The 56,330-nt window shown below is 68.0% G+C and carries 50 protein-coding genes and 1 tRNA gene (2 of these 51 cut by a window edge); 22 read left to right on the top strand and 29 right to left on the bottom strand.

Annotated features, from left to right (window positions below; genetic code table 11):
* The 4 genes from ASF52_RS02860 to ASF52_RS02845 form a co-directional block, all read right to left on the bottom strand.
* Window positions 1-33, bottom strand: partial view of a DUF6894 family protein gene (locus ASF52_RS02860; protein ID WP_244473121.1) — the beginning only. The gene continues 231 nt to the left of window position 1, outside the view; 33 of the gene's 264 nt are visible here — the first part of the coding sequence; the start codon lies at window positions 31-33; its stop codon lies off the left edge, out of view.
* Window positions 30-2,819: a glycoside hydrolase family 9 protein gene (locus ASF52_RS02855; RefSeq protein ID WP_056167272.1), complete on the bottom strand. Its 2,790-nt coding sequence runs from the start codon at window positions 2,817-2,819 to the stop codon at window positions 30-32. The genes ASF52_RS02860 and ASF52_RS02855 overlap by 4 nt, the downstream gene beginning before the upstream one ends.
* Before the next feature lie 87 nt (window positions 2,820-2,906).
* Window positions 2,907-4,124 carry a glycosyltransferase gene (locus ASF52_RS02850; RefSeq protein ID WP_162241010.1) on the bottom strand — a complete coding sequence of 406 codons (1,218 nt, stop codon included), beginning with the start codon at window positions 4,122-4,124 and terminating at the stop codon, window positions 2,907-2,909.
* 359 nt (window positions 4,125-4,483) lie between these two features.
* The gene (locus ASF52_RS02845; protein ID WP_056167269.1) at window positions 4,484-5,851 is read right to left on the bottom strand and encodes an O-antigen ligase family protein; all 1,368 of its coding nucleotides are present in this window, start codon (window positions 5,849-5,851) and stop codon (window positions 4,484-4,486) included.
* A 341-nt stretch (window positions 5,852-6,192) separates the two neighbouring features.
* Between ASF52_RS02845 and ASF52_RS02840 the strand changes: the two genes are divergently transcribed.
* The 5 genes from ASF52_RS02840 to ASF52_RS02820 all read left to right on the top strand — a co-directional run bounded on the left by ASF52_RS02840 (window position 6,193) and on the right by ASF52_RS02820 (window position 13,328).
* On the top strand, window positions 6,193-7,539 hold the full coding sequence (locus ASF52_RS02840) for an oligosaccharide flippase family protein (RefSeq protein ID WP_056167267.1): 1,347 nt from the start codon (window positions 6,193-6,195) through the stop codon (window positions 7,537-7,539).
* Window positions 7,540-7,549: 10 nt separating this feature from the next.
* Window positions 7,550-8,542 (top strand): glycosyltransferase family 2 protein, encoded by a 993-nt coding sequence (locus tag ASF52_RS02835; RefSeq protein WP_056167264.1) that lies wholly within the window; start codon window positions 7,550-7,552, stop codon window positions 8,540-8,542.
* Between the two features lie 404 nt (window positions 8,543-8,946).
* Entirely contained in the window at window positions 8,947-10,065 is a 1,119-nt protein-coding gene (locus tag ASF52_RS02830) for a calcium-binding protein (protein ID WP_056167260.1), read from the top strand.
* 156 nt (window positions 10,066-10,221) lie between these two features.
* A complete protein-coding gene (locus ASF52_RS02825; protein ID WP_156629946.1) occupies window positions 10,222-11,970 on the top strand; it encodes a type I secretion system permease/ATPase in 1,749 nt (582 codons plus the stop codon).
* On the top strand, window positions 11,970-13,328 hold the full coding sequence (locus tag ASF52_RS02820) for an HlyD family type I secretion periplasmic adaptor subunit (protein ID WP_082515158.1): 1,359 nt from the start codon (window positions 11,970-11,972) through the stop codon (window positions 13,326-13,328). Before ASF52_RS02825 ends, ASF52_RS02820 begins: the two co-directional genes overlap by 1 nt.
* Window positions 13,329-13,347: 19 nt before the next feature.
* Here ASF52_RS02820 and ASF52_RS02815 read toward each other — a convergent pair whose 3' ends face one another.
* On the bottom strand, window positions 13,348-15,378 hold the full coding sequence (locus tag ASF52_RS02815) for an OPT family oligopeptide transporter (RefSeq protein WP_056167254.1): 2,031 nt from the start codon (window positions 15,376-15,378) through the stop codon (window positions 13,348-13,350).
* A 372-nt stretch (window positions 15,379-15,750) separates the two neighbouring features.
* Here ASF52_RS02815 and gntA point away from each other — a divergent pair, with 372 nt between their 5' ends.
* From gntA to ASF52_RS02795, 4 genes are read left to right on the top strand one after another with little or no spacing between them, the layout of a single operon-like run.
* The gene (gene gntA / locus ASF52_RS02810) at window positions 15,751-16,503 is read left to right on the top strand and encodes a guanitoxin biosynthesis heme-dependent pre-guanitoxin N-hydroxylase GntA (RefSeq protein WP_056167347.1); all 753 of its coding nucleotides are present in this window, start codon (window positions 15,751-15,753) and stop codon (window positions 16,501-16,503) included.
* Window positions 16,504-16,551: 48 nt separating this feature from the next.
* Window positions 16,552-17,499 carry a methyltransferase gene (locus ASF52_RS02805; RefSeq protein ID WP_056167250.1) on the top strand — a complete coding sequence of 316 codons (948 nt, stop codon included), beginning with the start codon at window positions 16,552-16,554 and terminating at the stop codon, window positions 17,497-17,499.
* Window positions 17,500-17,538: 39 nt separating this feature from the next.
* Window positions 17,539-18,486, top strand: a complete 948-nt coding sequence (gene egtD / locus ASF52_RS02800) for an L-histidine N(alpha)-methyltransferase (protein WP_056167247.1) — start codon at window positions 17,539-17,541, stop codon at window positions 18,484-18,486.
* A 43-nt stretch (window positions 18,487-18,529) separates the two neighbouring features.
* Window positions 18,530-19,018, top strand: coding sequence for a DUF2243 domain-containing protein (locus ASF52_RS02795; RefSeq protein WP_056167244.1), 489 nt, complete (start codon window positions 18,530-18,532; stop codon window positions 19,016-19,018).
* A gap of 199 nt (window positions 19,019-19,217) precedes the next feature.
* Here the strand turns inward: ASF52_RS02795 and ASF52_RS23680 are convergent, their stop codons facing one another.
* The 4 genes from ASF52_RS23680 to ASF52_RS21820 form a co-directional block, all read right to left on the bottom strand.
* A complete protein-coding gene (locus ASF52_RS23680) occupies window positions 19,218-19,502 on the bottom strand; it encodes a hypothetical protein (protein WP_443136644.1) in 285 nt (94 codons plus the stop codon).
* A 181-nt stretch (window positions 19,503-19,683) separates the two neighbouring features.
* Complete coding sequence (locus ASF52_RS02790) at window positions 19,684-20,544, bottom strand: SDR family oxidoreductase (RefSeq protein WP_056167242.1); 861 nt, start codon at window positions 20,542-20,544, stop codon at window positions 19,684-19,686.
* Between the two features lie 211 nt (window positions 20,545-20,755).
* Window positions 20,756-21,613, bottom strand: coding sequence for a manganese catalase family protein (locus tag ASF52_RS02785; RefSeq protein WP_056167237.1), 858 nt, complete (start codon window positions 21,611-21,613; stop codon window positions 20,756-20,758).
* Window positions 21,614-21,870: 257 nt separating this feature from the next.
* The gene (locus ASF52_RS21820; protein ID WP_056267398.1) at window positions 21,871-22,137 is read right to left on the bottom strand and encodes a general stress protein; all 267 of its coding nucleotides are present in this window, start codon (window positions 22,135-22,137) and stop codon (window positions 21,871-21,873) included.
* A gap of 968 nt (window positions 22,138-23,105) precedes the next feature.
* Here ASF52_RS21820 and ASF52_RS02775 point away from each other — a divergent pair.
* Window positions 23,106-23,786, top strand: a complete 681-nt coding sequence (locus ASF52_RS02775; RefSeq protein WP_162238656.1) for a sensor histidine kinase — start codon at window positions 23,106-23,108, stop codon at window positions 23,784-23,786.
* A 1,239-nt stretch (window positions 23,787-25,025) separates the two neighbouring features.
* Window positions 25,026-25,102: transfer RNA gene (locus tag ASF52_RS02770), tRNA-Arg, on the top strand.
* A gap of 77 nt (window positions 25,103-25,179) precedes the next feature.
* Here the strand turns inward: ASF52_RS02770 and ASF52_RS02765 are convergent.
* The 6 genes from ASF52_RS02765 to ASF52_RS02740 all read right to left on the bottom strand — a co-directional run bounded on the left by ASF52_RS02765 (window position 25,180) and on the right by ASF52_RS02740 (window position 31,271).
* A complete protein-coding gene (locus ASF52_RS02765; protein WP_056167229.1) occupies window positions 25,180-26,397 on the bottom strand; it encodes a monooxygenase in 1,218 nt (405 codons plus the stop codon).
* A 253-nt stretch (window positions 26,398-26,650) separates the two neighbouring features.
* Entirely contained in the window at window positions 26,651-27,709 is a 1,059-nt protein-coding gene (locus ASF52_RS02760) for an LLM class flavin-dependent oxidoreductase (RefSeq protein WP_056167228.1), read from the bottom strand.
* Window positions 27,710-27,711: 2 nt separating this feature from the next.
* A complete protein-coding gene (locus tag ASF52_RS02755; protein ID WP_056167225.1) occupies window positions 27,712-28,689 on the bottom strand; it encodes an aliphatic sulfonate ABC transporter substrate-binding protein in 978 nt (325 codons plus the stop codon).
* Window positions 28,690-28,743: 54 nt separating this feature from the next.
* Window positions 28,744-28,941: a hypothetical protein gene (locus ASF52_RS02750; protein ID WP_056167222.1), complete on the bottom strand. Its 198-nt coding sequence runs from the start codon at window positions 28,939-28,941 to the stop codon at window positions 28,744-28,746.
* Window positions 28,938-29,948 (bottom strand): isopenicillin N synthase family dioxygenase, encoded by a 1,011-nt coding sequence (locus ASF52_RS02745; protein ID WP_056167219.1) that lies wholly within the window; start codon window positions 29,946-29,948, stop codon window positions 28,938-28,940. Before ASF52_RS02745 ends, ASF52_RS02750 begins: the two co-directional genes overlap by 4 nt.
* Before the next feature lie 3 nt (window positions 29,949-29,951).
* On the bottom strand, window positions 29,952-31,271 hold the full coding sequence (locus ASF52_RS02740; protein WP_156629945.1) for an O-acetylhomoserine aminocarboxypropyltransferase/cysteine synthase family protein: 1,320 nt from the start codon (window positions 31,269-31,271) through the stop codon (window positions 29,952-29,954).
* A gap of 461 nt (window positions 31,272-31,732) precedes the next feature.
* On the opposite strand from ASF52_RS02740, the gene ASF52_RS02735 reads away from it, so the two are divergent.
* Window positions 31,733-32,839, top strand: coding sequence for an HD-GYP domain-containing protein (locus tag ASF52_RS02735; protein WP_056167215.1), 1,107 nt, complete (start codon window positions 31,733-31,735; stop codon window positions 32,837-32,839).
* Window positions 32,840-33,189: 350 nt separating this feature from the next.
* Here ASF52_RS02735 and ASF52_RS02730 read toward each other — a convergent pair whose 3' ends face one another.
* Window positions 33,190-33,768: a fasciclin domain-containing protein gene (locus ASF52_RS02730; protein WP_056167212.1), complete on the bottom strand. Its 579-nt coding sequence runs from the start codon at window positions 33,766-33,768 to the stop codon at window positions 33,190-33,192.
* Window positions 33,769-34,000: 232 nt separating this feature from the next.
* Here ASF52_RS02730 and ASF52_RS02725 point away from each other — a divergent pair, with 232 nt between their 5' ends.
* From ASF52_RS02725 to ASF52_RS02710, 4 genes are all read left to right on the top strand, one after another.
* A complete protein-coding gene (locus tag ASF52_RS02725) occupies window positions 34,001-34,552 on the top strand; it encodes a sigma-70 family RNA polymerase sigma factor (protein WP_056167344.1) in 552 nt (183 codons plus the stop codon).
* The gene (locus tag ASF52_RS02720; protein ID WP_056167210.1) at window positions 34,549-35,280 is read left to right on the top strand and encodes an anti-sigma factor; all 732 of its coding nucleotides are present in this window, start codon (window positions 34,549-34,551) and stop codon (window positions 35,278-35,280) included. The genes ASF52_RS02725 and ASF52_RS02720 overlap by 4 nt, the downstream gene beginning before the upstream one ends.
* Before the next feature lie 294 nt (window positions 35,281-35,574).
* Window positions 35,575-36,765 (top strand): Na+/H+ antiporter NhaA, encoded by a 1,191-nt coding sequence (gene nhaA / locus ASF52_RS02715; RefSeq protein WP_056167207.1) that lies wholly within the window; start codon window positions 35,575-35,577, stop codon window positions 36,763-36,765.
* 16 nt (window positions 36,766-36,781) lie between these two features.
* Entirely contained in the window at window positions 36,782-37,273 is a 492-nt protein-coding gene (locus ASF52_RS02710) for a DUF2721 domain-containing protein (protein WP_056167205.1), read from the top strand.
* Between the two features lie 21 nt (window positions 37,274-37,294).
* Here ASF52_RS02710 and ASF52_RS02705 read toward each other — a convergent pair whose 3' ends face one another.
* The 12 genes from ASF52_RS02705 to ASF52_RS02650 all read right to left on the bottom strand — a co-directional run bounded on the left by ASF52_RS02705 (window position 37,295) and on the right by ASF52_RS02650 (window position 47,588).
* A complete protein-coding gene (locus tag ASF52_RS02705; protein ID WP_056167200.1) occupies window positions 37,295-37,846 on the bottom strand; it encodes a hypothetical protein in 552 nt (183 codons plus the stop codon).
* Window positions 37,847-37,923: 77 nt separating this feature from the next.
* Window positions 37,924-38,163: a hypothetical protein gene (locus ASF52_RS02700; protein WP_056167198.1), complete on the bottom strand. Its 240-nt coding sequence runs from the start codon at window positions 38,161-38,163 to the stop codon at window positions 37,924-37,926.
* A gap of 22 nt (window positions 38,164-38,185) precedes the next feature.
* Window positions 38,186-39,226: a formate dehydrogenase subunit gamma gene (locus ASF52_RS02695; RefSeq protein ID WP_056167194.1), complete on the bottom strand. Its 1,041-nt coding sequence runs from the start codon at window positions 39,224-39,226 to the stop codon at window positions 38,186-38,188.
* A 64-nt stretch (window positions 39,227-39,290) separates the two neighbouring features.
* Window positions 39,291-39,887 (bottom strand): formate dehydrogenase FDH3 subunit beta, encoded by a 597-nt coding sequence (gene fdh3B, locus ASF52_RS02690; RefSeq protein WP_056167191.1) that lies wholly within the window; start codon window positions 39,885-39,887, stop codon window positions 39,291-39,293.
* Between the two features lie 16 nt (window positions 39,888-39,903).
* Complete coding sequence (locus ASF52_RS02685; protein WP_056167189.1) at window positions 39,904-42,846, bottom strand: formate dehydrogenase subunit alpha; 2,943 nt, start codon at window positions 42,844-42,846, stop codon at window positions 39,904-39,906.
* Window positions 42,847-42,853: 7 nt separating this feature from the next.
* Window positions 42,854-43,108: a formate dehydrogenase gene (locus tag ASF52_RS02680; protein ID WP_056167341.1), complete on the bottom strand. Its 255-nt coding sequence runs from the start codon at window positions 43,106-43,108 to the stop codon at window positions 42,854-42,856.
* A 68-nt stretch (window positions 43,109-43,176) separates the two neighbouring features.
* Window positions 43,177-43,761 carry a TorD/DmsD family molecular chaperone gene (locus tag ASF52_RS02675; RefSeq protein WP_056167338.1) on the bottom strand — a complete coding sequence of 195 codons (585 nt, stop codon included), beginning with the start codon at window positions 43,759-43,761 and terminating at the stop codon, window positions 43,177-43,179.
* A gap of 256 nt (window positions 43,762-44,017) precedes the next feature.
* Window positions 44,018-44,692, bottom strand: coding sequence for a DUF3306 domain-containing protein (locus tag ASF52_RS02670; protein ID WP_056167186.1), 675 nt, complete (start codon window positions 44,690-44,692; stop codon window positions 44,018-44,020).
* Window positions 44,689-45,222 (bottom strand): DUF3305 domain-containing protein, encoded by a 534-nt coding sequence (locus tag ASF52_RS02665; RefSeq protein ID WP_056167181.1) that lies wholly within the window; start codon window positions 45,220-45,222, stop codon window positions 44,689-44,691. Before ASF52_RS02665 ends, ASF52_RS02670 begins: the two co-directional genes overlap by 4 nt.
* An 11-nt stretch (window positions 45,223-45,233) precedes the next feature.
* The gene (locus tag ASF52_RS02660) at window positions 45,234-46,244 is read right to left on the bottom strand and encodes a DUF6352 family protein (protein ID WP_056167180.1); all 1,011 of its coding nucleotides are present in this window, start codon (window positions 46,242-46,244) and stop codon (window positions 45,234-45,236) included.
* Window positions 46,245-46,278: 34 nt separating this feature from the next.
* On the bottom strand, window positions 46,279-46,842 hold the full coding sequence (locus ASF52_RS02655) for a DUF6505 family protein (protein WP_056167177.1): 564 nt from the start codon (window positions 46,840-46,842) through the stop codon (window positions 46,279-46,281).
* A complete protein-coding gene (locus tag ASF52_RS02650) occupies window positions 46,839-47,588 on the bottom strand; it encodes a biotin/lipoate--protein ligase family protein (RefSeq protein ID WP_056167175.1) in 750 nt (249 codons plus the stop codon). Before ASF52_RS02650 ends, ASF52_RS02655 begins: the two co-directional genes overlap by 4 nt.
* Window positions 47,589-47,802: 214 nt before the next feature.
* Between ASF52_RS02650 and ASF52_RS02645 the strand changes: the two genes are divergently transcribed.
* A complete protein-coding gene (locus ASF52_RS02645) occupies window positions 47,803-49,794 on the top strand; it encodes a 4Fe-4S binding protein (RefSeq protein ID WP_056167335.1) in 1,992 nt (663 codons plus the stop codon).
* Between the two features lie 9 nt (window positions 49,795-49,803).
* A complete protein-coding gene (locus tag ASF52_RS02640; protein ID WP_200937376.1) occupies window positions 49,804-50,292 on the top strand; it encodes a GNAT family N-acetyltransferase in 489 nt (162 codons plus the stop codon).
* A gap of 10 nt (window positions 50,293-50,302) precedes the next feature.
* Here the strand turns inward: ASF52_RS02640 and ASF52_RS02635 are convergent, their stop codons facing one another.
* Window positions 50,303-51,598, bottom strand: coding sequence for a c-type cytochrome (locus ASF52_RS02635; protein WP_443136643.1), 1,296 nt, complete (start codon window positions 51,596-51,598; stop codon window positions 50,303-50,305).
* Between the two features lie 246 nt (window positions 51,599-51,844).
* Here ASF52_RS02635 and ASF52_RS02630 point away from each other — a divergent pair, with 246 nt between their 5' ends.
* The 4 genes in view from ASF52_RS02630 to ASF52_RS02615 are tightly spaced (at most 2 nt apart) and all read left to right on the top strand, a layout consistent with a single transcriptional unit that may run on beyond the window.
* Entirely contained in the window at window positions 51,845-52,909 is a 1,065-nt protein-coding gene (locus ASF52_RS02630; protein ID WP_056167328.1) for a molybdopterin-binding protein, read from the top strand.
* 2 nt (window positions 52,910-52,911) lie between these two features.
* Window positions 52,912-54,882, top strand: coding sequence for a molybdopterin biosynthesis protein (locus ASF52_RS02625; protein WP_056167173.1), 1,971 nt, complete (start codon window positions 52,912-52,914; stop codon window positions 54,880-54,882).
* Complete coding sequence (mobB, locus tag ASF52_RS02620; RefSeq protein ID WP_056167171.1) at window positions 54,879-55,433, top strand: molybdopterin-guanine dinucleotide biosynthesis protein B; 555 nt, start codon at window positions 54,879-54,881, stop codon at window positions 55,431-55,433. Before ASF52_RS02625 ends, mobB begins: the two co-directional genes overlap by 4 nt.
* A protein-coding gene (locus ASF52_RS02615; protein WP_056167168.1) for a molybdopterin molybdotransferase MoeA crosses the window boundary here: on the top strand, window positions 55,421-56,330 show its 5' portion. It continues 344 nt past the right edge of the window; the window shows 910 of its 1,254 coding nt (coding positions 1-910); it begins with the start codon at window positions 55,421-55,423; its stop codon lies off the right edge, out of view. The genes mobB and ASF52_RS02615 overlap by 13 nt, the downstream gene beginning before the upstream one ends.

The raw sequence follows: 56,330 nt of genomic DNA, 5'->3' as shown, positions 1-56,330 counted from the left end.
GGGCCGACGGCTGGAATCGGAGGCGCGCGTCATCGAGCCGGGCTCCGGGCCTGTGTCGCGAGCTTGGCCTGCGCCGCGAGATGGAGCCACAGCGCAGCGGTGGTGACGATGGTTTGTTGTACGGTGTATTCCTGCTGCATCACCATCCCGGGGTGTTCGATCAGGTATTCGAAATAGGGCATCGCGAAGCGGGCGGGATGAATGCGCCGATGGGCCGGCGCGGTCGAATCGCCCTCCGGGAAGATAGCCCAGGCCGGACCGAACAGCCATTCCGGAGAGAAGGCCGATTGAGGCCCGAACCCGTAGATCGTGATGCCGGATGGCACCGGCACGCCCATGGCACGATGGTCCTCGTGAAGCGGATGCCGGACCTGCCGGACCCCGATTCCCGTCGTCAGGCTCAAGCCCAGCTGGTTGGTGCCGAGCAGCCCTTGCGCGGTCTGCATCATCAATCCTAGCAGCTCGGGGTTCCCGCTCAACCGGTGAGCGCGGAGGAACAGGCGGGTCATTCCTTCGCCCGGCGCGGTGCCCTGGCCCCAGCCCGCGGGCGCATAGGGGTGCTTCATGCTGGGATAGGTCCCGCCGCGCTGAACGGCCGCGAACCCGGTCGCCTCGCGGACCAGGCCTACGTCGATCCGTGTGCGGATCTCGGGTTCGGCCTGCGCGGCCCGGGCGTAATCCCAGGCCGCATCCGCCCGGCGCTCGGCGATCCCGAACCCCGTGCTCCAGGCCTCCTCGAAGAGCTGCCCGAACGCCCGTCCCTCGCCCAGCCGGAACAGGGCCGCGGCGGCGGCGACGCGGAATTCCCCCGTCAGCCGCTGCAGCGTCGCCCGGCGTGTTTCCCAGGGCACCGCCGCGAACAGGTCGGTGCGCCGTGCCACCGCGAGGGCATCCGCATAGGCCGTGTCGGGGTCGTTGAAACCGGCCTCGGCCCAGCGCCACGCCCGCAATGCGCTTTCGCGGAACAACTCCGCCAACGCGGCCTGCCCGGCCTCGCGCAGGACCCGCGCGAGGCCGGCGGCCGCGCCGGCGTAACGGTAGGTGGCGAGGGGATCGGGGGCGTAGGCGAAGACCCGGTGGTGTTCGAGAAAGCTCGGCTCGCCGAGGAGCGGGTAGCGGGCACTCTCGATGCCGCCGCTCACGCCGCCGTCCGGCCCCTGGAGACGGCGGAAGAAGTCGAGGAGCCAGATCGGCTCGTGCAGGAGATTGGGCAGGGCGTCGGCGGTGGCGTAGATCGGATCGTCCAGCACCTCGCTCGAACGGGGCAGGCCGAAATCGGTGGTCCGGAGGTGTGGCGGAAGGCCCTCGAACACCTCGAGGAGGAGCGTCGCCACATCGACGTGCTGGATCCGGCGGTCCCAATCGCCCGCATCCATGTAGCCGCCCCAGACGTTCGACGGGGCATTCCCCCCGGTGAGCCATGCCGGCTCGGCCCCCACCTCCGACGAGGCGAACCCGTCCAGTCCCTCCGTGGACCAGGCAAGCGGCATCCGGCTCCGGCGGACCGGGGCCTCGGGCGTCGGCCGGAAGGCGGCGGGGCGGCGATAGCCGAAGCGTCCGTCGAGGGCGATCCCGCTGCGGTGATTGTACAACCCCCCGATCGCGACCCGCGCCGCGCCGAGCCAGACCTCGTCTCCGACCGGGAAGGGATCGGAAACACCGAGCCCGGGGATCCAGAGGCGGTAGCGGCCGGGGCGCTTCGGCTGCCAGGCCGAGTAGTCGAGTTCGAACACGAACGTGCCGGCGCGGTTCGCCGCATGGGCTGGCGCGACGGTGCCGCCGGTGCGGTCGGAGACCGGGAGCGGTCGGTCCGGCCTTGCCGCCACGAAGCCGTCCGGGGTCGGCTGCGCCACCGTGGCGAAGATCGGAATCCGGTCGCCGCCGAGTCCTTCGAGGGCGATCCGCTGGCCGTCCCGCAAGCCATGGGCTTGGGCCGAGACCTGTCCGTCGCGGGCCCGGAACGTGCCGATGGGTCGACGGAGGCCGTCGGCGTCCACGCTGTCGGCCAAGGGTTTGGGCAGGCCGTTGGTGGGCTCCGGTGTGTCGGGTGTGGCCCGCAGGCCGATGTCGCCGGAGAAGGCCGCCGCGCCATTCTCATCCAGGATTGCGAAGCGCTTCACTCCGTAGCGGCGAAAATCCACGGCCCCCAGGTCGGGGCCACCCGGCAGCCAGAGGGCGAGGTAGGCGGTCTTGGCGATGTCGGCCGGGGCGTGCCCGAGTTGGGTGCCACGTAGGGCGAGGGCCCGGGTGGTGCGGTCGTCGTAGGTGAAGGCCGTCGGTGGCAGCAGGTTGCCGGGCCACGCGAGGGTGTGGGTTCCGCGCGGAACCGGGCCGTCGAGCTTGAGATAGATCTGATGGCGGAAGCTCGCGCCCGTCCGGGTCGCGCCGCCCTCATCGTAAAAGATCCCCGATTCGTAGGGCATCGATTTGCGGTAGACGGCCACCACCCGGCGGCCGCCGATCCGGCCGTAGCCCGCAGCGGCGTCGATCGCCCCTCGATCGAGGTGATGACCCGGCGGCGCGTCGCTCGAACGCAGGTGGTCGCGCTTGGGGCCGATCACCTGGGCCCACGCGTCCCCGTGCCGGACCCAGGTGCCGGGCGCCTCGGATCGGGGCGCATCGAGGGCGAGGATGCGGCCCGGCACGAATGGCGGGTCGCGCACCTCCACCGCCAGGATGTCCGGGGTGGCGACCGTGATCTCCTGAACGCTCACCAGGCCGGGAGCCGGTTCGGTCCGGGCGGGTTGAACGCTCGGGGCCGCCGCGAGGAGCAGGCTGGCGAGGATCGAGCGGGTGAGTCGTGCGCTACCCACTTTCATCGGCCATCCGGAACCCGAGCCGATGTTCCGGCCAATCCAGTATCGAGCGCGGGTGACTCGCGCGAGGACGACGCGGCCGGGCACGGTTCAGAGATACCGCCGCAGGAGTTCGGCGCGGGTGCGATAGACCGTATCCTCGTCGAACCGCGTGCCGGTGCGGGCCGCGGCCCGTATCAGGCCCGCGAGACCCGCGCGGTCGCGGTCGAGGTCCGTGAGCCCGGAAACCAACGCATTCCCATCGTCCATCAGAACGAGGCGCCCTCCTCCGTCCTGGCCTATCAGGTCCTCCGAGTAGGGACTGCCGTAGCCGATGAGCGGCGTGCCGCAGACGAGGGACTCGATGAGACATCGCGGGGATTCGGGCGTGCGATGGCAGAACAGGAACAGGTGGGCCGCGCGCATGGCAGCCAGAAGCTTCTGGCGATCACCCTCGAAGCCGGGCAGCGCCACACAATCGGCGAGGCCGAGTTCGCCCGCCCGTGCCTGCATGGTCTCGCGCAGGGGGCCATCGCCCCACCAGGTCGCCGTGAACCGCATCCCGCTCTGCCGAGCCCGATGGAGCGCGTCCAGCCAGTCGAGCGGCCCCTTCATGGCGTCGGCCCTGCCGACATAGACGATCTTCAGCGGCTCGCCCTTCAGGAGAGCGCGGCATTTGTCCGCGAGCGCGGTCTCCGTGACGAGGTCGTCGCGGGTGGTGTGGGTGTCGTAGACACAGAACGGGTTCCGCGCATGGGGGGCGTAGGTCCGGAACGTATCCTGCCCCTGGAACAGGCCGAGATGGCTGCGCGCGATCAGGTGCTGATGGTAGCGTACCATCAGTGGCAGCGTGAGCGCGTTCTTCATGCGTCTGCGGAGCGGTGCATCCGTCCCTGTCCGGCGGATCACCTCGTGCTCGACCCGGTCGAACCAGACGGCGTAGGGCCGCCGTCGGCGGATCGATTCGAGGGCGGCGACGCCGCCCCAGTCTCCGGCGAGTGAGCCGAGGGTGTAGCAGAGATAGCGGCTTCTCCGCACGAGGTCCGTCAAGCGGCGGCGCGTCGAGGCGTACCGCGCCGCGAACGTCGCGACGCGGTAGGCCTCCGGCAGGGCGCCGACGGACAGGCGATCCGCGCAGGCGAGATCGTCGACCGGACGCCAGACGGTGGAAGCCTCACCAACGGCGGGCGGACCCGCGCCCGCGTCGATGCCCGTATAGGTGATCCGAGCGAAGTTCTCGCCCCAGCGATCGAGGCCCGCGCAGGTCTGATCGTCGAGGCACAGCCGCCCCCCGATCCGCCGCAACGGCACGTGGGTGACGAGAAGCACGCTGTCCGGGACCGGGTCGGAGGCCGGGAGGGCGATCGCTTCGCCGTGCGTACCGAAACCTCCGTCGCCGTTCGTGTGCGATCGCGCTGCGACGGCGAGCGGGTCTCGTGCGAGAATCGTGGAATCCGATCGGTGGGACATCTGCGGTTCGCCTGCCGGTGGAGATCGGCCCGACGACGCTAGGAACGCGTAAGGATCGGCACAACACCTTCTTTGTACGCGGTGCCCGCATGGCCTCGTCCCGAAGTGGTACGATGGCCGGTGGTCCGGTCGAGCCCTCGCCGCGACCGCCGAGCGCTCCTGCCCTGCTCAGCCGAACCGGAAGCGAAGTAATCCCTGCTCCCCTCGTGTCGCACGGGTTACGTCGCGGGCCGGAGCGCCTTGCGTTCGGGCCTTGGCGACAAGGATCGCATGGACGCCGGCATCGACGCCGGCATGTGTGCCCGCACTTGCACTTGATAGGCCACGCCGAGGATCAGTCCGATCGCCACCGCGAGGAGGTACAGACTATCGCGCAACAGCAGGATGTATTCGAGGGTCGAGTGAAGACAGACCATCAGGAGGCCGACGCCGAGGCCGATGAGCAGATCGCCCTCCGGGCCGGCTCGGCTCGGCCAACCGATCCGGAAGGTGGTGACGAGAGGGTAGCCCAGCAGAAGCACGAAGGCGACGAGGCCGAACCAGCCGGTCTCGGAGGCGGCCAACAGGTAGGCGTTGTGGACGAGGTTGTTCCGGTTGCCCTCGTTGGCGATGACGCCGGCGCGTTCCGAGTAGCCGAAGTTCTTGGCGACATAGACGTAGTGGTTCGCGCCAACTCCGAGCGGGTTGCCGAGCAGGATGGCGGTCGCTGCCCGCTCGAAGGCCGCCCGCTCGTCGTATTCCTCCTCGCGTAGGGGATCGCGTTCGAAGCGCTTCTCGAACGAGGTGACGGCGAGCGGTGCGAAGCTCAGGGCGACGCAGCAGCCGGCGATGCCGAGCAAGCCCTTGCGCAGGGTCAGATGGCGCAGGCTCGACAGCACGTAGATCAGCACGAGGCCGAGAGCCGCGTAGAGCAGCGCGGCCCGCGACGTCGTGAGCACCACGGTCGCCATGCCGGTAAGCGGTACCAGGATGGTGGCCCAGCTTCGACGGCCGGCGAGCAGGAGCGCGACTTGAGGCAGCACCGCGAGGTGGAGGACGAGGCCCAGGGTGTTCTGGTGAGCGAAGGTTCCGCTGGTTTGCACGATGCCGAGGCCGAAGCGTTGGTAGGCCGTGAGGGCGCATTCGAGGACGACGCCGAGCGCCATCCCGGTCAGCAGGTTGCCCGCCACCTTCGGATCGGTGCTCGCCCGTGCCACGACGATGAGCAAGAGCGCGGCGCGGCAGATCTGCCAGAAGTAGAAGAAGGCCGCCGTGGGCTCCGCCGCCTGGCCGATCGAGAGCAGGACGGCGACGAGGTAGAGCGCCAGAATGATCGAGAAGGGCGAGCGCAAGGGCGGCCGCGCAAGCCCGACATAGATCGCCAGACCGAGGAGATCGAAGGCGCTGACCTCGATTCCGCTGACGAGGCCGGGCCAGTCCGCCCCCCAGCTCAGCACTGCGAAATCGAGCTGTGGCAGCCCCGGCTGCAGGAACGGCAGCAGGCCCATCAGAATCCACAGCCGCTTGCCGAGCACAGCACCGCCGCGGACCCAGACGGCGAACGGCACCATCATGCCGAGGCCGGTGGCGAGGATCAGCTCTTTCACCACGGTCGCTCGTTCCCGTTCATGCCATCGAATGCCTGACATTCGTGACGCGACGATAGCGGCCCACGCTCACGGGGCGTGCCTGCGTCGTTCTGAGGAGCCGGCTCACCCGAGGTCGGTAGGCCCTACGCCCTTCGGCGCGGGTTCGGAGAAGCCGTCCTGCGAATGGCGGCGTTCGCGGGCGCCGGACCCCTTCTAGGCTGACCGCCGCAGCGGCCGAGGCCGGCTGGCGAACGGATCAGGCGGGCAGGGCGACACGTGATCCCTCGGCACGCGTGATCCCGGCCGGCCGGCCGTTCTGTCTGATTTCCGGCGAGTGACTTGTTCCAGGAGCGTACCCGATGAGCACACTGACGATCTCGCGTGGCGCGATCCTCAGCGGCAGCGCGTGGATCATCGGCATCTACGGCGTCAGCGTGATCGTGCGCTTCGCCTCCAACGTCCTGCTGTCAAGGCTCGTCGCGCCGGAGATCTTCGGGATGGTGGTGGTGATCCTGGCGATCCGGATGGGGGCCGAACTCCTGTCCGACGTCGGCCTCGGTCAGAACGTGGTCACCAATCCCCGCGGTGATCAGCCGGCCTTCTACAACACGGTCTGGACCCTGCAGGTGCTGCGCGGGCTGTTGCTGTGCGGGCTGTGCTGCGCCTTCGCGGGCCCGCTCGCCGAGCTCTACGGCGTGCCGGCGGCCGCCATCCAGTTCGGGGCGCTCACCCTGGCGGTCCTCGGTATGACCTCGACCTCGCAGTTTCTCCTGCAAAAACGCTTGCGCGTTCAGACCCTCACCCTGTTCGATTTCTTCCAGGATACCATCGGCACCGCCTTGATGCTGCTCTTGGTCTATTGGAGCCCGACGATCTGGTCGATCTTGCTCGGAAACCTGTTGAGCGCGCTGCTGCGCGTCGGTGGCAGCTTTCTGCTCCCCGAGGGCGGCAACCGCCCAATGCTCGACCGACGTCATGTGGGCGAGATCTTCTCGTTCGGGAAGTGGATCTTCCTCTGGTCGATGCTCGGGTTCTTCAGTCTCAACTTCGATCGTCTGTATCTCGGCAGCGTCGCACCCCTGGCGCTGCTCGGCATCTACGGCATCGCCCGCACCATGGCCGAATTGCCGGCGCTCCTCGCCGGACGGCTCGGCCACTCCCTCGTCTTTCCCCTGGTGTCCGCGGCCGGAGAGATGCCACCCGCGCGGCTGCGACGGGAGATCGGCTCGATCCGCCTCTGTTTCCTGCTCGCCGCGGCGGTTGGGATCGGGGCCGCGGCGGCGGGCGGCGATTTCGCCATCCGGGCGATCTACGACACGCGTTACGCGCTCGCGGCCGCCATGCTACCGCTGCTGCTGCTCGGCACCTGGGCAACGGTGCTTTGCACCACGAACGAATACGTTCTGATCGGACGCGGCAAACCGCAATACGGCACCGCTGCGAGCAGCGTGAAGCTCGCCTATCTGGTGATCGGCTTGCCGCTCGCCTTCACGGCCGGCGGCATGCTCGGAGCGATCCTCATCCTGGTGACCGCCGACGCGGTCCGTTACGCGGTACTCCTCGTCGCTCAGGTCCGAACGCGCGTCAGCTTCGGCGCGCAGGATCTTCTCGCCACCGCTGTGCTCCTCGCAACGCTGTTGATGCTGACCGCTCTGCGCGCGGGGCTGTCCCTCGGAACGGCCTTCGACGGCCTGTGGCACCTGTGAGGGGGCCGCGATGATCGAGCCTGCGTGCCGGACCCCGATCCTGGGTGTCGTCGTGATCGGGCGCAACGAGGGGGAGCGGCTGCGAGCCTGCTTCGAATCGATCGACCGCACCATTGGTCCCGTGGTCTACGTCGATTCCGGCTCGACCGATGGCAGCGTCGCCCTCGCGGAGAACCTCGGCGTCGCCGTCGTTGTTCTCGATACGGCCCGGCCTTTCACGGCGGCCCGGGCGCGCAACGCCGGTTTCGCGAGGCTGCGGGATCTCGCGCCAAGCCTCGCCTTCGTGCAGTTCATGGATGGCGATTGCGCCCTCGCGCCGGGCTGGCTCGGCGAGGCCCACACCTCTCTCTCGGCACGCCGCGACGTCGCCGTCGTCTGCGGGCGACGGCGGGAACGCCACCCCGAGCGTTCCGTGTTCAATCGCCTGTGCGATCTCGAATGGGACACCGCCCCCGGGGAAGCCCTGGAATGCGGTGGCGATTTCCTGGTTCGCACCGAGGCCTTCGCGGCGGTGGGCGGCTTCGACGGTGGCCTCATCGCCGGCGAGGAGCCGGAACTCTGCGTCCGATTGCGCGCGCGAGGCTGGCGGATCTGGCGCCTCGACGCCGAGATGACCTTGCACGACGCCAACATCACGAGCCTGCGTCAGTGGTGGTGGCGCATGGTCCGCAGCGGCCATGCCTTCGCCCAGGTCGCACGGGTCCATCGCGGCTCGCCCCACGCCATCTGGCGGGCGGCGGTGCCGCGGGCGGTCTTCTGGGGCGTGGGCCTGCCGGTTCTGAGCGGCCTCGGCGTCTTCGTCCACCCCGCTGCGGCCCTGCTCACGCTGCTCTACCCGGTCCAGCTCTGCCGCATCGCGCGCCGCCGGAGCGTCGCCGGACGGGGGGCTTGGGCCTATGCGGGCTTCACGCTCCTGGGTAAGCTCCCGGAAGTCTTCGGAATCGCGACGTTCTACGCAAATCGAATGAGCCGACGCTCGGCAGCCTTGATCGAGTACAAGTGACCGGGAGACTTGTGACCGGGAGACTTGCCGAAGTTCGCTGCGGGCATGAACCCCCGCCGTGTCACCGCCATACGACGCCCGTGGTGTCGCTCGTCGCGGATTGAGGACGCGGGGGCCCTTTCGTGGCCAAATCGAATCCCAACGAGCGCCTGGAACACCGTGGACGATCGACAACCGCACGCGAATGGACATCGAAAGTCAGGATTTCTCACGAACGAAGGCCGTATCTTGCGGCTTGATGCCACAACTCGACATTCGGATCCGCGGCTCTATCCCCTCCCGACAGGAAAGCTTATCGATACGCTTTTTCCCATAGTAATAATACCGATTAACATATGCGAAATCGTGTTCTTTTGTGGCGAATTACAGTGGATGGGCAGGTCCATCAAATGTGAGGATACGCAGTGGCTAGCATTTCGGGTACGAATATCGGCGACCAGCTCACTGGAACGGCCGAGGACGACATCATCCTCGGTTTGCTGGGGAACGATACGATCACCGATCCGGGTGGCTTCAACCGGATCGACGGCCAAGACGGCAACGATTCGATCTTCGGCGGGCCGAACGTGGATTACATCGCTGGCGGTCCCGGCGACGACCTGATCCGGGGCGGCGCCGGTTCGGACCAGATCATCGGTGAGGCTGGCAACGACACCATCTACACCGATGATGGAAATGATTACGCCGCCGGCAATCCTGGTGACGACATCCTGTATGGGGGCGCCGGCAACGACTTCCTTATTGGCGAGGCGGGACGAGACCAGGTCTTCGGCGAGGCTGGCAACGATCTCGTTGCCGGCGGGGACGATGACGATCTCGTCGATGGCGGTGATGGCGACGACTACGTCGATGGCGATCTTGGCAACGACACGTTGTTGGGGTCCGCTGGTAACGATACGGTTTTCGGCGACTTTGGCGACGACAGAATGTCGGGCGGCTCCGGCACCAACACGCTCGACGGTGCGGCCGGGTACGATACGGCGGTCTTCAATTTCAACTTCAGGGATGCGGGCGTCATCGACTCCGCCGGGTCGCTGGCGAAGATCTCCGGAACCGGCAGCTCTGACACGGTCAAGAATACGGAGGCTTTCGAGTTTCAGGACAGGACCATCGTGCAGGCCGATGGGCAGCCCGGCGTGGACGATCTGTTCTACCTCAGCCGGAATGGCGATGTGTTTGACGCCGGTCTCGATGCCGATGCGCATTTCGCCGAGTACGGATGGCGTGAGGGACGCGATCCAAATGCCTTCTTCGACACCAAGGGGTATCTCGCTGCCTACGGCGACGTCGCCGCTGCGGGGATCAATCCCCTCGAACATTACCTGACCTATGGCTGGAAGGAGGGACGTGACCCGTCCGCGAACTTCGATACCAAGGCTTACCTTGCGCAGAACGGCGACGTCGCTGCAGCCGGGCTCAATCCGCTTCAGCATTTCCTCGAGTACGGCGCTGGCGAAGGTCGTGCCGTGGTTGCGGGGGATGGGGCCTTCGCTCAGGCGGCCGGGGTCGGCATCTACGTCTGACCTCGAGCTTTTGCTTCAGTAGGCAGGCGACGGTCCCGCAGCTCTCGCGGCTGCGGGACCAGACTTGCGCCCGAATCCGCTCGACCGAGGCACACCGCCGATGCCTCGCGCTGTCGAACGTATTTGATGGCAACCCCCTCGCGAAAGACCGTGACGATGCAGAAGGACTCCGCCGAGTTGGTTTCGGCACTGTCGCGGTGCCGTACGGCATTTCTCGGCGTGGCCGCCATGAGCGGTTTCGTGAACGTGCTCTATCTGACGGGCTCGTTCTTCATGCTCGAAGTCTATGATCGCGTCATTCCCAGCCGATCCGTGCCGACTCTCGTCGGCCTCTGTGCCCTCGTTCTCGTGCTTTATGGCTTCCAGGGGCTCCTCGAGACCCTGCGCGCCCGGGTGCTGATCCGGATCGGCGCGGCCCTGGACGAGGCTCTCAGCGCGCGCGTCTTCGACATCGTCGTGCGCGCGCCCCTCAAGGGCGCCACCCCCGGCGATGGCCTCCTGCCCTTGCGCGACCTCGATGCCCTGCGCGCCTTCCTCGGCGGGTCCGGCCCGTCCGCCTTCTTCGATCTGCCCTGGATGCCGATCTATCTGCTGATCTGCTTCCTGTTCCATCCGCTCATCGGGGTCGCCGCGGTGGTGGGAGCGGCCGTGCTCGCGACCTTCGGCCTCCTGACGGATTGGGCGACGAAGCATCCGGCGCAGACGGCAACCGGCCACGGCCTGCGCCGCAACGGCCTCGCGGAGGCCGGGCGCCGCAATGCCGAGGTTCTGGCCGCCATGGGCATGCAGGGACGCCTCGCTGCACGCTGGACCGGGGCCAACCGCGACTACATGCGGGCCCAGCAGCACGCCTCCGACGTCGCCGGCGGGTTCGCGGCTGCGTCCAAGGTGTTCCGCATGGCCCTGCAATCGGGCGTGCTCGCGATCGGCGCCTATCTCGTCATCAACGGCCAGGCCAGTGCGGGCATCATCATCGCGAGCTCGATCCTGGTGGCGCGAGCGCTCGCTCCGGCCGAACTCGCCATCGCCAACTGGAAGGGTTTCGTCCAAGCCCGGCAATCCTGGGCGCGCCTGTCGGAGCTCTTCGCCCGCATGCCGGCGAGCCGCCAGCGCCACGCGCTGGCGGCTCCCAGCCGATCCCTTCAGGTCGAGAGTCTCAGCGTCGCCCCCCCCGGCACTCCGCGCCTTGTGGTCCAGGACGTCAATCTCAGCCTCCAGGCTGGCCAGGGGCTCGGCATCATCGGGCCGTCCGCCTCGGGCAAGTCGAGCCTGGTCCGCGCCCTCGCGGGCGTCTGGCCGGCGGTGCGCGGCAAGGTCCGCCTCGATGGGGCGGCGCTCGACCAGTGGTCGGCCGACGACCTCGGAGTCCATCTCGGTTTCCTGCCCCAGGAGGTGGAGCTGTTCGCCGGCACCATCGCCGAGAACATCGCCCGCTTCGACCCGCAGCCCCCCTCCGGGGCGGTGATCGCCGCGGCGCAGGCGGCGGGTGTGCACGATCTGATCCTGCGTCTTCCCGAAGGCTACGACACCCGGATCGGCGATGGCGGGGCGGGCCTGTCTGCGGGCCAGCGCCAGCGCATCGGGCTGGCGCGTGCGCTCTACGGCGACCCCTTCCTGGTGATCCTGGACGAGCCCAACGCCAACCTCGACGCCGAGGGCGAGAATGCCCTGACCGAGGCGATCCTCGGCGTTCGACGGCGCGGCGGTCTCTGCATCGTCATCGCCCACCGGCCGAGCGCGCTCGCCGCCGTCGACCTCATCCTGATGATGGCGGAGGGGCGAGCCCAGGCCTTCGGCCCTAAGGACGAAGTGCTGAAGCGCGTGCTGCGCCCGGCGCCCGTTCTCGTGGAGACGCGTCCCGCCGACACCCGCGCCAAGGCCGGCGCCCTGCAGGAGCGTGCCTGATGGATCTCGCGCTCCCCTCCACGGGTCCCGCCTCCCCGGAGCCGCCTGCCGCCACCGAGGAGTCGATCGCGCGGGAGTCGATCCGCCGCCATCTCGTCGTCGGCTTCGTCCTCAGTCTGCTCCTGGTGGTGGGGGTCGGCGGCTGGGCGACGTTCACCGAGATCTCGGGTGCGGTGATCGCGCCAGGTCAACTCGTGGTCGAGTCCGATCTGAAGAAGGTGCAGCACCCGACGGGCGGTGTCGTCGGTGAGTTGCGGGTACGCGAGGGCGCCCGGGTCCAGGCCGGCGACATCCTCATCCGCCTCGACGAGACCCAGGTCCGGGCCAACCTCGACATCATCCTGAAGGCGCTGGACGAGCTATCCGGCCGCCGCGCCCGCAACGAAGCCGAGCGCGACGGCGCCACCCACATCACCTTCCCACCCGAGTTGCTGGCGCGCGCCGGCAGCGACCGGGCGGTAGCCCACCTGATCGATGGGGAAACCCGGCTGTTCAGTGCCCGCGTCGCCGGGCGCGCGGGTCAGAAGGCGCAGCTGCGCGAGCGAGCACAGCAACTTCGCGAAGAAATCAAGGGCCTTTCCGAGCAGATCGCGGCCAAGGCGCGCGAGGTCGGGTTCATCACCGGCGAGCTGCAAAGCGTGCGCGAACTCTACAGCAAGAACCTGGTGCCCCTCGCCCGCGTCAATGCCCTTGAGCGGGATGCCACCCGGCTCGATGGCGAGCGCGGACAGCTCATCGCCGCGACGGCCTCCGCGCGTGGCAAGATCGCAGAGACCGAGTTGCAGATCCTGCAGATCGATGGCGACATGCGGACGGAGACCGGAAGGGATCTCGCCGAGATTCGGGGCAAGTGGTCGGAATTCGTCGAGAAGCGGGTCGCGGCAGAGGATCAGCTCAAACGCGTCGACCTCCGCGCACCGCAATCCGGCATCGTGCATCAGATGACCGTGCACACCATCGGCGGGCTGGTGACGCCCTCCGAGCCTGCCATGCTCATCGTGCCAGAGGCCGACCAACTCGCGGTCGAGGTGAAGATCCAGCCGCAGGACATCGACAACGTCCGCCTCGACCAGCCGGCCGTCCTTCGCTTTCCCGCGTTCAACCAGCGCACCACGCCGGAGATCGGCGGCGTGGTGAGCCGGGTCTCCGCGGATGTCAGCGTCGATCCGAAGACGGGTTCGAGCTACTATACCGCCCGGATCCGTGTGCCCGAGGACCAGCGGCAGCGGCTCGGCAGCGTGCGCCTCGTGCCCGGAATGCCCGTGGAGAGCTTCGTGCAGCTCGGGGATCGTTCGGTGTTGAGCTACCTGCTCAAGCCGTTCTCCGATCAGGTCGCCAAGGCGTGGCGCGAGCGGTAGCGGTGTCTGGTGCCGCCGATCAGGGGGCGATGCTCGATCCCTTTCTCGGCGCCCGGGAGACCAGACGATAGAATGTCCCGATCGCGACCACAAAGACGGCCAGACCGATGAGGGGGGTGAAGGGGGTGACCGCGGGACCTGTGATCGCCAGGGAGGCGCTGCGGCCGGTGAGGGTGTCCGCACCGGCCAGAAGTACGCCGATGAAGCTCTCCCCGACGAGGAAGCCCGAGGACAGGAGCACGCCGCGACGGCGCACCGCCTCGTAAGCGTCGTCCGTGGCCGACGTGCGACCCTCGAACCCGCTCCGAAAGGCCCGCTCGCTCAACCAGGCGATGACACCCCCGATGGCGATCGTGACGACGACGTTCAGCGGAAGATAGATCCCGATTCCCACCGTCAGAGCGGGAAAGACGCGTCCGCTTCGGCGCAACCAAGCCTCGAAACCCACGAGCAAGGCGCCGAGCCCCATGCCCGTGAGCACCATGGCCCAGGGCAGCTCGCCGTGAACGATGCCGCTGGCGATCTGCGTCATCAGGGCTGCCTGTGGCGCCGGCAGGGCCGCGGCTTCGTCCATGCCTTCCCGCGGCAGGGCGCCGACGAAGCCGTAGGCATTGTAAAGGAGCGCCAGCAGGGGTGCGATGACCAGGGATCCGACGCCGACACCGACGATCAGCACCGACTCCTGTCGCCAGGGCGTCGCGTCGACGAGCTGGCCCGTCTTCAAGTCCTGCAGGTTGTCGTTGGCGATGGACGCCATGGTGACGATCACCGCCGCGATGAAAAGGGCGAGGCCGATGACGAACCGGTCTCCCTCGGGTCCCGCCGCGCGGCCAACCACGAGGGGCAGCAACAGGGCCACCAACATCGTGGTGAGGATGCCGATGCCGGAGATCGGACTCGATGACGAACCGAGTAGACCCGCAAGGTAGCCGCACGCCGCCGCCATGAGAAAGCCGAATGACACGGTGAACACCGTCGCGGCGAGGATCAGCACCGGAAGCAGGCCGGCGAGTTCGGCACCCATCGAGAACTGCCCGAACAGCAGGGCCAGTGGAACGGTCAGCGCGGCGGCCGCTCCGACGACCCAGGTGATGGGAATGTCCCGCTCCTGGCGCGGCAGTTCGCTGAGTCCTCGGCCGGTACCGCGCGCGGCCTTCAGGGCGGCGCGGACGCTGGCGAGGATCGGTCCCACCAGGCTCGCCACGGTCCAGGCGCCTCCGACCGCGATGATGCCCGCCCCGATCAAGCGCACCTGCCCCGACCAGACCGCTTCCGCCGCGGCATCGGGCGCGAGCCCGCCCTCGGGCGCGAACGCCGTCATGAAGGGGACGGCCAGGCCCCAGGCGATGATCACGCCGGTGAGCAGGGCGAGGCAGGCGCCGATGCCGACGAGATAGCCGACCCCGACGAGGGCGAGGGAGAAGCCGGTCCCGACGCGAAACAAGGCGTGGCCCGCCTGCAGGGTCGTGTGCAGGCCCTCACCGAGAAGGCGCAGGCCGCTCGTCCCGAACGCGATCAGTGCCGCCGCGCCGCCGGCGCCGAGCAGGTCGCGCAGGCCGGAGCCCCCGGCGCCGTGATCGCCCGATGTGTCACCGGCTTTCAGTACCTCGGCAGCGGCGGCCCCTTCCGGGAACGGCAATCCCGCTTCGGCCACGAGCGCCCGCCGAAGGGGGATCGAGTAGGCGACGCCGAGCAGTCCGCCGAGGAGACACACGCCGCTCGTCTGCCACAAGGGAAATCCGTTCCAATGTCCGATCAAGATCAGGCCCGGCAAGACCAGGATGACGTTGCACAGCGTCCCTGCCGCCGAGGCCTGGGTCTGAACGATGTTGTTCTCCAGGATGGAGCTGTCGCCGAACAACCGCAGCAGTCCCATCGATAGCATCGCGGCTGGGATCGACGACGAGAACGTCATTCCCGTCTTGAGGCCCATGTAGACGTTGGCTGCCATGAACACGACCGTGATGGCGGCCCCGAGCAACAGACCACGAAGGGTCAGCTCACGGGACCGGTCCGCATGCGTGCGTTGTCGGCCGGTCTGAGCATTCATCGATCAAACCTTCCCGTGCGTCCGATGCACCGCCATCGGCCGATCGCTCGGCGGCCCGCCCCGGATGTGCCCGGACGGTGTCCACGGTGCCTGGAGAAGCCATTGTGTATGCCATGAAGAGGTTATCGGAAAGGTCGATAGCCTAGAACGAAGCTATCCAAGCATAAAAATCAAGAATTAACATAGTTTAATTTAGGTTTATCATCGCACATCGGAACAATAGAATCATACATGCGTTGTCGATCCAACATCATCGCTCAAGCTGGCGCGCCGCTGAATCCGTGCTGCCGCGGGCAAAGTCAGCGCCCGGATCGCTCTATGCTCGGGCGACAGCAATCCAAGACGAACCACACCAAGAAGCACCGGATCCGCATGCTCTTTCCGACGGACGATGCCAGTCACCCCCTCGCCGAGCGCTTTCGTTCTTTCATTCGCGATGTGTCGTTCCCATGCGTTGGCGCAAAGTCCGCCCTCGCGCGCAGTCAGCTCAAGATTCTCGTTGCGCGCGATATTACGGCACACGCAGACGACTTGCGGATCTATACGGCAGTGCTTGCCTTCATTTGTCGCTATCGCGCCCGGCCCGACCAGTTTCAGAGCTTCGCGGTGCTTTTCGAACAGCCGGCATCCCTCACTGAAGTGGCCTTCGAGCGTTTTCTCTGGACGCGGGCCCAAGCGTTGTCGAACCAGGACAGCGGCTTGGGGCACGCCTACGATTCCCGCGTCAGCCCCGATCCGGAGGATCCGCACTTCTCTCTCAGCCTCGGGGGAGAAGCGTTTTTCATCCTTGGTTTGAATCCACGGGCGAGCCGGCCGGCGCGACGTTTCGAGCGGCCGGCACTCGTCTTCAACTTGCACGACCAGTTCGAGCGCCTCCGGACCGACGGTCGCTACGAAGGTCTGCGCGACGCCATCCTTCAGCGCGACATCGCGCTTGCAGGTTCGGTCAACCCGATGCTGGCGCGGCACGGTGAACGTTCGGAAGCCTGCCAATACAGCGGGCGTCACGTCCAGGAGACCTGGGCCTGTCCGTTCACGCGTCAGCCGGAGACCCGTCCACGGCCGGATGCTCAGGACGGGATACGCATCGTGGAGGATCTACGGAGCGGTGCCTTCGCGGTCTGACGCCGCCTTCCGAAACGAATCCGATTGTCGCACAGGGAGACGAGCGAGATGAACCCGATACGGCGTGAGACGGAGGACGCGCTCGTCGGCCTGATCCAGGCGGTGCGGGCAACGGGTTACGCTTTCACTACGGTGACGCCGGCGAGCCATGCCCGTGTCAACGCGCGCCCGGGCGCAGACTGGGCACGCGATCTCGGCGACGTCCTCGGCTGGAGCCGCCCGTTCCGCGAGGGGATCGTGCCGCCGGATCTCCTCGGCGCCATGTACCGGGCGGGTGTGATCGAGACCGTGGAGGGGCGCGCGCGCGCGACCATCCGGGTCTCGAGCCTCGATGGGGAACTCTTCCTGCACTCGGCCTACCCGCCAAACGCCACCGATGCGGTCTTCTTCGGGCCCGATACCACGCGCTTCGTCTCTGCGGTGATCATGCATCTCTCCGAGCGTGACCAGCCTATTCACCGCGCCGCCGATATCGGCGCGGGGTCCGGGGCTGCGGGCATCGCCATCGCGAAGCGCGCACCGGGCGCCGAGGTGGTCCTGGTCGACATCAACCCGGCCGCCCTGTGCGCCGGCCGGATCAATGCCAGGGCGGCCGGTGTCGGCGGCATCGTACCCCGGCAGAGCAATCTGCTACGGGAGATCGAGGGTCGGTTCGACCTCATCGTCTCCAACCCGCCGTTCATGATCGACCGGAGCGGGCGCACCTATCGCCACGGCGGCGGTGCCTTCGGCGAAGGCTTGTCCCTGGCCGTGGTCGAGGCTGCCGCCGAACGCCTCGCCCCCGGCGGCAGCCTCGTGCTGTTCACCGGATCCGTCATCGTGGGCGGCACCGATGGTTTCCGCGACGCTGCGCTGGATCTCTGTGAACGGGCCGGTCTGCAGGCCCAGTACCGCGAATTCGATCCGGATGCCTACGGCGAGGAACTCGACGACCCGGCCTATGCGGAAGCGGACCGCATCGCCCTGGTGGTGCTCACGGCGACCCGTCCCGCGTGACGTCCTGACGTCCAACGAAAATTCCGAAAGATCCGCTTCATGACAGAGACCGTGGTCGACGTGTCGATGGCCCAAGCTGATGTGTTGTCGAACATCCTGCAGGGATTGTCCGAAGCGCAGAAGCGCCTCCCAGGTAAACTCCTCTGGGACGAGAACGGCTCGGATCTGTTCGAGCGGATCTGCGCGAGCGCCGATTACTATCCGACCCGTACCGAAATTGCTCTTCTGACTCAGGTTTCGGCCGAAATTGCTCCATCGATCGGCTCCTGTGTCACGATCGTCGAGTTCGGCAGTGGAGCGAGCCGCAAGATCCGTACGCTGCTCGACGCCCTTGATCGGCCGGCGCGCTACATCGCCCTCGATATCTCGGGGGATTACCTCGACGCCGCCATCGCGGGTCTCGCGCCGTCCTATCCCGGCGTCCACATGATCCCGGTGCACGCCGATTACACGACGCCGGTGCAGGTGCCCGTCGATCTCTCCGGGACCACGGTGCTGGGGTTCTTCCCCGGAACGAGCATCGGCAATTTCCTGCCCGACGATGCGAAGCGGTTTCTCGAGCGGGCCCGCGCCACCCTCGGACCGAGCCGTTTCCTCGTGGGGGCCGATCCGACGCGCGACGTTGCGAGCCTGATGCGCGCCTATGGGAACGCCGACGGCCTGATGCCGGCATTTCACATCAACCTTCTGACGCGCCTGAACCGCGAGTTCGATGCCGATCTCGACAGCGACAATTTCCACCACACGGTGCAGGTGCACCACGATCCGTTTCGGGTCGAAGCGCACCTCGTGGCGCGCACGAGCGCGATCTACCGTCTCGGCGGCACCGCGATTCGATTTCGGGCCGGCGAGAGCATCCTGACGGACGTCTCTTACAAGTATTCACCGGACGAGTTCCAAGCCCTCGCGAGGGAAGCGGGATGGTATCCGGAGCGGGTATGGCTCGATCCGCAAGGCTTGTTCAGCCTCCATCTGCTCCAGACCTGATGGCGGACGGTAGACTTCCGCCAATGCATGTCAGGGTGCGTCAATGACGATCGATCGAAGTGACCTCGCGGACTTTCCGACCTCGGCAGCGATTCTGTTCGGACTCGGTATCGGCGGATTTTTCGACGGGATCGTGCTGCACCAGGTCTTGCAATGGCACCACATGCTCACGAGCGCCGGGTACCCGCCCGACAGTGTGGAGAATCTTCAAATAAACACCCTGTGGGATGGGCTGTTTCACGCAAGCACCTACCTGTTCGTCCTCGGGGGGCTCGTCGTTTTGTGGCGCCACGCACGCCGGAACCACCTGCGCTGGTCGGGCTGGCTGCTGCCGGGTGGCATCCTGATGGGCTTCGGACTCTTCAATCTCGCGGAGGGCACGATCAACCATCACCTTCTGGGCCTGCACCACGTCAACGAGACGGTTCCACGTGCACAGTGGATCTATTGGGATCTGGGTTTCCTGATCTGGGGCGGTGCCATGCTGATCGGTGGTTGGATCATGCTGCGATGTGGTCGAATGCGCACGTGATCGCTGCGCGGTCGGTCGGAGACATATCGGCCATACCGTGAAGCCCAACGATGTCCGGCGAGGCATCAACGGAGGGAACTGACCGAGATCGGTCGAGTGTTCGCCCGCAATCGCACCGATGCACAGAACAACCGTGTGGTTCTGACGCCAGCACGGTTGGTCCGGGCGCGCGTACGAAACAAATAGGCGTCCGCTCGCTCTACCGCCCACCGCCGCTGCCGCCACCGGCACTTCCGTTCGGAATCGCCCGCTCGGGGAGGCTCGCATTCCCGCCTGCTGCCGAATCCGTGGTCACCGTGTCGGCTCCCGTCGGGCCCCGCGAGATCACCAAGTCGATGTCGTTGCCGGTGGTGTTCGGTTGTTGCTGCACGATGGTTCCGGGTGGGAGCGTGTCCCCGCGCCCGATCGGAGTCTGCGCCAGGGCCAATGATCCGGTGGCGGTCAAAAAGCAGAGTGCAGCATAGGCCGAAGTTTTAGATTTCATTGCACGCTCCTGTGGTCGGATCGATTTGAGGTAAGACAGCTATTCGAGGTTGGCTGCTGTCCGGGAAGTCATCGGCACCATTCGGGCCGGTAAGTCGACCAAAGCCTCGATCTTCTCGGAAGATGACCGGGTGTCACGCCGCCTTAAAGGCGAGTGGGGTGCGGCGCGTACGAATGAGCGTCTAAATGATCGGTTTGCCACCCGTCACCGCGACCGTGGCGCCTGAGACGTAGCTCGCTTCGGAACTCGCCAGCATCACGTAGACCGGTGCGAGTTCGCAGGGCTGCCCCGGACGTTTCATTGGTACTTGCGAGCCGAAGCTGCGGACCTTTTCCTCGGGCATCGTCGCCGGGATGAGCGGTGTCCAGATCGGGCCCGGCGCGACGCAATTCACCCGAATCTCGCACTCCGCCAGCATCTGAGCGAGTCCGCCGGTGAAGTTCTGAATGGCGCCCTTCGTGGTGGCGTATGCGAGCAAGTGGGGGCTCGGCGAGTCGGCATTGACCGACGTGGTGTTGATGATAGCGCTGCCCGGTTTCATATACGGGAGCGCAGCCTTCACAAGGTAGAACATTGCGTGAATGTTCGTTGCGAAGGTGATTTCCCACTCAGCGTCGGAGATCTCTTCCGGGTTCGCGAAGGTTTTCTGGTGAGCGGCATTGTTGACCAGAACATCGACTCGCCCGAACTCCACCACGGCCCTGTCGACGATGGCGCGGCAATAGCTGGAATCCTTCACATCCCCCGCCATCCGGATCGCCTTGCGGCCTGCGGACTGGACCAGGCGGCACGTTTCCGCAGCGTCGTCGTGCTCGTCGTAATAACTCACGAGTACGTCCGCCCCTTCGCGTGCATAGGCCAGGGCCACGGCGCGGCCTATTCCACTATCGGCGCCGGTGATGATCGTGCTCCGGCCCGCGAGGCGTCCCGAGCCCTTGTAATGCGCCTCGCCGTAATCAGGTTTCGGATCCATATCCACATCGCGCCCCGGCGGTGTGAGGGGGCGCTGATTCTCGAACGGCGGCTTTGGGAATTGCGTCATGGCGAACGAGGTTTCCTTGCCGAATTTTTCTGTCGAACAAGTTCACTTGCAGAACTGACCCTGGAGCCGTCGACCCGGGAGACCGCGTGTCGACCGAGGCCGCATCGTGGATGCGACCTCACCGGTGACGGGTATGCGGGGAACGGGGATGGCGAAGCGACCTCGAGAAGACCCGAGCGGCTCCGACACCGCCGGTTCGGAACGCCTCAAATCAGGCGATCTGTTCCTTTTGCGCGCCGCTGTCGGGGCGTGCGGGCCCCAGAACCGGCTCTTCGCCCATGGGTACGTTCTGCACCACGTTGTAGGTTCCCTTGCCGTCCAGCGACGGACCGCTCGTCCAACGGCCTTCCGGCGGCACCGTGCCGTCCGCGGCCGTTCCGAAGAAGCTATAGCTGAACTTCTCGTGCTCCTTGCTTTGCGGGAAGCTGTTGGGGATCGGCAGGGCGCCCTCGTGGCCCCCCAATTCTTCGACGACGGCGAGCCATTGTTGCTGGTGCATCGTGTCGCGCGCGATGAGGAAGCTCCACATGTCGCGCATTCCAGGGTCGTTCGTGGCGTTGAACAGGCGGACGGCCAATGTCCGCCCCGTCGCCTCCGCCGCCACGTTACAGTACATGTCGGCGGCGAGATTCCCGCTGGCATAGATGTGTGACATGTCGAACGGAGCGCCGTCACAATTGGCCGGAAACGCAGCCATCCCCGTGGACAGCAGATGTCGGTGCAGCATTCCCTCGACGAGATGCCGGGGGTTCTCACCACCCATGACGGCGCCCACCACGGCGTCCGCCACACCGGCTTCCTGAACCTTCGTCGGGGCCGTCTCCAGATTCATCGCGACGGCGGTCGCCAGCATCTCGATGTGGCCGATCTCTTCGGTCGCGGTGTGAAGAAGCATGTCGCGATACTTCGTTGTCGGTCCCCGTGCGCCCCAACCCTGGAAGAAGTACTGCATGCAGACGCGGATCTCACCTTCGATGCCGCCGATCGCCTGTTGCAGCATACGCGCGTAAACCGGATCGGGTGAATCGACCTTGACGGGATATTGGAGACGCTTGTCGTGATAGTACATGGTTTAAGCCACCTCAATGCATCGCCGCCCCATGCTTGCGGCCCGGGACGGCATGGATGGTGAACCGCGGTCCCACCGCACGGCATGCGCGGCAGGAGAGGACTTGGAGGTGTGGGCCGAGTCCAACGCCGTGAAACGGAACTGGACTTGACTCATGCCTCCTTATAGAAACGGACGTGGCCGACTCGAATACAGGACCAGGAAGGCAGATCTCGCGCTTTAGCCTGCCGACCCGTGTCCTGATGTGACTTCAGCGGTCAGGAACCACGACCGCCGTGGCTCGCCTCGCCGCCTTTTTTGCCGGCCTCCGAAGCCCGCTCGCGGTCGTTGGCAAAGTTGCCACCGCTGGCCTGTCCGCCCTTGTGGCCAGCCTCCGAAGCCCGCTCAGGGTCGTTGGCGAAGTTGCCGCCACTGGCTTGTCCGCCCTTGTGCCCGGCTTCCGAGGCACGTTCCCGATCTTCGGCGAAGTTGCCGGATCCACCGCGATGCTCGGACTGACCCTGATTGCCGTTGGATTGTGTCATCTCACCCTCCTGATTGTTTGGTAGATGAGATCCAGGAACTCCAGACTTAAAAACAATGTTCCAAGAAAAATCGTGGTATCGAACCAAAAATATGTCGATATAATCTATGATAAAGCGAGATAACTCAGGATAAGCCGATGATAGATGCTGGTTTTATCCGCAGGCTTGCGACGGCGTGCCCCTCCGAACAGATCGCGAGCCCAGGATGGGGTTTTGGGACCCGCGAGGCCCACCGCAGCTCGACAACCGGCGGTCAGGCATGCGCTCGGTCAGCGCAGTCCACAAAGATTCCGGTCCGATGGAGCTGCTGCATTCCGAGGTAAGGGGCGCCTGCCATGTCTGCAGACCGGGCGCGCCTTGATTTCCCGCTGGCCCCATCTGGACCGATGTCGCATGCATCGCTCGACGCGCTATCTCCGCGTCAGGGATCGGCGGTCCGGACCGATGTCTGTGGTATCGCCGAGGAGTCTGCGTCCGGACCCGATGACTTGCAATGCGTCTCGGCTGGAGCACTCCCGCCGGGCGACGGCCTCGAGGTCTCGCAGGTAGATGATCACAGGTTCGCGAATGGTGTCGGTGCGGCCGATCACGGGCTCGACTTTAGCCGTGACATGCGTGATAACCGTATCCCAGAATTCCGGGGTTTTCGCGCGATTTCTTGGCATGAGGTACGACTCCTCCGATCGACACCGACACGTGTCGGACATCGAAAGGAAAGCTTCATCAACATAGGTTTCAGGTGGTGTGCGATTCTCGTTGTGCACCTTCGATCCGCTGGGCCGTTCATGGGGCCTGCATCCCTGCGAGGGGGCTTGCATGTTGCAGGTGGGCCTGGAGGTGCGCCTGGGTCGGACTAGGCACTCGGGACAAGGTCGGCGTCGTGTGGGCTTAGGATCTGTTCACGTCCGGTTGTCGACACCTCGGGCACGAGGATGAGCCGTCGAAGGTTCACGCCATGCGAGGATTCCATGAGCAGCGATGACGGGGACGACTGGTCTCCTTCCCCGGACGGCAATCTGGCGGGTCGTTGGTCCGAGCCTGAAGCGCACCCGATCGCGCTTCCACACCGAAGCCGGAACGTCTTGGGCATGATGCGTTCCGTCATCCGGCGTACGGTCGAGTCGAGTGAGACGCTCGAAGACTTCGCCCTGCATATCGAAGGTCGCCTCGACGCGCTCACCCGTACGCAGTCGGCGATCGATTGCGCGTCGGATGGAGGCGTGGACCTTGCCACCCTTCTGGCGACGGAGTTCATGGCCGGCCAAGCCCGTGAAGACGATCAGGTTTCCCTCGATGGGCCATCGGTTCGGCTGGCACCAAGGGCCGCGATGAGCCTGGGATTGGCATTCCAGGAACTGACTACGAACGCGATCAAGTACGGAGCCCTGTCGGCCCGGGGCGGCCACGTATCCGTGACATGGCGCCTGAAACTATCCCACGATGCGCATTGGCTCGCGGTCACGTGGCAGGAGCGCGGCGGTCCGAGGATCGCGGCGGCACCGCTCGTCACTGGCTTCGGTACCGAGATGCTGAACCGTACGCTCGCGGATGAACTCCAGGCCGAGACGATACTGAGCTATGATGCGGACGGTCTGCGCTGTAGCCTCAACTTGCCCTTCACCGATCACGCCTTCGCGCGCGAGACGTGAGATGTGATTCGCTGAGCAAGGCGTCGACGACGGCGGCTCGCCCGATAGGCACGTTCGTGAAGAAAAAGAGGGTTCCGATCCGTCGTGGCCTGCGACGGCACGATGCGATCGCTGCTCGGTGATGTCCAATCCAGATTTCACAACGTGCCGGCTATAGATGTTTCAGTATAGTCTAGTGCCGAACGACCAATAGAGCACTGCGTGACGATGGTTCGGTGCTCTACCGAGGTTCGAGCTTTAATCCATCAATCTTATGTGAAATCTACCGCGGAACGAATCCCTGAGATTTGTTTTGGATCGTTTGCCTACGCGCTTCCCGGTTGAGGTCCAGGATCGGGCGAACTCATGACACGAGTGAGGTGCCCGTCCCGATGCTGCGTGTTCTACTGTGGTTCGGGCTCGCCCGAATATCAAGAATTTATATTTCCATCTGGATGACGAATATTTGATCCATCTGATATAAACATCGACGAGGTTTATACAAATGTCACTCAATGGTAATCAGTACGGCTCGGCGGAAAAGAGAAAATCGAAAAACTTGCTGTTAATCCTGGGAATTTTGGTGGTACTGATCGCCGTCGTTTTCTTGGCACTCTACTTGTTCGGACAGCGCTTCGGCGTTCCAGTCTGAGCATGCCCCATCGGATCGGCAGGAAGGATTTCAGCTTCATGGGGTCGAAGTCGCAAGGACGACGGATTCGCGTGACCATCCTATCGAGCCTCTGCATCCTATCCTTGACGTGGCTCCCAGCACGCGCGAATCCTTCGATGGCTGGCGCGATGACGCAGAAGTCGGATTGGCGGGAAAAGTGCGAGCGACGTGCCCAGCAGAATGGGATGCGGCACAAACTAAGGGCGCCGTTCGTCACGCAGTGTATCGCAGGATATCGCATCAACGCGGGCAAAGATCTTCAATCGAAGAAACAGAAATTCTAGTCACCTCCGGTCGGTCGATGCCTCGTCATTGAGAAGAAAGCGCGCGCCGCGGAGCCGAAAGAGAGCTTCGGTATGGTCGTATCCCTGGAGGGCGAGTGAGCGCGGTCGATCTGGGTTCGAATTCGCGCCCCGGGTATTTCATCGGAAGCTCGGCGCCACAGCCCTGTCACTTCGGCAGCCTCCTCGCCATTCCCGGCAATGTACGTGTAGCCGCGACGCTGGGCAGCACGCATCCCGAAAGGCCGAGCGCTCGGGGTTGACCGACCGCGAGACCCATGGCTTCTACGGGCGCTGGCACCCCCAGACTCCGTAGCTCAGCTGGATAGAGCAGCCGCCTTCTAAGCGGCAGGTCGTTGGTTCGAGCCCAACCGGGGTCGCCAGTTTCTGCCGCACCAACTCTTCGAATCTCGGAGTGTTTCGATACCGCCGACCCGGACCCCCGGCGTTCGCCCGTCGCTCAGGCGGATCCGACCCGGTACTGGCGCGGCGGGGCCGTGCCGTTCACCGCGAAGTCGCCGACCGTGCGGTCGCGGTAGATCCGGGGATTGTGCGAGGCGATGGTGCGGGCGTTGCGCCAATGCCGATCCAGGCCATGGCCACCCTTCACCGCCGAAGCGCCGAGGGCGTCGAACAGCGTCGTGGTGGCTTCCAGCACGAGGTTGGTGACCACGCTGACGGCCTGGTTGACCTCGACATCCGCGATGGCCGCAGTGGACTCGGCGGATCGACCGGTGCGATGCACCGCATAGGTCCGTTCCAGGGACTCGGCCGCCTTGAGGACGATGGCGCCGGCGGCGTAGGCCGCGCCGCGCACGCGACCGACCACCTGCTGCACCTGAGGGTCGTCACCCGAACGGCTGCCGTTGCCGTGGCTGTAGACGCGCTGGCGCTCCGCCACGAGACGCGTGACGTCGAGGGCCGCCGAGCGACCGATCCCCGCGAGGGTCGCGAGATGGACGAGTTGGAAGAACGCCATGGCGTAGGGGAAGCGTTCCGGATCGGGCTTGATCAGCTCCGGCCCGAGGCCGACGTTCGTGAACACCGCCGTGCCGCTGGCCGTCAGCGCCTGTCCGAACCCGTCCCAGTCGTCGAGGATCTCGACACCGGGTGCGCGCACGGGGACCGCCGCCACCATGGCGACGCCGGCCTCGTCCTGCGCCGAGACGTGGATCCAGTCGGCGAAGAGCGAGCCGGTGGTGTAGAACTTCCGGCCGTCGAGGCGCCATTGCGCTCCGTCCGGCCGCAACACCGTGTCGAACTGCCCGACCTTGGCCTCGCCGGTCTCGGAGACGCCGCTGCCCACGGTCTCGCGGTCACCGATCCGGCCGATCCAACGGGCCCGCCACGCATCCGACGACGAGCACAGCATGTCCTCGGTGAAGCCAAAATGCGCCCGCAGGGCGTTGGTCACGTTGGGATCGGCCTGAGACAGCTCGATGAGCAGATTGAACAGCTCGGGCAGACTCGCGTCGAAACCACCCGCGTCGCGTGCCAGCCGGAGGGTGGTGAAGCCGGCCTGCTTCAGCCAGCCGATCTCCTCATGGGGCAGCGTACGCTCCCGGTCGCGGGTCACGGCGGTGGCGCGGATCCGCGCGAACACCGGCCGGAAGCCCGCGGCGAGATCCTCGTAACGTGCGCTCGGCCCCGCGCCCCATCCCGCATCTGTTTGTATCATCGATCATTCCCATCTCGGCGAAGGCGCGGAATCGAGGGCACCCGGCAAGGCTCTGCCCAACCCGATGTCACGCCGCATCGCCTTGGAGTCGGCAATCCGCAGTGTCGAAGCAAGTCTCAAATGGCAGGATCATTGTATTTGAAAGATGACTGTCAGTCTTGGTGTCTACAGAGACCAGCTGTTTTCAAGTGGGGTATCGCGTGAAAGATCATGCTCCGGCGTTCTGCGACGGCCGGGCGGATCCCCGGGCCGTTCAGCGCAGGCGCGGTAGGATCGTCTCGGCGAACCGGCGCATCTCCGCCTCGAACGGTTGGAACTGGAGCATGAACAGGTCGATGCCGGCTGCGTGAAAGGCGGACAGGCGTTCCGCGATCCGACCGTAGCTGCCCACCAGCCCCGCGGCGGTGCCACCGTTGGTGCCGACATGGCGGACGGGTCCGTCGGGCTGGGCGAGACCGGGCTTGGCGAACATCACGGCGGCCGGGTCCGTCCGCGCGCGGGTGTCGGCCCGGATGGCGGCGTCGCGTTCGGCGAGTGCGATGAGCCGCGCATGCTCGGCCTCGGCCTCGTCGTCCGTGTCGCGGGCGATGACGAAAGCCGAGAGGCCGTAGCGCAGGGGACCATTGGCGGCCGGGCGCCGGGCGACGTCGGCGATCAGCGCCGCGACCTCTTCCAGGGGCTGGCCGTTGATGAACCAGACATCGCCGTGATCGGCCACCAGGGCGCGGGCCGGTTCGGATTCCCCGCCGACATAGAGGGTTGGCCGGCGGCCACCGGTGCCGGCGGGCCGCAACTGGTAATCCTTCACCCTGAAATGTTCGCCCGTGAACCGGACCCGTTCGCCCCGCATGAGCCGGTCGACGAGGCCGATCCATTCCCGGCCATAGGCGTAGCGTGCGTCGTGAGCCGGAAACGGCAGGCCGGCCCGCTCGAACTCGGCCTTGTTCCAAGCATTGACGAGGTTGAGCGCGAAGCGTCCCTCGCTGATCCGGTCGATGCCCAGCGCCGCCTTCGCGAGTACCACCGGATGGACGAGGCCCGGCTTGATCGCCGCGATGATCTCGATCCGGTGCGTCAGGGCGGCCAGCGCCGCCGATGCGCTCCAGGCATCGAGCTGGTCGCGCGCCTCGTCGTAGGGGTTCATGGTGTGCTGGGCGACGAGCACGGAATCGAATCCGAGGGTTTCGGCCTCCAGCACCAGGGCGCGGGTGCGTGCCCAGCTCGCGTCGTCGGGCTCCTCGGGATCGTGGTGGGCGGCGCGCGATCCGTGCACGGGCGCCCAGACGCCGAAGCGTGGGGAAGCGGCGGCCATGCTCAACCCCGGCTCGCGGCGGGTCGCCAGATCCGCACGGCGGTGGCGTCGATCTTCCGGGGGATCAGGCCGGCCTCTTGGAAGGTGTCGGCGATGGTCTGCTGCTCGGACAGGGCGGCCCTCTCCACGGGCTGGATGGCGTAGCTGCGCCGTTCGTTGACCGTGGCGACGATGTCGGGCGGCAGGTCGCCCCAGACGGGGCCGAGAAGCGCGACGGCGTCCTTCGGGTTGGCCTTGACCCATCGCCCGGCCTCCACGAGGGCATCGAACACGATTCCCACCACCTCCGGGTGCGCGGCGGCGAAGCTGTCGTTGACGAGAAAGTAGCGGTTGTAGCTCGACAGGCCGGTCGCGTCGGCAAGCACCCGTACGGGGCGTTTGGCCTGGGCGATGGCGAGGAACGGGTCCCAGATCGCCCAGGCGTCGAGGCTGCCCCGGGCGAACGCGGCGGCCCCGTCGGGCGCCTCGAGATAGGCCGGCGTGATGTCGGAGAACCGCAGGCCTTCGCGCTTGAGGGCGGCGGCGAGGATGAAGTGGCAGCCCGAGCCGCGCGAGACGCCCACCGTCTTGCCCTTGAGGTCCGCCACCGAGCGGATCGGGGATTCATCGGGCACGATGATCGCCTCGGCGCGGGGCGAGCCCGCCTCCATGGCGTAGAAGGTCAGGGGCGCGCCAGCCGATTGCGTGAAAACCGGAATCGCGTCGGCGACATCGGCGTGGAGGTCGACGGCGCCGCTGTTCATGGGCTCGATCACGCCGGTGAACTGGTGCCAACTCGGCGCAAAACCCTTCGCGGCCAGGCGCTCGACCAGGGTGCCCTTGAGCTTGAGCACGGTCAGCAGGGTCGATGAGCGCTGGAAGCTGAGGCGGACCGGCTTGTCTGCGCCGAGCGCCGGGCGTCCACCCGTGGGACCGAGGGCCAGGGCGGCTCCGGCGCCGCCGAGGAGGCCGCGCCGCGTCCAGGGGGCGGAAGTTGTCATGGATCGTATCCTTGGGCTCGTTCCCGGAGCGTTTGCCCGGAGGACGGAGGTTGGCTATCGGACGGGACGGAGCCGTTGCGGCCGCGGCGTGGAGCCCTTCGGAAGCGGGCCCGCGGCGATCGAGCGCCCGAAGGTGTGGTGGCCGAGGAGGGCCGCGGCGCCGGCCAGCAGGGCCGGGTCCGGAGGTGCCCCAGCAGGTCCGGACGGATCCGGCAGCATCGCGTGCAGGATGCGGATGAGGCGTCCGGTCATGCCGCCCCCGTCGGCAACAGGTCGCCGTAATGGCGCGCGGCCACATCCGGATGCGAGCGCAGACGGCCCTTGAGGGTGTTGCGGCCGACCTCGTGGAAGAGCGGGTTGTCGGGATCGCCCACTGGGCCCCGTGCCTTGTCCGCGAGGGAAGGCGGAAGAGTCAGGAGCGGCACGACGGCGTCGTGACGTGCGCCGAGGAAGAACGCCACGGAGAGCCGGTCGCGCCCGGCCGGTGGCGTCACCACCCGGTGTACCGTGGCGCGCAGGTAACCGTCGGAGGCGAGCTCCAGCAGCTCGCCGACATTGACGACGAACCGGCCCTCCCGCGGCTCCACGGAAATCCAGCCCTCCGGCCCTTCGACCTCGAGCCCGCTCTGCCCGTCCTGAACCAGGAGGGTGAGGAGCCCGCTGTCCTTGTGGGCGCCCACGCCCTGGTCGCCCTCGGTGCCGTCGCGGCCGGGGTAGCGGATGATCTTGATGTGCTGGTTCGGGGCGCCGGCGTAGATCGGCTCGAACGCGTCCTCGGGTTGGCCCAGCGCCTCGGCGAAGGCGCGCAGAACCCGGATGCCGACCCGCGTCACCGCCTCCTGCCAGCGCAGCAGGCCGACCCGCAGCTCCGGCAGGCCGGCGGGCCAGAGGTTGGGGCCCTGAAGCCGCGTCCAGGCCGGATCGCCCGCACGCCGCGGCAGGGCGGGACGCTCGGCGCCGATGTCGAACTGCTCGCGCCAGTCCGGGGTGCCGCGGGTGATCTCGCGCCCGGCTTCCGTGTAGCCGCGAAAGTGCGGCGAGCGGATCATGGCCACCGCTCGCTTCTCGGAAAGCGACAGGGCGAAGAAGCGTCGCGCCAGGGCCTGGGTCTCGGCAATCTGCGCCGGGGAAATGCCATGCCCGGACAGGGTGAAGAAGCCGACGTCCCGGGCCGCCTGCCGCAGGGCGGCGAGGAAGGCAGCCCGTTCGGAGGGTCCTTCGTCGAGGCGGCGCAGGTCGAAGTCTGGAACTCCGGCCATGGGTCAGGCCGCCTTGGCGTAGGTGCCGACCGCCGCCAGCGCCTGGTCGAGGTCGGCCAGGATATCGTCGATATGCTCGAGGCCGATGGAGAGGCGCACGTAGCCGTCGGACACGCCCGAGGCGCGTTGGTGCTCGGGCGAGAGCTGGGCGTGCGTGGTGGTCGCCGGGTGGATGGCGAGGCTGCGGGCGTCGCCGATGTTGGCGACGTGGTAGAACAGCTTCAAGCCCTCGATGAAGCTGCGCCCGGCCTCGCGCCCTGCGGCGAGTTCGAAGCCGACGAGGCCGCCGTGCCCGCCCCGGAGGTATTTGGCGACCCGCTCGCGCGCCTTGCCGGTGTGGTGCGAGGGATGGATCACCCGCTCGATCTCGGGCCGGCCGGAGAGATAGTCTGCCACCGCCTGCGCATTGTGACTGTGGCGCTCGATGCGCAGGGCCACGGTCTCGATGCCCTGAAGGGTGAGGAAGGCGTTGAGCGGCGAGACCGCCGGGCCGAGGTCGCGCAGGAGACGGACACGGGCGCGCAGCACGTAGGCGATGGGTCCCAGCGGCTTGGCCGCCTCCGTCCAGACGGCCCCGTGATAGCTCGGGTCGGGGGTGGTCAGGGCGGGTTGGCGCTCCGGATAGGCCGACCAGTCGAACGTGCCGCCGTCGATGATCGCCCCGCCGATGGCGATGCCGTGACCGCCGAGATACTTCGTCGTCGAATAGACGACCACGGCGGCACCGTGGTCGAACGGGCGCGCCAGGAGCGGCGTCGCGGTGTTGTCGATGATGAGGGGGATGCCGAGTGGCCGGCCGATGGCCGCGACCTCCGCGATGGGAAACACCGCGAGTTTCGGATTGGCCAGGGTCTCGCCGTAATAGGCCCGGGTGCGCGCGTCGGTGGCGCGGGCGAAGTTCTCGGGATCGGCGGGGTCGACGAAACGAACCTCGATCCCCTGCTCGGCCAGGGTGTTGGCGAACAGGTTCCAGGTGCCGCCGTAGAGATCGGTGGAGGAGACGATGTTGTCGCCGGCCCGCGCGAGGTTCTGAACCGACAGCGCCGAGGCCGCCTGCCCCGAAGCGACGGCCAGTGCCGCGGCACCGCCTTCCAGGGCCGCGAGACGCTGTTCGAGCACATCGACGGTCGGGTTGTTGACCCGGGTGTAGATGTTTCCGAACTCTTTGAGAGCGAACAGGCTCTCGGCGTGGCCGGTGTCGCGGAACTGGTAGGACGTGGTCTGGTGGATCGGCACCGCGACGGAGCCCGTCGTGGGATCGGCACGCCATCCGGCATGGAGCGCGAGGGTCTCGGGATGCGAGGAAGCGTGTGGGCTCGGCATGATGGGATTCCTGCAGGGCATTCGACGAATGCGTCGCCTTCCCACGGAACGAACGAATTTCGATCCAGTAAGGCCAGAGCAATTCGTTCGGTTGGATGATTATCCCAGCGCCTGTCGTCACGATCATTTGCTGAGCTGCCTGATGATGAAGCAACGCAGCCCGTAGTCAATGAAACGGTCTTTTGAAGAATCCTATTCTGCGACGAAAATATTCGCGATCATGCGCCGCACGGGGGACGGAACGTTTGTCGCGTCCCGGGGAACCCATCCAAAAAGGAGCACGCAGGTATTTCCATACGTCGGAAAGGCGCCGATAGTCCGTGCCTTGACGTGGGCGCCGTTGGCGTGGCGCCATCGATTTTTCGCTGATTCCCGTCGCTTCGCGCCACGCATTCGGCCCGGTTCCGGACGCATGGCAACGAAGGAGCGTGGCGAAGGCATAGGGTATCGGACGCACGGGCATGAACGACGGCGCGATTCTTCTCCTGACCGATCGGCCCGATCGTAGTGCGGCCCTGGAGACGATTCTCAATACAGTGGGGCGTTGCGAAGTCGTGGCCGGAGACGGGAAGCTTTCGCTCGGCACCCGGCCCATCGCCATCGTGGCCGACCTCACCCTGACCCGCCGTGAATCCGTCGGACGTCTGCGTGCGGTGCTGCCGGTGGGCCAGGCCACGCCGCAGATCGTGAGCCAGGTCGCAAATCCGGTCGCCGGCCGCGTCGTTCGCATCCCGGTGATCTGCCTGATGCGCTCGACGTCCGATCAGGACTTGCGGCAGGCCCGCGACCTCGGCGCCACGGTCTGCCTGCCGGCCTATACGGCGCCGCACCTCGTCGCCCAGGTGATCCGGGATCAGGTCTCCGCGCGCGGCGAGACCGCGAGCGGCGTGTCGGGCCAGGGAATCGTGCGCGCCACCGAGGCGCTCACCGGCCTGTTCGCAGCGGCCCGCGAGGGCGGCGACATGGCGCTCGGCGTCGTCGAGGCGGGTCTGACGCCGATCCTGGCAGCGGTGCGCGAAGGCGGGCTGACCCAGTGGCTCGACACCGTCTGGACCCACGACGACGCCACCTACCAGCACTGCCTGCTGGTTGCCGGCGTCTCGGCCCAGTTCGTCAATTTTCTGCAGTTCCGCGAGCAGGACCGGCAGCACTTCGTCCGGGCAGCCCTGCTGCACGATCTCGGCAAGGCCCGGATCCCGCAGGCGATCCTCAACAAGCCGGGCCGCCTCGACGCCGACGAGATGGCGATCATGCGCACCCACCCGGTGATCGGCTACGAGATTCTGCGCGACAGCGGCTGCGACGCCGCGACTCTGAGCGCCGTACGCCATCACCACGAGATGCTGGACGGATCCGGCTATCCCGACGGTCTCGCCGGATCGGCGATCGGCGACACCGTGCGGCTCCTCACCATCTGCGACATCTACGCGGCCCTGACCGAGCGGCGCTCCTACAAGCCGCCGATGCCCATGCGCGACGCCCTCGCGGTCCTCGAGAGCATGGATACCAAGCTCGAAGCCGGCCTCGTGCGGTGCTTCGGTGATGCCATGTCGGCCACGACAGCATGACGGTTATGCAGCGATCGCGCACGGGACAGGCCCTCGGGCCGCGCGGTTGTCGTGGGACGCGATGGCGGTGATCCGCCTGCCGCTGTCGAAGTCGGCTATCGCGGAGGCCGCCCCCCGGCATCGGCTCGATCGCCGTGGCTGCACGGACGCCGTCGGAGAATCTGGCGCACTGGCGACCCGTCGGGACCGTGGCGCTGGCGGCGGCTCGTCCGATGCGGGCGCTGGCCGGCTCCGCGATCCGGCCCTTCCGGTGGGTCGGAACGCCGACGGCCCGATACGGCAGGCCCCGGGCCGAAATCGCCCGGAGCCTGCTGTCACACGTCACGGGGGTGGGGCGAACCCCATGAGCCTCAGGGCTGGAGGACGCCGTTGATCACGTGGATCACGCCGTTCGACTGCATCACGTTGGCGACGGTGACCGTGGCGGTGCTGCCCTTGGCATCGGTCACGTAGACCTTCTTGCCCTTGGATTGGACGACCAGGGGCTCACCCTGGACGGTCTTGAGCTGGGCTTCGCCACCGCCATCCTTCGCGAGCTTCATCAGGTCCTTGGCGGTGTAGGTGCCGGGGACCACGTGGTAGGTGAGGATCTTGGTGAGGGTGGCCTTGTTCTCGGGCTTCACCAGGGTCTCGACGGTGCCGGCGGGCAGCTTGGCGAACGCGGCGTTGGTGGGGGCGAACACCGTGAACGGGCCGGGACCCGACAGGGTCTCGACGAGGCCGGCGGCCTTCACGGCGGCGACCAGGGTGGTGTGGTCCTTCGAGTTGACGGCGTTCTCGACGATGGTCTTCGAGGCGTACATCGGCGCGCCGCCGACCATCGGGTTCTTGGCGAGGGCGGCGGCCGGGAGGGCGGCGCCGATGGCGAGGCTGAGGCCGAGGGCGGCGAGCTTGGAGGCCAGCGGGCGGCGGGCGGTGAGGTTATGCATCGGATTCTTGTCTCCTCTGATGTCCCGAGCGGGGCAATCGAGGTGACTTACGGCGCGTTTGGAGAGAAAGTTTCAGGAATGATCTGTTAGACGATCCGCTCGCCCGGTCGGTCCTCCCGTGGGGATCGCCAAGACCTGCGAGAAGGACTTGCGAGAAAGCCAGCGCCTCGGGCGCCAAGGCTTCGAGACCGAGCAGGGAGAAGAGCGATGGGACGTTCGGTGGCGGTGCCGTGTGACTGACGATGTTCTGCTTCAGACGCGACTGACAGCCATCGCGGCCGGTGACGAGACGGCGCTGAAGGCGCTCTATGACGAGACGGGAGCGAAACTCTTCGGCCTCGTCCTGCGTATCGTCCGTAGTCGTGAAGCGGCCGAGGACGTGCTTCAGGATGTCTATCTCCGGATCTGGCAGAAGGCCGAGACCTACGCGCCCGCAGCCGGCCGGCCGATCACTTGGATGTGTGCCATCGCTCGCAACAGGGCCATCGATGTGGTGCGCGCCCGCAAGGAGACTCCTCTGGCGGATCTCGTCGACGGCGAGGATTGGATGAATCAGGTGCCCGACCCGCACGGCGGCGAGAGCGATGTTCTGGATCGCGGTGCCCTGGCCCTGTGCCTCGGCCGCTTCGACGCCGTGCACCGGCAATGCCTCGTGTTGGCCTATTGCGAAGGGTTCTCCCGCGAGGAACTGGCGGCGCGGTTCGATCGACCGGTGAACACCATCAAGACGTGGCTCCACCGCGGACTGGCGAGCCTGCGCTCGTGCCTGGACGCCAACGCATGACCGGCGATCCCTTCGATACCGAGGATTCCTTCGGCGCCGGCTCGCCCGACCGCGACATACAGGCCGCAGAGTATGTGCTCGGCACCCTGCCGCAGGCCGAACGCACGGCCTTCGCCCGTGCCCTGGCGACGGATGCGAACCTGCAGGCCGCCGTCGCCAACTGGCAGACGCGCCTGGCGCCCCTCGCGGAGACCGTGCCGGAGGTCGCGCCGCCGGCGGGAACCTGGCTGCGCATCCGGGCGGCGCTGAGGCCAACCGGCGACGATCCCCGCGTCGAGAGCCTGACCCGTGGTCTGCGGCGATGGCGCCTGCGAGCGCTCGGCGCGTCGGCCCTGGCCGCCGGTCTCGCCCTGGCGCTGGGCCTCGGCCGCTTCCTGCCGCCCGACCCGGATACGGGCCAGTACGTCGCCGTGGTCAATCGGGGCGGCGAATTGCCGGCCCTGGTGGTGCGGGTCGACACGCGACGCGGCGTCGCGCAGGTCCGCTCCATTGCAGCCGACACGCCCCGCGAGAAGAGCCTGGAGCTTTGGTACATCGCTGGCGGTGGCGCACCACGCTCCCTCGGCCTTGTCGAGGCCGGGCGTGCGAGCATGGCCATGCCGGAAATCGCGCGTGGCGCCAGCCTCGAGACCGCCGTGCTGGCCGTGAGCGTCGAACCGCCCGGTGGCTCACCGAGCGGGGCACCGACGGGACCGGTGGTCTATTCGGGCAAGCTTCTGCGGGACTGAATCGCCCGACGGCAGGCCGGATCCCTCGCCCCTCAGCGACCGCCCGGTGCGGCCGTCCAGTTGTCCACGTTCCACAAGGGTTCCTGGCGGTCGACGGTCGCGAGGAGCTCTTCGATGGGCTTCGACAGCATGGCCTTCGAGACGAGGGCGGCATCGAAGTTCTATTCGCGGTCGAACGACAGGTCGCCGGGGCTGCAATGCTCGAGATCCCCTCGCCGGGCGAACCGAATGTTTCCGCAGCCATATCGCCGGGGCGGGTTGCCCATGTGCCCGATCGCTGGCAGGCCTCGCCGCATGAAGGTCTCCTCCGTTCCACGGCCCGTATCCGCCCTTCGTGCCGCCCTGCGGAGCGATGCCGGCGGTGGCCTCGTCCTCATGGCGAGCGCGGCCTTGGCGCTCCTCATCGCCAACTCGCCCCTGGCGTCAGCCTACTTCGGACTGCTGGCAGCCCATCTCGGGCCCTTGAGCGTGCTGCATTGGGTCAATGACGGCCTCATGGCGGTGTTCTTCCTGCTGGTCGGCCTCGAGATCAAACGTGAAGTCCTCGACGGCCGCCTGCGTACGTGGCCCGACCGGATCCTACCGGGTGTGGCGGCCCTCGGCGGCATGCTCGCGCCGGCGTTGATCTACGTGTTCGTGAATCGCGCCTCACCGGAGACCCTGCGCGGCTGGGCTATCCCGACGGCGACCGATATCGCGTTCGCCCTGGGAGTCCTGGCGCTCCTCGGGCCGCGCGTGCCGGTCTCCCTGAAAGTGTTCCTCACGGCGCTCGCCATTCTGGACGACCTCGGGGCGGTTCTCATCATCGCCGCGTTCTATACCGCCAGCCTGTCGCTGCCGATGCTGGTCGGGGCCGTGATCACCGTCGCGGTCCTGGTCGCCCTGAACCGAGTCGGGGTGAGCCGGCTCACCCCGTACCTGCTCCTCGGCGCGGTCCTGTGGGTTCTCGTTCTCGGGTCCGGCATTCACGCCACCATCGCGGGCGTGGTGCTGGCCCTGACGATCCCCTTGCGCACCAGCCCGGCCAAGCCCGACGACCCGGCATCCCCGCTGCACAAGCTGGAGCACGCCCTCCAACCCTGGTCGTCCTTCGTGGTGCTGCCGATCTTCGGCTTTGCCAATGCGGGCGTGGCGCTGGGGGGAATGTCCGCCGCGATGCTGTTGGAACCGGTGACGCTCGGCGTGGCCCTCGGGCTGTTCCTCGGCAAGCAGATCGGGGTGTTCGGCATGATCGTCGTCGCCGTCAAACTCGGCCTCGCCCCGCGTCCGGCCCATGCCGGGTGGTGGCAGCTCTACGGCTTGTCACTCCTGTGCGGCGTCGGCTTCACCATGAGCCTCTTCATCGGTCTCCTCGCCTTCGCGGACACACCCGCCCTGGAGACCGAAACCAAGATCGGCGTTCTCCTCGGCTCCGTCAGCTGCATGGTCGCCGGGGCCCTCGTTCTCCTCTTCGCACCACGGCCCGGATCGACGGCCCGAAGCTGACGCTCGACGGAAACCCATGCTCGCCCAGACGTCTCCCACGGCCCCCGACGACATCGCCCACGTCATTCAGATCGCCCTCGCGCCGGCCTTTCTGCTGACGGCGCTGGCGACCCTGCTGAACGTGTTCTCGACGCGCCTCGGGCGCGTGGCCGACAAGGTCGACGCCGCGTCGTCCCACCTGCGCGGGGCCGGCCCAAACGAAGCAGGGCGGCTCGCGCGGCAATTGTCCTACCTGCGCCGACGCTCGTTCGTGCTCGATGTCGCGGTGGTGCTCGCCTCGATCGGCGGCATCATGACCGGCCTCGCCGTTCTGACCCTGTATGTCGGAGCGTTGCGCGATGCGGCCACCGCCTCGATCCTGTTCGGATGCTTCGGCGTGGCGCTGATCTGCACTGTCGCCGCCATTGCGGCCTTCCTGTCGGAAATCCTCATGGCGGGCCGTGGTGTTCGGGACGAGGTCGATCGGCAGACCCGCCACGCGACGGATCTCGAAGGGTCCGGTCCATGAGAACCGGCGTCGGCGCAAAGCCTACCGGCCGGTCTGAAACTTGAGATCGAGGGCTGCGAGCGCCAGGAGCGGCGGCGGCATCGGAACGCCGGCCTTGCGCATGGTGCGGGCCGCCGCGCGGCAGCCGGCCTGGTCGTTGCTGGCGGCTGCGGTCTCGATACCCGCCACGGTGGCGGCGTCGGGTTTCGGCGGCGGGGGCGAGGCCGCCGGTGCAGCCGCCGCCTTTGCCGATGCGTTCGCCTGGGCGAGGGCACTCTTGCGATCGCCGGGCGCCACCGTGTCGCTGGATCCCGTGGCGCCGCTCAAGCCGGATTTCTGTTGAGGCTCACCGCCACCGCCGGAGGGCTTGCCCTCGCTCTTGCCGGACGGGTTCGACACCGCCGTCGTCTGGCTCGGTGGCGTGGCGCCCTCCTGCTTCTTGGCTTCCGGCGCCGTCACGAACGCCAGCAACTCCTTGCAGAGATCGGCCGGTCCGCCCGACGCCGCCGGAGGGGCAGCGTCCTGCGCCGAGGCCGGTAACGCGAGCAGGGTCGCCGTCGTGAGGAGTGCAATGCGCGACAGGGATTTCAGCATGCTCGTTTCCTCAAACTCCTGGGACCGCGCGGGTGTCTGTCCGATGCGATTGGTCCGCCGATCCGATGGCGCGCGCGTCAGGACCGCTTCGGGTGGGAGGCTTCGCCTTCGGCCTTGCCGTGAGCGGCGTCGTTGGCCTCGCCCACCACCGGCATGCCGTTCCATTTCGGTCCGACGAGATTGATACCCGGCTCCGATACGCGCGCACCCGAGGTCGCGAAGGCCTGATAGGCGAAAGTCTGGTTGCTGGTGAGCGCGTACATGGCCAGCACGCCGAGGGCGATGGCGGCGATGACGGCGGCGGCGAAGGCTTTCATGACGTGTTCTTCCTCGTCCGTATCATTCGGCCGGCGCGGGGTGGCGTCCCGTGAGCTGCGGGCCGCTGGCCGTCTTGGCCTGTTCCTTCTCCACCCAGAGGTCATGGTGCGCGCGGGCCCAGGCGAGATCGACCTTGCCGCTGCCCATGGCATCGTAGGCGCCCTTCATGCCGAGCGTACCGATGTAGATGTGCGCGAGGATGCCGACGATGAAGGCGACACCGATGAGGGCGTGGATCACCTGCATGACCTGCATGCCGTTGATGTCGAGGAGCGCGAACGGGAACAGCATCATCAGGCCGGTGACACCCATGGCCGCACCGAATCCCGCCACCATCCAGAACACACCCTTCTGGCCGGCGTTGAAGCGCTCGGCATGGGGGTGGGTTTTTCCGATGAAGCCGCCGCCGGCCTTGATCCAGGCCCAATCGATCCGATTCGGGATGTTGTCCTTCACCCAGACGGCGATCATGATCACCACGCCGAGCATGAACGGCCACGCGAGGTAGACGTGGCTGTACTTGGCCCATTGCGCCAGGGTGCCGAAGGCCTCCGGGCCGATGACCGGCATGAGCAGGCGCTTGCCGAAGATGTAGTTCAGGCCCGACAGCGACAGGATGATGAAGCACGTGGCCGTCATCCAATGGGCGAAGCGTTCAAACGCGTTGAACCGCAGGATCTTCTTGCCCGATTCCTGGGTGTCGTCGGTGAGGATGCGTCCGCGCCACAGGAAGAACCCACCGAGCGCCGCGATCATGCCGAGGATGCCGAGCGCGCCGATCCAGGGTAGCCAGGATTCGCGAAAGGCCCGGTACTCGCGACCCTGCGGCTGAATCAGGTTCGCGGATTTCCGGTCGGGGATGCTGACGCGGCCGGTGATCTTGTCGGCCTGCTTGAACAGGAATTCCTCGTTGACCGAATCCGCCGTGGGCTTGGCGCCCATGGGGTTCTGCCCGTCCTGGGTGATCGGGTTCTGCGCCCGTGCGGCGTCGAAGGCGCCCGGGGCGGCCAGGAGCGTCGTCGCGAGGACGAGGGTGCTGAAGAGCGTGACTGCCCGCCGCATCGGCGTTCCTTTCGAATGCTTCTCGTCGTTGAGGCCGCCGCGGGCGGCGGCCCCGGAGGGGCGATCAGATCGCCACGGTCTCGCGGTAGGCGGTCTTCCAGCCCCAGGCGCCGGAGCCGTAGCCGCGCTTGACCACGCGCTGCTTGTAGATCTCGGCGATCATCTCGCCGTCGCCGGCGAGCAACGCTTTCGTCGAGCACATTTCGGCGCACAGCGGAAGCTTGCCCTCGGCGAGGCGGTTCGAGCCGTACTTCTCGTACTCGGCCACCGAGAAATCGGCTTCTGGACCGCCCGAGCAGTAGGTGCACTTGTCCATCTTGCCGCGCGAGCCGAAGTTGCCGACGCGCGGATACTGGGGCGCGCCGAACGGGCAGGCGTAGAAGCAGTAGCCGCAGCCGATGCAGATGTCCTTGGAGTGCAGCACCACGGCGTCGGCCGTGGTGTAGAAGCAGTTCACCGGGCACACGGCGGCGCAGGGCGCGTCGGTGCAGTGCATGCACGCCATGGAGACCGAGCGCTCGCCCGGCTTGCCGTCGTTGAGGGTGACGACGCGGCGGCGGTTGATGCCCCAGGGCACCTCGTGCTCGTTCTTGCACGCGGTGACGCAGGCGTTGCACTCGATGCAACGGTCGGCGTCACAGAGGAACTTCATACGGGCCATAATGGATGCGCTCCTCTCACGCGGCCTTGATCTGGCACAGGGTACACTTCGTCTCCTGCATGCCCGTCACAGGGTCGAAGCCGTAGGTGGTGACTGAGTTCGAACTCTCGCCCAGCACCACCGGGTCGGTGCCCTTCGGGTAGTAGTCGCGCATGTCCTTGCCCTCGTACCAACCCGAGAAGTGGAAGGGCATGAAGGCGACGCCCTTGCCGACGCGGTCGGTGACGAGCGCCTTCATCTTGGCCTTCGCGCTGTTCTCGGCGCCCGTCACCCAAACGAACTGACCGTCCTTGATGCCGCGCTCGGACGCATCGCCGGTGTTGATCTCGACGAACATGTCCTGCTGGAGTTCGGCGAGCCACGGGTTCGAGCGGGTCTCCTCGCCGCCGCCCTCGTACTCGACGAGGCGGCCGGAGGTGAGGATGATCGGGAAGTCGCGCGCGACGTTGCGCTCCACCGCCGATTTCTGCACGGAGAAGCCGATGTTCGGCATGCGGAACTGACGCTCGTCCGGCCGGGTCGGATACTTCGCCACGAGGTCGGGGCGCGGCGTGTAGATCGGCTCGCGGTGCACCGGCACGGGGTCCGGCAGGTTCCACGCATTGGCGCGAGCCTTGCCGTTGCCGAACGGGATCACGCCGTGGTCGAGACAGACGCGCTGGATGCCGCCCGACAGATCGGTCGCCCAACTCACGGTGTCGGGCTTCTCGCCACCGATCTTCAGGATGGTGGCGCGCTCCTCATCCGTGAGGTCCTTGTCCCATCCGAGCTTCTTGAACACCCCGAAGGTGAACTCGGGATAGCCGTCCGTGAGGTCGGAGCCCTTGGTGAAGGAGTCTTCCGCCAGCAGGGTCTCGCCGTTGCGCTCGGTGCCGAAGCGCGCCCGGAAGGTGCTGCCGCCATCCTTCACGTGAAGCGATGTGTTGTAGAGGATCGCCGAACCCGGATGCCGGAGTTCCGGCTTGCCCCAGCACGGCCAGGGCAGGCCGTAATAGTCGCCGCCGACCTCCGGATCGTCCTTCGGCGCGCGCAGGGTGATGAGGTCGAACTTCGCCTGGTTGCGCATATGCGCCTTCAGGCGCTCGGGGCTCTGGCCGCAATAGCCCGTGGACCAGCCGCCGCGGTTGATCTCGCGCAGGAGATCCTCCGCCGAGGGAATGTTGTTCTCGACCTTGATGTTCTTGAACAGGGTTTCGGCGAAGCCGAGCTTGGTCGCGAGCCGGTACAGCACCTCGTAGTCGTTCTTCGACTCGAAGGCCGGTTCGACGATCTGCTCGCCCCACTGGATCGAGCGGTTCGAGGCCGTGCGCGAACCCTCCATCTCGAGGGAGGTGCAGATCGGTAGCAGGTAGGTGTTGTCCTGGCGGGCATCGAGGGCTGCGAAAGTCGTGGGGTGCGGATCGGCCACCACCAGCAACTCGAGCTTGTTCATGCCCTCCACCGCCTCGGGAAGGCGGGTGACGGTGTTGCCGCCGTGGCCGAACACCATGAAGGCCTTCAGCGGGCTGCGCTGGTCGATCTGCTCCGGCGGCAGGTTCACCGCATCGAACCACCGGGTCGAGGTGATGCCCGGCGCTTCCATGTTCTCCTTGCGCGTGCGGGCCTTGCGACCCGCCGTGGCCGGCACCTCGTCGAAGCGCGACTGCAGCCACTCGTAGGGTACGTCCCAGACGCGGGCCCAATGGCGCCATCCGCCCTCGACGAGGCCGTAATAGAGCGGCAGCGACGTGACATCGAGGCCCAGATCGGTGGCGCCCTGCACGTTGGTGTGACCGCGGAAGATGTTCGCACCCGTGCCCGGCTTGCCGACGTTGCCGGTGGCGAGACACAGGATGCAGAGCGCGCGCACGTTGGCGGTGCCCACCGTGTGCTGGGTCGCGCCCATGCACCAGATCAGGGTGGCGGGCTTCTCCTTGGCGAATTTCTCCGCCACCCGGCGCAACTGCTCGCCGGGCACGCCGGAGACGCGCTCGACCTCTTCGGGCGTCCATTTGGCGACTTCCTTACGGACGTCGTCCATGGCGTAGACGCGCTGGGCGATGAACTCCTTGTCCTCCCAGCCATTCTGGAAGACGTGCCAGAGGATGCCCCAGACGACCGGGATGTCCGTGCCCGAACGGATGCGGACGTACTCGGTGGCGTGGGCGGCCGTGCGGGTGAAGCGCGGATCGATGACGATCATGTTCGCGCGGTTGATCTCCTTGCCGGACAGCACGTGCTGCATGGAGACCGGGTGCGCCTCGGCCGGATTGCCGCCGAGGATGATCATCGTCTTGGCGTTGCGGATGTCGTTGTACGAGTTGGTCTGGGCGCCGTAGCCCCAGGTGTTGGCCACCCCCGCCACCGTGGTCGAGTGGCAGATGCGCGCCTGGTGGTCGACGGAGTTGGTCCCCCAGAATGCGCCGAACTTGCGCATGAGGTAGGCGGCCTCGTTGGTGAACTTGGCCGAGCCGAGCCAGTAGACCGAGTCGGCGCCGTTCTTTTCACGGATCGCCGCGAGCTTGTCGCCGATCTCGTCGATGGCCTGGTCCCACGAGATGCGCTGCCACTGGCCGGCAACGAGCTTCATGGGGTATTTCAGGCGGCGATCGGAGGAGACGAGTTCGCGAATGGCCGCGCCCTTGGCGCAGTGCGTGCCGCGGTTGATCGGGCTCGCGTAGGACGGCTCCTGACCGACCCAGACGCCGTTGACCACTTCGGCCGTCACCGTGCAGCCCACCGAACAGTGGGTGCAGACGTTCTTCTTGATGACGGTCTCGGGGCCGACCGCCGAGGAGCCGGCGGCGCGGGCCTGCCGCACGGAGCCGAGCTGGAGCGAGCCTGCCGCCGCGAGCGCGCCAGCGGCGAGACCGGATTTCTGCAGGAACCCGCGGCGGTCGAGCATGCCGGAGGCGAGGCCGGCGGCCACGGCCTGATGCTTGGTGCGGCTCGCCGCGCCGCTCTTACGCTTCGTCAGCATGGCTGCCTCACTTCTTGCCGGCGTCGTTGGTGCTGTTCTTCAGCGTCTCGTACCCGTTGGTCCGGTAGAACGCCTTCACGTGGTCGGTGAGCCGGTAGCGCCCCTTGGTCTCGTCCTGGCCGGGGTCGTAGGCCTGGGCGTCCGTCGCCGTCATGGGCGTCGCCGAGACACCGACGGCGGCCGCGACCGTTCCGCCGCCGAGCGCGCGGAAGAACTGGCGACGACCGAGCCGGTCCTTCTGGTCTTTCGGATCCTGTCGCATGGTCGACACTCCTCAAACGGCGGGGGATGCGCCGTCGGCGCGATCCATTGAATTCGGATGGCGGGGGGTCATGCGTCCATCGCGAAGGCCTGCGCCTCCACCTCGATGAAGGCACGACCCAATCCACCGACGGTCCGATAGAAGCGCGCGGCCTTCGCCCGCTCCAGATCGGCGAAGAAACGCCCGGCCCAGGGCTCCAGATGCCTCGTGAAAAAGTCTCGCGCGGCGTCGGGTGCCGCGTCGAACCGACCGGCCACGAGCCCGGCCATGCAATCGAGGAGGATCGCGAGGTGATCCTCGGGCTCGGTCATCGCCGTATCCCGCTCGATCCCGAGACTCCGCAGATCCTCACGCACCCGAGCGAGGGGCCGTTCGTTGAGGAAGCCGGTGAGGTAGTAGGACGCGTAGGGCAGGAGCTCGCCGCGACCGACCCCGACGAAAAGGTCGTGATATTCGCGTGCCACCGTTTCCGGGGCCACCTCGCGGCTGGCGCGCGCCAGAACCTCGACGGGCTGGCCGAGCAGACTGTCCCCGCCCCGAAGTCGCCCGAGGGTTTCGAGCACGGCCCGGTCCGGCGCATGCCCGAGGAGAACGGCGAGAAGATCGTAGTGCTGGGCGCGCCCATGATCGACGTCGTCGACGGTCGCGCTCATCGGAGCGTGACCGTTCTGACGCCCTTCGTCCGCGTGCTCGTTGGCCCCTGCGACGGAACGCATCCCACTCTCGAACCTGAACCTTGCGACCTTGAACCCGGGACGATCCCGATCTGCGTGACCTTCACGGAACGTCCGCTGCGCCATGGCGCGAGCCGACGGTATCCGGGTGTTTCGCTCAGCACCGTAAGCCGGGATCGTACTTTGGAGCTACGATAAAAAGCGTTCGAGACTGGCGCAATCCCGATTCCACAGCTCAGCTTGGCCTAGCACCGCCATGGCGTCGCAGGCGCGATACTGAAAGTGTATTGATCGATGTTGCGCGTGCTAGTTCCGGGGAATTCGCAGGAGCGGTACTATCCATCGGTTTTGCCAGGAGCTTCGACGCGTCCGACGCCTCGGCGACCGGCTGCCCTTCGGAAGCAGCGCTCTCGAAAGTCTCGCTTTCGGCATCGGCCTGCGGTGCCGGTTCCACCCGGCTCGTGTCGGCGGCGAGCGGTTCGGATGGATCGCGGTTGAACAGCCGGCCGAGCATGGCCTTCACGTCGTCGACGGGCAGGAGCGGGCCGAGGCCCGGCACGCCGCCGGGCGTATTCCAATCGTAGGCATATTCCCGCGCTTCGCTGACGAAGTCGCGGATGGCGGGATCGACGGACCACATCTTTCGAAGCGCGGCGTTGCGCATGGCCGAGGGCACGCCGGCACGCAGGAACGGCGTCAGGTCCGTCTCCGCCGTGAGGTCCGCGAGGGAGGGCAAATCGGCTAAGAGGTCGCGTTCCGCCTCGGCGGCCGCATCCGACGCGATGGTCTCGTCCGCCGGGGTGGGGGGATGGTCGACGAAGTCCTCCGCAACCGGCGGGATCTCCGCCCGCTCGCTGAGGCGAACGTCGCGCTTGCGCCGGGCCCAGCGCGACAGGAAGCCGTCGCTCATGACCGTCTCCCCTTGCGGCCGGCTCCGGTGCCGGAACCGCCGGCCTGCCGGGCCAGGGCCTCGGGGTCGGCCCGGTCTCGTTTGCGCTTCTCGAACACGCGCTCGATGTGGTGCGCTTCGAAGAAGGCGAGGAGCTTGGCTTGCAGATCGGGCGGCATCGGCACCGCCTCGACCACCTCGCCGATGCCCTCGGCCATGGATTCGCCCTCGTAGGGGTCGGCCGTGACGGTGGCGACCTCGTAATCCCCCTCGCCGAGCTTGCGCAGGGCGACCCAGAGGGAGGGGCGTCCGGACACGAGATTGTCGCGGTAATGCGCGGTCTCGGCCGGGTGCAGATGAACGTCGTAGGCACCCGCATAATAGGTGCCCTCGTCCTCGGTGCCCGAGAGGCGCGTCCCCGGCGGCGCGGCGGGGGCCGCCGGCAGGATCGCGACGGGGAGCCAGGCGTGGGTCGCCCACGGCCCTTTCAGGCGACGCTTCTCCACGACGACACCGACTTCGAAGTGATTGTCGGGGGGGGAGTCGGACATGGGGAGGTTCCTCAAGCCGCCGGGGAGGCAGCACGCAGGGGCAGGCCGGCGACGATGTTCTGCGGCTTCATCTGGACCTGGTTCGTCGTTGTGCCCGCGAGGATCAGGTAGACCGGTCTGTCGCCGACCTTCGGGTCGACCTGGCCCGTGTCGGCGAAAACGAGCCGGAAGAGTGCGATCACCCGCTCCTGCGTCGTGGAATCGACGGTCTCGCCCCGCCAGAGCGCGTTGCCGATGCGCGTGCCCTCCGTGTCGAGGCCGACGAACCAGCGCCAGTCCGTGTCCTCGAGCCGGTCGAGGGGGGTCACCGTGACCTCGGTGTTGAGGAGGTGACGCACGAACACCTCGATGACGCGGGCCAGACCCTCCCGGCTCCGGGGGCTCGATCCGAGATTGAGCGCCATGGAGAATGCGTCCGAGCGGCTCCAGTAGGTCCAGGCATTCTCGTCGTTCAGCACATCGAGCTCGTTGGCGGCTTCCTTGCCGAGCATCGCCACGAGGGGGGAGAGCGGGGCGGAGCCCTCGCGCGCCTCGATCACCTCGGCATCGGCGAGGAGCACGGCGCCCTCGTGCCGGCTCACCCGCTGGGTGCGGAAGAACAGTTCGGCCGCCCGCAGGACGTAGGGATCGTCGCACGAATCCAGCGCATTGCGCAGGATGAGGTGCACGAGTTGGTTGAGGAACAGGGACGGCGTGCCCTGCAGGCCCTCGCGCACGAGACTCAAGTAAGCCGCCTCGATGGAGCGCGCAGCGAGAAGCCGGTCGCGGAATGCCAGGAGCACCGCCCAGTTCTCCCGTGCGTCGGCATCCACGATGGCCGCCAAGGCCTCCGTGGTTACGGTGCGTTGGGGCTCGGCCAGGAGATCGGCGTGGAGCCTCCGCTCGGCGGCGCACGCTTCTTCCGGCGGGATCAATTCCGGCCGCGCCAGATAGGCGAGGATCAACTCGTCGGTGGCCCCGAGGCCGCCGCCTTCCGTGCGGCGGGTGAGATGGTGGCCGCTCGATACCCAGAACTCGGTCATTCCTGGCAACGGCCCCTGTTGGCTGCGTGCGGCATCATGGCTCCGTCCGGTCGCGTCGCGCGAGACCAACGAGGTCGGCGCGCTCCTCCGGCTCGTCCTCGTCGGTCTCGACGAAACGGAAGGCGCGGGCGCCGGCATGGAGGCGGTCCTCGCCGCCGGGCTTCTGGTGCAACGTGCGAAACGCTTCCGCGATCGCGCCGTCCGTCTCCGTGCGATGCATCGCCACGACGGTGCCGACGGGAAGGTCGCAGAGGGAGGCGGCGAAATCGATCTCTTCCCGCGCCGCCGCGAGGGCGGCCGCCTGGTCCGGTGCGCCGAGGCGTTCCCGCAGATGGTGCGCCAGGTCCGCGACGGCCTCGTCCCGCTCGGCCTCGCTCGCCTCGCTCACCACCACCAGGGTCGAGAACCCGAACGAGCGCACCCCGAGGAACCCCGAGCGAAAGGCGACCCGGTCCTTGCCCGTCAGGTTCGACAGATCCCGGTCCCAGAACAGGAACGAGCCGGTCACGGCCCATTCGCCGGGCTCGGCGGCGTCCGCGAACACGAAGCTGTCGGACGGGTCGAGACGCAGCGTTCGGGGTAGCTTGAGGGGGCTCACAGCCGTACCGCCCGGGTGGCGGGATCGCGCCAGACCGGCGTCGTCAGGCAGGGGGCGAGCGGCAGGCGCTCGACCGCGCCGTCATGCTCGAGGACGGCATCGCCGTTGCGGTCGATCTCCGCCCGCGCCCCGACGGCCGCCGGCAGATGGGCAAGGTAGCGCGCCGCGATGCCGTCGAACCCGTCTTCCGCCCAGGTGGCGAACGCCTTCATGAGGTTTCGCGCGAAACTCTCCACCAGGGCAAGGCGGATGCCGGGCCCGAAGCCTTCCTCGTCCAGAGCCGTGGAGTCCGGAGTCAGACCAGGATCGTCGCCGTGAGGCTTCGAGACGAGCAGCATGGCGGAAAAGACCAGCCAGTCCGGAACCGCATCCTCGGCGCTGTCCCGCGGCCAGCCGAGGCGTCCGCCGCCGAGACGCGCCCCGTCGAACCTCAGTTCGTCCGGCCAGAGCAGGGTGATGGGCATCTCCGGCGGCCCGTGAGTCCCCACGGCATCGACGAGAGCCACCATGCCGAGAAGGAGGGCGCGGCGGGCCGACGCGAGCGGCTCCTCGGGGGCGAGGACGACCGCGAGATCGAGGATATCCGCGCGCTCGACCAGAACCAGGGTCCCGGCCGCATCGCCGCCTTCGTCCGCGGCGAGCGCACAGGCGCGCGCGAAGGCATCGTCCGTCGCCGGTGCGCGCAGGCCGGTGAAGGCCGGCGGCAGCACGAGGCGAGCCGGATCGGTCGCGGACGGGACTGTCATGGGCGCGCGGTCAATCCGGGTACTTTCGCGGGTGGGACTTCACGGGCCGGACGGGGGCCCCGCCCGGTGCGATCAATTGGTGCGTTCGTAGTTTCGAACCGTTCGATTATATAACGGATGCGCGAGGCCCCGCGAAGGGGCCGCGCCGGTCCCCAACGCCTCAGGTTGCCCCGTGTCCGATCGTCTCGTGTTCGCCTGTTCCTGCGAGGGCACCATGCCCCTCGACGCTACCGCCATCGCGCGCGGCTGCGGCGGGACGCTGAAGACCGCCGACCAGCTCTGTGGCCGGGAACTCGACCGCTTCCGCGAAGCCCTCGGCACGGGCGTCCCCGTCACCGTGTCCTGCACCCTTCAGTCGCCCCTGTTCGACGAGGTCGCCGAGGAACTGGGTGCCGAGGACCGCGTCACCTACGCCAAGATCCGCGAGACCGCCGGCTGGTCCACCGAGGCCGGTCGGGCCGGTCCCAAGATGGCGGCTCTTCTGGCCGCCGCGGCCGAGCCCGTCCCCGACGCCAGCACCGTCTCCATCGAGAGCCAGGGCGTGGCGCTCATCTACGGCCGCGACGCCGTCGCTATCGAGGCGGGACGGCGGCTTGCAGGGGATCTCGACGTCACCGTCCTGCTGACCCGGCCGGACGCCGTCGAGCCGCCGCAGCGCAACGACTTCCCGGTTCTCCAGGGCACCATCGCGGGCGCCACCGGCCGCCTCGGGGCCTTCGAACTCCGGATCGACGATTACGCCCTCCCCGCCCCGTCCTCGCGGACGCACCTCGTCTTCGGCCTGCCGCGCAACGGTGCCACCTCGACCTGCGACGTGGTCCTCGACCTGAGCGGCGGCACGCCGCTGTTTCCGGCTCACGACCTCCGCATCGGGTATCTGCGCGCCGACCCGCGCGACCCGGCGGCGGTGGAACGCGCCATCACGGCGGCGGCCGATCTCGTCGGCACCTTCGACAAGACCCGGTTCGTGGATTTCCGGGCCGATCTCTGCGTGCATTCGCGCTCGCGCATCACCGGCTGCACGCGCTGCCTCGAAGTCTGCCCCACGGGCGCCATCGCGTCGGCGGGCGACACCGTGGCCATCGATCCCACCGTCTGCGCCGGCTGCGGCAACTGCGCGGCCGTCTGCCCGACGGGGGCCGCCGCCTACGCCGTGCCGCCCGCGGATGCCCTGATGCGACGCCTGCGCGGCCTGATGCTGGCCTACTCCGAGGCCGGCGGCCAGGACGCGACGATCCTGTTCCACGACGGCGATCACGGCGAGCCGCTCATCGATGCCCTGGCCCGCCACGGTGACGGCCTGCCCGCCCGCGTCCTGCCCGTGCGCCTCAACGAGATCACCCAACTCGGCCCCGAGGCGATGGCGGCGCTGTTCGCCTATGGGGCCACGGGCGTGCATGTCCTCGCCCGTGCCCGGCCCCACCACGACCTCGACAGCCTCCACCGCACGGTGGCGCTCGCCGACACCCTGGCGCAGGCCCTCGGATATGGCGGGGCGGGACCGGCCATCTCGGTGATCGAGACCGACGATCCGGACGCCCTCGGGGCGGCTCTGTCGGAAGCCCGCATCGGCGCCGCGTCGTCCCGTCCGAGCCGGTTCATGCCCGTCGGCGGCAAGCGCGAGGTGCTGCGCTTCGCCTTCCGCGAGATGTACGAGGCGGCGCCTCGCCCGACGGCCTATGTGCCCCTGGCGGCCGGTGCCCCCTTCGGCGGACTCGACTTCCGCACGGAAGATTGCACCCTCTGCCTCGCCTGTGTCGGCGCCTGCCCGACGCATGCCCTTTCGGACAGCGCCGAACGGCCGTTGCTGGCCTTCGAGGAGAGCCTGTGCGTCCAGTGCGGCCTGTGCGCGGCGACCTGCCCGGAATCGGTGATCGATCTCCGGCCCGGCCTCGACTTCGAGGCCTGGACCGCGCCGCGCCGCGTGGTGAAGGAAGAGGAGCCGTTCTGCTGCATCAGTTGCGCCAAGCCGTTCGGCACCCGCAGCACCATCGAGCGGGTCGTCGAGAAGCTGCGCGAGCGTCACTGGATGTTCTCGGGCTCCGGCGGCGCAGAGCGGATCAATGCCCTGATGATGTGCGAGGATTGCCGTGTCGAAGCGGCCCTCAACCAGGGCTTCGATCCCCATGCCGGGCCGGAGCGGACGCGCACCCGTACGACCGAGGATTACTTCCGTGAGCGGACGGAGCGGGGCGAGGCCGTCTGAGCGGGTCCGATGGACGGCTTGTCCTGGCGGCCCATGGTGACGCACGATCTCGGCGCGGTCGTCGCCCTCGCAGAGGCTCTGTTTCCGGACCATTACGAGGCACCCGAGCGCTTCGCGGAGCGCCTCCGGGCAAGCCCGACCTTTTGCCGGGTGCTGGCGCCGGAGGCCGGTGCGATCCGCGGCTATCTCGTCGCCTATCCCTGGCCGCTTGGCCGCATCCCGCCCCTGAATCAAGCCTTGGAAAGCATCGCGGGCCACGATGCGATCCACGTTCATGATCTTGGGCTGCACCCGCGGGCGGCGGGCCAGGGCCATGCCCGCGCGGCCGTGGCCGATCTCGTGGCGCGCTCCGACGGTGCGGCCATCGCCCTGGTGGCGGTGAACAGGTCCGTCCCCTTCTGGCGGGCTCAAGGATTCCGTGAGGCGCCCTGCCCCCCTTCGGCGGAGAAGCTCGCGAGCTACGGGGCCGACGCCCGCTACATGGTCCGGCGGCCCTGACCGGCCCGTGTCACGGCAGGGCGGTCGCCTTTTCGAGGAACCGCACCAGGGCCGCGCGGTCGTCCGCGTCGGTGATGGTCTGCTCGGGCATGCGGGTGCCCGGCGTGTAGCGGGCCGGCCCGACCTCGAACAGGCGGGCGATGGTGGTGGTGTCCCAGACGAGGTCCATGGATTTCAGGGCATCGGAATAGCGATACCCGGGCTCGCTCGCGATGCGGCGACCGATGATGCCGGCGAGATTCGGGCCGGCCCGCGGGCCGGCCTCCGGCGTCAGGGCGTGGCAGGCGACGCAGGCGCGGAAGACTTCTGCGCCGCGATCGCCGTGAAAAGCCGCCAGGGTGTCGGCCGGGCGCGGCAAACTCAGGGCGCCGATGGGCTCGCCCGTGGTGGCGTTCCAGCGTCGGACCAGCCGGTCGCTGCCGCCCGTGACGAGTTCGTCGCCCCGCCACGCCACGGACCACACCGGCAGGCCCGGCCCGACGAGACGGCGCAGGATGCGGCCGCTGGCGCGATCGATGAGAGCGACGGTGCCGCCCGCCGTGGCTGCGGCCAAGCGGGTCTCGTCCGGCGAGAAAGCCAGGGCGATCACCGGGTTCGGTCCGACATCGGCGGCCGCCCGCTCACCGCCGTCGGGGCGCAGCAAGCGCACGATGGCATCCCCGCCCGCCACGGCGATTTCGCCGTCACGGGTCACCGCGAGGGCGTTCAGGGGCGTCGGAAGGGGGGTGACGCGCGGCGGCCCGTCCGCACTCGGCCAGATCCGCAAGGTGGCATCGTAGCCGGCGGTGGCGATCCGTCCGTCGGACAGAAAGGCGACGGCGTTGATGGGGCCCGTGTGCCCTTCGAGCACCCGCCCGGGGCCGCCGGCCAGGGGTCGGACCCGCGCCGTCCCGTCCCAGGACGCGGAGGCGATCTGGAGCCCGTCCGGCGATACCGCCAGCCCGGCCACCGGTCCGGTGTGCTCGGAGAGGACGCGCTCGGGCTCCGACCGCCCAATGCGCCACAGGGCGATGCGGCCATCCTCCGAGGCCGTGGCGAAGCCGCCGTCCGGTAGGGTTGCGACGGCGTTCACCGCCCCTTCGTGGAAGCGCAGGACACTCAGCGCGGTGCCGGTCGCGATTCCCCACACGATCACCGCCTGGTCGAAACCGCCCGAAATCGCGATGTCTCCACCCGGGACCACCGCCAGCGCCCGCACCGGACCACCATGGCCGCGCATCTGTGCCAGGGCCGGAGGAGTCGCCAGCGACACGGCCAACAGGCCGAACATTCCAAGGACGGATCGCATGACGCGCAGGGGCCGCATGGCTCTCGGTTCCAACGGGCCGGCTCCCCGCCGGTTCGGCCGGACCATAGCCGAGGCGCGACGGCCCTGTCCCCGGACGCACCCTGGGGCCCTGTGCCGCGCAGACCTGCACCGCACACGCTTGATCAACGCAGGCCGATGCCGCATGCGGAGTCGTATGGATGGCCCTGCGTGGATGGAAGCTGGGATTTGCCGACTGCGCGTCCTCGTGGAAACGGCGTGACGCGGCACGCCTCGGCGGCCCTGATGCCGCTGGCCGACGCGGTGGCACGCCTCGTCTCGGGCGTGGTTCCCGTCGCGGAGCGGGTGCTTCCGGCGACCTTGACCTTGGGTTTCGCGGCGGCCCACGACGTGGTCGCGAACCGAAACTCGCCCGAACGGCCGACGGCCCTGCGTGACGGCTGGGCGGTGGAAGCCGAAGGCGTCACCGGGGCCTCGGCATACGCACCGATTCTCCCGAGTGCGCCGCCGGTCTGGGTCGAGGCCGGTGAGATTCTCCCCGACTGCGCCGATACCGTGCTGCCGCCCGAGGCTCTGGAGGGCCGGACGTTCGTCGCGGATGCCCCCGCCGGCGACGGAGTCCGCCGGCCGGGCGAGGATCTCGCGGCCGGTACGCGCGTCCTCGCCGCCGGTACGCGTGTCGGACCGCTGCACCTTCTCGCCTTGGCCGCGGCGGGCCTCGCTCAAGTCCCGGTGCGCAGCCCGCGCGTCGCCCTCATCGCCACCGGTGGTTCGGCGCCCTTGGCCGAAACCCTGGCGGCCCTGATTGCGGCCGATGGCGGCGATCCCGGTACGCCCGTCACCGTACCGGATGATCCCGCGGTGATCGCGTCGGCGATCCGTGCGGCTGCGGTTGACGCCGTTCTGGTCCTCGGCGGAACCGGTCCGGGGCGGACGGACCACAGCGTCGCCGCCCTGGCGCTGGCCGGCGAGGTCCTGGCTCACGGCATCGCGATCCGGTCGGGCGAGACCGCCGCCATCGGGCGCGCCGACGGCCGTTCCGTCCTGCTGCTCCCGGGCCGCCCGGAAGCCGCGCTCTCCGTGTACCTCGCCCTCGGGCGTCCACTCCTCGCCGCCCTGTCGGGTGGCGATGGGCCAGAGCCCGTGAGCGGAATCCTGACGCGCAAGGTCAGCGCCACCATCGGGGTGAGCGACGTGGTGTTCGTGCGCCGCCACGCCGGCGTCGTCGAGCCGCTCGGCGGGGCCGACCTCGCCCTGTCGCGCCTCGCCGAGGCCAACGGAGCGATCCTGGTGCCGCCGGAACTGGAAGGCTATCCGGAGGGCACGACGGTCGAGGTCCTGACCCTGTGACGATGTCGGAGTACGAGATCCCGTTTCGCGAACGCCTGGCCGCCGCCGCCCGGCAGGAGCAGTTCCTGTCCGTCGTCAGCCGGGAGGAGGCCGCGACGCGCTTTCGGGCGGCGGTTCCCCATCGGGTCCTGCCGCCCGAGGACGTCCCGTTGGCCGAGGCCCTCGGCCGTGTGCTCGCCACGGATGTCGCCTCCCCCATCGACGTGCCGCCCTTCGACCGGGCCCTGGTGGATGGCTTCGCCGTGCGGGCCACGGACACCCAGGGCGCCGGTGCGGCGAGCCCCCGGCGCCTCGTCCTCAACCGTGAGATCCTGGCCTGCGGTGTCGCGCCGAGCCTCGCCGTGGCCGAGGGCAGCGCCACCCCCATCGCCACCGGCGGCGTCATCCCGCGCGGCGCCGACGCGGTGGTGATGGTCGAGCAGACCGAGTTCCTCGACGCGGTGCTGGCCATCGACCTCGTTCAGGCGGCGCGGCCGGGCCAGTTCATCGGCTATGCCGGGGGTGACATGGCCGCCGGCGAGACGGTCCTGCGCCGGGGCCTGCGCATCACCGCCCGCGAGATCGGCATGCTGGCCGCCTGCGGCCTCGCCCGCATTCCCGTGGTGCGCCGGCCCAGGGTCGCGGTGCTGTCCACCGGCGATGAACTCAGGGCGGCCGGACTGCCCCTTCCCCCGGGGGCGATCTACGATTCCAACGGGCCGATTGTCGCCGCGTCCGTCATCGAGAACGGCGGCGAGGCCGTGTCCCTCGGCATCGTTCGCGACGATGCGGCAGCCCTTCGCGAGGCCCTGCAGGCGGCCCTCGCCGAGAACGACATCGTCGTGCTCTCGGGGGGCACCTCGAAGGGCGCTGGCGACGTCTCGCATCGCATCCTGCGGGATCTCGGGAGCCCCGGCATCCTCGTTCACGGCGTCGCCCTCAAGCCCGGCAAGCCGCTCTGCCTCGCCGTGGCGGAGGGCAAGCCCGTCGTCGTGCTGCCGGGTTTTCCGACCTCCGCGATGTTCACGTTCCACGATTTCGTCGTGCCGCTCATCCGCGCCATGGCGGGGCTGCCTCCGCGCGAGGACGAGGCCGTCGCGGCCGTGCTGCCCCAGCGCGTGGCCTCCGAACTCGGGCGGACCGAGTTCGTGATGGCGTCGCTGGCCGAGACGCCCGAGGGGCTCGTCGCCCTGCCGGTCTCGAAGGGATCGGGCTCCGTCACGGCGTTCTCGCAGGCCGACGGCTTCTTCTCCGTTCCGGCCGCCCGCTCGGGCGTCGAGGTCGGCGAGACCGTGTCCGTCACCCGCCTCGGGGCGGGGGTGCGCCCGCCCGACCTCACCCTGATCGGCAGCCATTGCGTCGGACTCGACCGGGTGATCGGCCTGCTGGCCGAGCGGGGTCTTCGCGCCCGCACCCTCTGGGTCGGCTCCGCCGGGGGCCTCGCCGCCCTCCAGCGCGGCGAATGCGATCTCGCCGCCCTGCACCTCCTCGACCCCGAGACCGGGCTCTACAACGGTCCCTTCCTCGCCGAAGGCTTCCGCCTCGCGCCCGGTTGGGGGCGGCTCCAGGGCGTGGTGTTCCGGCGCGGCGATCCGCTGTTCGAGGCGAGGGCGGCCGAGGCCGCCGTCACCGCCGCCCTCGCCTCGCCCGACGCCGTGATGGTCAACCGCAACGTCGGCTCGGGCACCCGCGCCCTCGTCGACGATCTCCTGAAGGGCGCCCGGCCCGCCGGGTTCTGGAACCAGCCGCGCTCGCACAACGCCGTGGCGGCGGCCGTGGCGCAGGGGCGTGCCGATTGGGGCGTCGCCATTTCCACCGTGGCCCGCGCCTACGGCCTCGGCTTCCTACCGCTCACGGAGGAGCGCTACGATTTCGCCTACGCGGCGGACAGGCGCGACACGCCGGCCCTGGCGGCGTTCCTCGACGTGCTCGCGGACGATCGGACCCGCGCGGCGCTGCACGATCTCGGTTTTCGCGTCGGAGACACCCCATGACCGCCCCCCGGATCATCGGCCTCGCAGGCTGGAGCGGGGCGGGCAAGACCACCCTGCTGACGCGGCTGATCCCCGCCCTCGTGGGACGCGGGCTACGGGTGGCGACCCTCAAGCACGCCCATCACGACTTCGACGTCGACCGGCCGGGTAAGGATTCCCACCGCCACCGGGAGGCGGGCGCCGGCGAGGTCATCGTCTCGTCCGCCCGGCGCTGGGTCCAGATCCACGAAGTCGCGGACGGCCCGGAGGCGACGCTCGCCGATCTTCTGCGCAAACTCTCGTCGTGCGACCTTGCCCTCGTCGAGGGGTTCAAGCGCGCGGCGCACGCCAAGCTCGAAGTCCACCGGGCGGCCAACGGCCGGCCACCGCTCCATCCCGGCGATCCGCGTATCGTCGGGGTCGCGAGCGACACCGATTTCCCGGAGGCGGGCGTTCCGGTGGTCGATCTCGACGATATCGCCGGCATCGCCGATCTTGTCCTCGCCCGGGCCGAATCCTTGGAAGCGACCCTCGATCGCCTCGAACTCCCGGAGGACGCATGGCGCAGCTGAGCGACGATTGCTTCGCCTTCGGCGGGGCGCTGATGCGGATCGAGGACGCGGCGAGCCTCATCGCGGCGCGCCTACCCGTCCTCGCCGGCACCGAATGGGTGTCCCTGGTCGACGCCGACGGGCGCGTGGCGGCCGAGGATGTGGTGGCCGGTCACGACGTGCCGCCCTTCGCGAATTCCGCCGTCGACGGTTACGCCGTGCGCCATGCCGACTTGGATGGGAACGGGGAAACCCGGCTCCCCGTCCTGGGTCGGCTCCCCGCCGGCGCCGTGCCGGATGCCCTCGCGGCATCCGGTGGCGCCGTCCGCATCTTCACGGGTGCCGCCCTGCCGCCCGGCGCCGACACGGTGTTCATGCAGGAGGACGTGCGCCGCGAGGGCGACGCCGTCCTGCTACCGCAAGGTTTGAAGCCCGGCGCCAACGCGCGCGCCGCCGGCGAGGATGTCGCGCGGGGCGAGCGGATCATCGCGGCGGGGCGACGGCTCGTGCCGCAGGACCTGGCCCTCGCCGCCGCCACCGGCCATGCGCGCCTGCCCGTCCGTACGCGTCTGCGGGTCGCCCTGTTCTCGACGGGCGACGAGCTCGCCGAGCCGGGCACGCCCCTCGGGCTCGGTGCCATCCACGATTCCAACCGGGTGATGCTGGCGGCCCTCCTCGGGCGCCTCGGCGTCAGGGTGGACGATCTCGGCATCCTGCGCGATGCGCCCGAGCCCCTGGCGAGGCGTCTCGCGGACGCCGCCCGCGACCACGATCTCATCCTCACCTCGGGCGGGGTCTCGACGGGGGAGGAGGACCATGTCCGGACCGCCGTGGAGGCGGTGGGCCAGCTCCTGTTCTGGCGGCTCGCCATCAAGCCCGGCCGCCCCGTGGCCATGGGTCTCGTCGACGGCACGCCCT

The organism is Methylobacterium sp. Leaf112 (assembly GCF_001423295.1).
Lineage (GTDB): Bacteria > Pseudomonadota > Alphaproteobacteria > Rhizobiales > Beijerinckiaceae > Methylobacterium.
Note: the sequence above shows the minus strand (reverse complement) of the source record. Positions and strands in the feature narration are given on the sequence as shown.

Excerpts from the sequence above, each read along its gene's own strand:
- ASF52_RS02855 (WP_056167272.1), bottom strand. The coding sequence starts at position 2,819 with ATGAAAGTGGGTAGCGCACGACTCACCCGCTCGATCCTCGCCAGCCTG.
- ASF52_RS02840 (WP_056167267.1), top strand. The coding sequence starts at position 6,193 with ATGAGCACACTGACGATCTCGCGTGGCGCGATCCTCAGCGGCAGCGCG.
- ASF52_RS02835 (WP_056167264.1), top strand. The coding sequence starts at position 7,550 with ATGATCGAGCCTGCGTGCCGGACCCCGATCCTGGGTGTCGTCGTGATC.
- ASF52_RS02825 (WP_156629946.1), top strand. The coding sequence starts at position 10,222 with ATGCAGAAGGACTCCGCCGAGTTGGTTTCGGCACTGTCGCGGTGCCGT.
- ASF52_RS02820 (WP_082515158.1), top strand. The coding sequence starts at position 11,970 with ATGGATCTCGCGCTCCCCTCCACGGGTCCCGCCTCCCCGGAGCCGCCT.
- ASF52_RS02815 (WP_056167254.1), bottom strand. The coding sequence starts at position 15,378 with ATGAATGCTCAGACCGGCCGACAACGCACGCATGCGGACCGGTCCCGT.
- gntA (WP_056167347.1), top strand. The coding sequence starts at position 15,751 with ATGCTCTTTCCGACGGACGATGCCAGTCACCCCCTCGCCGAGCGCTTT.
- ASF52_RS02805 (WP_056167250.1), top strand. The coding sequence starts at position 16,552 with ATGAACCCGATACGGCGTGAGACGGAGGACGCGCTCGTCGGCCTGATC.
- egtD (WP_056167247.1), top strand. The coding sequence starts at position 17,539 with ATGACAGAGACCGTGGTCGACGTGTCGATGGCCCAAGCTGATGTGTTG.
- ASF52_RS02795 (WP_056167244.1), top strand. The coding sequence starts at position 18,530 with ATGACGATCGATCGAAGTGACCTCGCGGACTTTCCGACCTCGGCAGCG.
- ASF52_RS23680 (WP_443136644.1), bottom strand. The coding sequence starts at position 19,502 with ATGAAATCTAAAACTTCGGCCTATGCTGCACTCTGCTTTTTGACCGCC.
- ASF52_RS02790 (WP_056167242.1), bottom strand. The coding sequence starts at position 20,544 with ATGACGCAATTCCCAAAGCCGCCGTTCGAGAATCAGCGCCCCCTCACA.
- ASF52_RS02785 (WP_056167237.1), bottom strand. The coding sequence starts at position 21,613 with ATGTACTATCACGACAAGCGTCTCCAATATCCCGTCAAGGTCGATTCA.
- ASF52_RS21820 (WP_056267398.1), bottom strand. The coding sequence starts at position 22,137 with ATGACACAATCCAACGGCAATCAGGGTCAGTCCGAGCATCGCGGTGGA.
- ASF52_RS02775 (WP_162238656.1), top strand. The coding sequence starts at position 23,106 with ATGAGCAGCGATGACGGGGACGACTGGTCTCCTTCCCCGGACGGCAAT.
- ASF52_RS02765 (WP_056167229.1), bottom strand. The coding sequence starts at position 26,397 with ATGATACAAACAGATGCGGGATGGGGCGCGGGGCCGAGCGCACGTTAC.
- ASF52_RS02760 (WP_056167228.1), bottom strand. The coding sequence starts at position 27,709 with ATGGCCGCCGCTTCCCCACGCTTCGGCGTCTGGGCGCCCGTGCACGGA.
- ASF52_RS02755 (WP_056167225.1), bottom strand. The coding sequence starts at position 28,689 with ATGACAACTTCCGCCCCCTGGACGCGGCGCGGCCTCCTCGGCGGCGCC.
- ASF52_RS02750 (WP_056167222.1), bottom strand. The coding sequence starts at position 28,941 with ATGACCGGACGCCTCATCCGCATCCTGCACGCGATGCTGCCGGATCCG.
- ASF52_RS02745 (WP_056167219.1), bottom strand. The coding sequence starts at position 29,948 with ATGGCCGGAGTTCCAGACTTCGACCTGCGCCGCCTCGACGAAGGACCC.
- ASF52_RS02740 (WP_156629945.1), bottom strand. The coding sequence starts at position 31,271 with ATGCCGAGCCCACACGCTTCCTCGCATCCCGAGACCCTCGCGCTCCAT.
- ASF52_RS02735 (WP_056167215.1), top strand. The coding sequence starts at position 31,733 with ATGAACGACGGCGCGATTCTTCTCCTGACCGATCGGCCCGATCGTAGT.
- ASF52_RS02730 (WP_056167212.1), bottom strand. The coding sequence starts at position 33,768 with ATGCATAACCTCACCGCCCGCCGCCCGCTGGCCTCCAAGCTCGCCGCC.
- ASF52_RS02720 (WP_056167210.1), top strand. The coding sequence starts at position 34,549 with ATGACCGGCGATCCCTTCGATACCGAGGATTCCTTCGGCGCCGGCTCG.
- nhaA (WP_056167207.1), top strand. The coding sequence starts at position 35,575 with ATGAAGGTCTCCTCCGTTCCACGGCCCGTATCCGCCCTTCGTGCCGCC.
- ASF52_RS02710 (WP_056167205.1), top strand. The coding sequence starts at position 36,782 with ATGCTCGCCCAGACGTCTCCCACGGCCCCCGACGACATCGCCCACGTC.
- ASF52_RS02705 (WP_056167200.1), bottom strand. The coding sequence starts at position 37,846 with ATGCTGAAATCCCTGTCGCGCATTGCACTCCTCACGACGGCGACCCTG.
- ASF52_RS02700 (WP_056167198.1), bottom strand. The coding sequence starts at position 38,163 with ATGAAAGCCTTCGCCGCCGCCGTCATCGCCGCCATCGCCCTCGGCGTG.
- ASF52_RS02695 (WP_056167194.1), bottom strand. The coding sequence starts at position 39,226 with ATGCGGCGGGCAGTCACGCTCTTCAGCACCCTCGTCCTCGCGACGACG.
- fdh3B (WP_056167191.1), bottom strand. The coding sequence starts at position 39,887 with ATGGCCCGTATGAAGTTCCTCTGTGACGCCGACCGTTGCATCGAGTGC.
- ASF52_RS02685 (WP_056167189.1), bottom strand. The coding sequence starts at position 42,846 with ATGCTGACGAAGCGTAAGAGCGGCGCGGCGAGCCGCACCAAGCATCAG.
- ASF52_RS02680 (WP_056167341.1), bottom strand. The coding sequence starts at position 43,108 with ATGCGACAGGATCCGAAAGACCAGAAGGACCGGCTCGGTCGTCGCCAG.
- ASF52_RS02675 (WP_056167338.1), bottom strand. The coding sequence starts at position 43,761 with ATGAGCGCGACCGTCGACGACGTCGATCATGGGCGCGCCCAGCACTAC.
- ASF52_RS02670 (WP_056167186.1), bottom strand. The coding sequence starts at position 44,692 with ATGAGCGACGGCTTCCTGTCGCGCTGGGCCCGGCGCAAGCGCGACGTT.
- ASF52_RS02665 (WP_056167181.1), bottom strand. The coding sequence starts at position 45,222 with ATGTCCGACTCCCCCCCCGACAATCACTTCGAAGTCGGTGTCGTCGTG.
- ASF52_RS02660 (WP_056167180.1), bottom strand. The coding sequence starts at position 46,244 with ATGACCGAGTTCTGGGTATCGAGCGGCCACCATCTCACCCGCCGCACG.
- ASF52_RS02650 (WP_056167175.1), bottom strand. The coding sequence starts at position 47,588 with ATGACAGTCCCGTCCGCGACCGATCCGGCTCGCCTCGTGCTGCCGCCG.
- ASF52_RS02645 (WP_056167335.1), top strand. The coding sequence starts at position 47,803 with ATGCCCCTCGACGCTACCGCCATCGCGCGCGGCTGCGGCGGGACGCTG.
- ASF52_RS02640 (WP_200937376.1), top strand. The coding sequence starts at position 49,804 with ATGGACGGCTTGTCCTGGCGGCCCATGGTGACGCACGATCTCGGCGCG.
- ASF52_RS02635 (WP_443136643.1), bottom strand. The coding sequence starts at position 51,598 with ATGCGGCCCCTGCGCGTCATGCGATCCGTCCTTGGAATGTTCGGCCTG.
- ASF52_RS02630 (WP_056167328.1), top strand. The coding sequence starts at position 51,845 with ATGCCGCTGGCCGACGCGGTGGCACGCCTCGTCTCGGGCGTGGTTCCC.
- ASF52_RS02625 (WP_056167173.1), top strand. The coding sequence starts at position 52,912 with ATGTCGGAGTACGAGATCCCGTTTCGCGAACGCCTGGCCGCCGCCGCC.
- mobB (WP_056167171.1), top strand. The coding sequence starts at position 54,879 with ATGACCGCCCCCCGGATCATCGGCCTCGCAGGCTGGAGCGGGGCGGGC.